This is a genomic window from Sulfuricaulis sp. (assembly GCF_024653915.1).
Classification (GTDB): Bacteria; Pseudomonadota; Gammaproteobacteria; order Acidiferrobacterales; family Sulfurifustaceae; genus Sulfuricaulis.
The window spans coordinates 112231-169445 of the sequence record NZ_JANLGY010000004.1; the positions used below are offsets into that span (position 1 = coordinate 112231).

At 57.5% G+C, this 57215-nt stretch carries 57 protein-coding genes and 1 pseudogene (2 of these 58 only partly in view); 26 read left to right on the forward strand and 32 right to left on the reverse strand.

All coding sequences use genetic code 11. The features are described 5' to 3' along the window. Together NUV55_RS13740 and NUV55_RS01700 are read left to right on the forward strand one after the other, a co-directional pair. A protein-coding gene (locus NUV55_RS13740) for a Rieske (2Fe-2S) protein (protein ID WP_367280318.1) crosses the window boundary here: on the forward strand, nucleotides 1–201 show its 3' portion. The gene continues 111 nt to the left of window position 1, outside the view; 201 of the gene's 312 nt are visible here — the last part of the coding sequence; its start codon lies beyond the left edge, outside the window; it ends in the stop codon at nucleotides 199–201. Between the two features lie 10 nt (nucleotides 202–211). Continuing rightward, a complete protein-coding gene (locus NUV55_RS01700) occupies nucleotides 212–1195 on the forward strand; it encodes a S49 family peptidase (RefSeq protein WP_296669822.1) in 984 nt (327 codons plus the stop codon). A gap of 109 nt (nucleotides 1196–1304) precedes the next feature. On the opposite strand, the gene NUV55_RS01705 is transcribed toward NUV55_RS01700, so the two are convergent. The 3 genes from NUV55_RS01705 to NUV55_RS01715 form a co-directional block, all read right to left on the reverse strand. After that, complete coding sequence (locus NUV55_RS01705; RefSeq protein ID WP_296669824.1) at nucleotides 1305–1880, reverse strand: Maf family nucleotide pyrophosphatase; 576 nt, start codon at nucleotides 1878–1880, stop codon at nucleotides 1305–1307. Nucleotides 1881–1967: 87 nt separating this feature from the next. Further along, nucleotides 1968–3809, reverse strand: a complete 1842-nt coding sequence (oadA, locus tag NUV55_RS01710) for a sodium-extruding oxaloacetate decarboxylase subunit alpha (protein ID WP_296669826.1) — start codon at nucleotides 3807–3809, stop codon at nucleotides 1968–1970. 15 nt (nucleotides 3810–3824) lie between these two features. Continuing rightward, complete coding sequence (locus NUV55_RS01715) at nucleotides 3825–5243, reverse strand: acetyl-CoA carboxylase biotin carboxylase subunit (RefSeq protein ID WP_296669828.1); 1419 nt, start codon at nucleotides 5241–5243, stop codon at nucleotides 3825–3827. Between the two features lie 241 nt (nucleotides 5244–5484). On the opposite strand from NUV55_RS01715, the gene NUV55_RS01720 reads away from it, so the two are divergent. From NUV55_RS01720 to tal, 17 genes are all read left to right on the forward strand, one after another. Then, nucleotides 5485–6033, forward strand: coding sequence for a YceD family protein (locus NUV55_RS01720; protein ID WP_296669829.1), 549 nt, complete (start codon nucleotides 5485–5487; stop codon nucleotides 6031–6033). Nucleotides 6034–6065: 32 nt separating this feature from the next. Beyond that, the gene (gene rpmF / locus NUV55_RS01725; protein WP_296669831.1) at nucleotides 6066–6245 is read left to right on the forward strand and encodes a 50S ribosomal protein L32; all 180 of its coding nucleotides are present in this window, start codon (nucleotides 6066–6068) and stop codon (nucleotides 6243–6245) included. A gap of 38 nt (nucleotides 6246–6283) precedes the next feature. Next, the gene (plsX, locus tag NUV55_RS01730; RefSeq protein WP_296669833.1) at nucleotides 6284–7303 is read left to right on the forward strand and encodes a phosphate acyltransferase PlsX; all 1020 of its coding nucleotides are present in this window, start codon (nucleotides 6284–6286) and stop codon (nucleotides 7301–7303) included. After that, on the forward strand, nucleotides 7300–8268 hold the full coding sequence (locus NUV55_RS01735) for a beta-ketoacyl-ACP synthase III (protein WP_296669835.1): 969 nt from the start codon (nucleotides 7300–7302) through the stop codon (nucleotides 8266–8268). Before plsX ends, NUV55_RS01735 begins: the two co-directional genes overlap by 4 nt. A 129-nt stretch (nucleotides 8269–8397) precedes the next feature. Then, entirely contained in the window at nucleotides 8398–9327 is a 930-nt protein-coding gene (fabD, locus tag NUV55_RS01740) for an ACP S-malonyltransferase (protein ID WP_296669836.1), read from the forward strand. A gap of 23 nt (nucleotides 9328–9350) precedes the next feature. Then, nucleotides 9351–10094, forward strand: coding sequence for a 3-oxoacyl-ACP reductase FabG (gene fabG, locus NUV55_RS01745; protein ID WP_296669838.1), 744 nt, complete (start codon nucleotides 9351–9353; stop codon nucleotides 10092–10094). 119 nt (nucleotides 10095–10213) lie between these two features. Next, nucleotides 10214–10450: an acyl carrier protein gene (acpP, locus tag NUV55_RS01750; protein WP_296669840.1), complete on the forward strand. Its 237-nt coding sequence runs from the start codon at nucleotides 10214–10216 to the stop codon at nucleotides 10448–10450. 99 nt (nucleotides 10451–10549) lie between these two features. Continuing rightward, nucleotides 10550–11794 carry a beta-ketoacyl-ACP synthase II gene (gene fabF / locus NUV55_RS01755; protein ID WP_296669841.1) on the forward strand — a complete coding sequence of 415 codons (1245 nt, stop codon included), beginning with the start codon at nucleotides 10550–10552 and terminating at the stop codon, nucleotides 11792–11794. Next, on the forward strand, nucleotides 11791–13212 hold the full coding sequence (locus NUV55_RS01760) for an aminodeoxychorismate synthase component I (protein ID WP_296669843.1): 1422 nt from the start codon (nucleotides 11791–11793) through the stop codon (nucleotides 13210–13212). The genes fabF and NUV55_RS01760 overlap by 4 nt, the downstream gene beginning before the upstream one ends. Next, a complete protein-coding gene (gene pabC / locus NUV55_RS01765; RefSeq protein WP_296669844.1) occupies nucleotides 13209–14027 on the forward strand; it encodes an aminodeoxychorismate lyase in 819 nt (272 codons plus the stop codon). Before NUV55_RS01760 ends, pabC begins: the two co-directional genes overlap by 4 nt. Then, nucleotides 13996–15069, forward strand: coding sequence for an endolytic transglycosylase MltG (mltG, locus tag NUV55_RS01770; RefSeq protein WP_296669847.1), 1074 nt, complete (start codon nucleotides 13996–13998; stop codon nucleotides 15067–15069). The genes pabC and mltG overlap by 32 nt, the downstream gene beginning before the upstream one ends. Before the next feature lie 7 nt (nucleotides 15070–15076). Further along, nucleotides 15077–15706 carry a dTMP kinase gene (tmk, locus tag NUV55_RS01775; RefSeq protein ID WP_296669848.1) on the forward strand — a complete coding sequence of 210 codons (630 nt, stop codon included), beginning with the start codon at nucleotides 15077–15079 and terminating at the stop codon, nucleotides 15704–15706. Next, a complete protein-coding gene (locus tag NUV55_RS01780) occupies nucleotides 15696–16709 on the forward strand; it encodes a DNA polymerase III subunit delta' (protein ID WP_296669850.1) in 1014 nt (337 codons plus the stop codon). Before tmk ends, NUV55_RS01780 begins: the two co-directional genes overlap by 11 nt. Before the next feature lie 19 nt (nucleotides 16710–16728). Next, nucleotides 16729–17133, forward strand: a complete 405-nt coding sequence (locus tag NUV55_RS01785; protein WP_296669851.1) for a PilZ domain-containing protein — start codon at nucleotides 16729–16731, stop codon at nucleotides 17131–17133. Nucleotide 17134: 1 nt separating this feature from the next. Beyond that, a complete protein-coding gene (locus NUV55_RS01790) occupies nucleotides 17135–17926 on the forward strand; it encodes a TatD family hydrolase (protein WP_296669853.1) in 792 nt (263 codons plus the stop codon). A gap of 357 nt (nucleotides 17927–18283) precedes the next feature. After that, nucleotides 18284–20251: a 1,4-alpha-glucan branching protein GlgB gene (gene glgB, locus NUV55_RS01795; RefSeq protein ID WP_296669856.1), complete on the forward strand. Its 1968-nt coding sequence runs from the start codon at nucleotides 18284–18286 to the stop codon at nucleotides 20249–20251. A gap of 111 nt (nucleotides 20252–20362) precedes the next feature. After that, nucleotides 20363–21496, forward strand: coding sequence for a transaldolase (tal, locus tag NUV55_RS01800; protein ID WP_296669858.1), 1134 nt, complete (start codon nucleotides 20363–20365; stop codon nucleotides 21494–21496). A gap of 208 nt (nucleotides 21497–21704) precedes the next feature. Here tal and NUV55_RS01805 read toward each other — a convergent pair whose 3' ends face one another. The 5 genes from NUV55_RS01805 to NUV55_RS01825 all read right to left on the reverse strand — a co-directional run bounded on the left by NUV55_RS01805 (nucleotide 21705) and on the right by NUV55_RS01825 (nucleotide 25496). Next, complete coding sequence (locus NUV55_RS01805; RefSeq protein WP_296669860.1) at nucleotides 21705–23075, reverse strand: HipA domain-containing protein; 1371 nt, start codon at nucleotides 23073–23075, stop codon at nucleotides 21705–21707. Further along, entirely contained in the window at nucleotides 23072–23359 is a 288-nt protein-coding gene (locus NUV55_RS01810; protein WP_296669862.1) for a helix-turn-helix domain-containing protein, read from the reverse strand. Before NUV55_RS01810 ends, NUV55_RS01805 begins: the two co-directional genes overlap by 4 nt. A 147-nt stretch (nucleotides 23360–23506) precedes the next feature. Then, nucleotides 23507–24295 (reverse strand): DUF3014 domain-containing protein, encoded by a 789-nt coding sequence (locus tag NUV55_RS01815; RefSeq protein WP_296669864.1) that lies wholly within the window; start codon nucleotides 24293–24295, stop codon nucleotides 23507–23509. A gap of 213 nt (nucleotides 24296–24508) precedes the next feature. Further along, nucleotides 24509–25003 carry a heme-binding protein gene (locus NUV55_RS01820; protein ID WP_296669866.1) on the reverse strand — a complete coding sequence of 165 codons (495 nt, stop codon included), beginning with the start codon at nucleotides 25001–25003 and terminating at the stop codon, nucleotides 24509–24511. A gap of 112 nt (nucleotides 25004–25115) precedes the next feature. Further along, on the reverse strand, nucleotides 25116–25496 hold the full coding sequence (locus NUV55_RS01825; protein ID WP_296669867.1) for a hypothetical protein: 381 nt from the start codon (nucleotides 25494–25496) through the stop codon (nucleotides 25116–25118). Between the two features lie 289 nt (nucleotides 25497–25785). On the opposite strand from NUV55_RS01825, the gene NUV55_RS01830 reads away from it, so the two are divergent. Then, complete coding sequence (locus NUV55_RS01830) at nucleotides 25786–26016, forward strand: hypothetical protein (protein WP_296669869.1); 231 nt, start codon at nucleotides 25786–25788, stop codon at nucleotides 26014–26016. Between the two features lie 56 nt (nucleotides 26017–26072). Here the strand turns inward: NUV55_RS01830 and NUV55_RS01835 are convergent, their stop codons facing one another. Both NUV55_RS01835 and NUV55_RS01840 read right to left on the reverse strand, forming a co-directional pair. Then, nucleotides 26073–27095 carry a class I fructose-bisphosphate aldolase gene (locus tag NUV55_RS01835; RefSeq protein WP_296669871.1) on the reverse strand — a complete coding sequence of 341 codons (1023 nt, stop codon included), beginning with the start codon at nucleotides 27093–27095 and terminating at the stop codon, nucleotides 26073–26075. A gap of 33 nt (nucleotides 27096–27128) precedes the next feature. Then, nucleotides 27129–27389: a DUF5062 family protein gene (locus tag NUV55_RS01840; RefSeq protein ID WP_296669873.1), complete on the reverse strand. Its 261-nt coding sequence runs from the start codon at nucleotides 27387–27389 to the stop codon at nucleotides 27129–27131. Between the two features lie 108 nt (nucleotides 27390–27497). Here NUV55_RS01840 and NUV55_RS01845 point away from each other — a divergent pair, with 108 nt between their 5' ends. Beyond that, nucleotides 27498–27842 (forward strand): hypothetical protein, encoded by a 345-nt coding sequence (locus NUV55_RS01845; RefSeq protein ID WP_296669875.1) that lies wholly within the window; start codon nucleotides 27498–27500, stop codon nucleotides 27840–27842. A gap of 67 nt (nucleotides 27843–27909) precedes the next feature. On the opposite strand, the gene NUV55_RS01850 is transcribed toward NUV55_RS01845, so the two are convergent. The 10 genes from NUV55_RS01850 to NUV55_RS01895 form a co-directional block, all read right to left on the reverse strand. Beyond that, nucleotides 27910–28302 (reverse strand): DoxX family protein, encoded by a 393-nt coding sequence (locus NUV55_RS01850; protein WP_296669878.1) that lies wholly within the window; start codon nucleotides 28300–28302, stop codon nucleotides 27910–27912. 288 nt (nucleotides 28303–28590) lie between these two features. Then, nucleotides 28591–29874, reverse strand: a complete 1284-nt coding sequence (locus tag NUV55_RS01855; RefSeq protein ID WP_296669879.1) for an MFS transporter — start codon at nucleotides 29872–29874, stop codon at nucleotides 28591–28593. A gap of 111 nt (nucleotides 29875–29985) precedes the next feature. Next, complete coding sequence (locus tag NUV55_RS01860; protein ID WP_296669880.1) at nucleotides 29986–31629, reverse strand: ABC-F family ATPase; 1644 nt, start codon at nucleotides 31627–31629, stop codon at nucleotides 29986–29988. A gap of 43 nt (nucleotides 31630–31672) precedes the next feature. Further along, nucleotides 31673–33274: a DEAD/DEAH box helicase gene (locus NUV55_RS01865; RefSeq protein WP_296669882.1), complete on the reverse strand. Its 1602-nt coding sequence runs from the start codon at nucleotides 33272–33274 to the stop codon at nucleotides 31673–31675. A gap of 189 nt (nucleotides 33275–33463) precedes the next feature. After that, the gene (locus NUV55_RS01870) at nucleotides 33464–33667 is read right to left on the reverse strand and encodes a SlyX family protein (protein ID WP_296669884.1); all 204 of its coding nucleotides are present in this window, start codon (nucleotides 33665–33667) and stop codon (nucleotides 33464–33466) included. Then, nucleotides 33668–33997, reverse strand: coding sequence for a cupin domain-containing protein (locus NUV55_RS01875; RefSeq protein WP_296669885.1), 330 nt, complete (start codon nucleotides 33995–33997; stop codon nucleotides 33668–33670). A gap of 191 nt (nucleotides 33998–34188) precedes the next feature. Further along, the gene (locus tag NUV55_RS01880) at nucleotides 34189–35505 is read right to left on the reverse strand and encodes a cation:proton antiporter (RefSeq protein ID WP_296669887.1); all 1317 of its coding nucleotides are present in this window, start codon (nucleotides 35503–35505) and stop codon (nucleotides 34189–34191) included. Between the two features lie 61 nt (nucleotides 35506–35566). Continuing rightward, nucleotides 35567–44296: a glucoamylase family protein gene (locus NUV55_RS01885; RefSeq protein WP_367280319.1), complete on the reverse strand. Its 8730-nt coding sequence runs from the start codon at nucleotides 44294–44296 to the stop codon at nucleotides 35567–35569. Nucleotides 44297–44463: 167 nt separating this feature from the next. Next, the gene (locus NUV55_RS01890; protein WP_296669891.1) at nucleotides 44464–46374 is read right to left on the reverse strand and encodes an ATP-binding cassette domain-containing protein; all 1911 of its coding nucleotides are present in this window, start codon (nucleotides 46372–46374) and stop codon (nucleotides 44464–44466) included. Between the two features lie 69 nt (nucleotides 46375–46443). Next, nucleotides 46444–46749, reverse strand: coding sequence for a hypothetical protein (locus NUV55_RS01895; protein WP_296669893.1), 306 nt, complete (start codon nucleotides 46747–46749; stop codon nucleotides 46444–46446). 58 nt (nucleotides 46750–46807) lie between these two features. On the opposite strand from NUV55_RS01895, the gene NUV55_RS01900 reads away from it, so the two are divergent. Next, entirely contained in the window at nucleotides 46808–48277 is a 1470-nt protein-coding gene (locus NUV55_RS01900) for a YdiU family protein (RefSeq protein ID WP_367280320.1), read from the forward strand. Nucleotides 48278–48301: 24 nt separating this feature from the next. Here the strand turns inward: NUV55_RS01900 and NUV55_RS01905 are convergent, their stop codons facing one another. The 4 genes from NUV55_RS01905 to NUV55_RS01920 all read right to left on the reverse strand — a co-directional run bounded on the left by NUV55_RS01905 (nucleotide 48302) and on the right by NUV55_RS01920 (nucleotide 51053). Then, nucleotides 48302–49006, reverse strand: coding sequence for a M48 family metallopeptidase (locus NUV55_RS01905; RefSeq protein ID WP_296669895.1), 705 nt, complete (start codon nucleotides 49004–49006; stop codon nucleotides 48302–48304). 8 nt (nucleotides 49007–49014) lie between these two features. Then, nucleotides 49015–49575 (reverse strand): hypothetical protein, encoded by a 561-nt coding sequence (locus NUV55_RS01910; RefSeq protein WP_296669897.1) that lies wholly within the window; start codon nucleotides 49573–49575, stop codon nucleotides 49015–49017. Nucleotides 49576–49676: 101 nt separating this feature from the next. Further along, nucleotides 49677–50546: a transglycosylase SLT domain-containing protein gene (locus NUV55_RS01915; protein ID WP_296669898.1), complete on the reverse strand. Its 870-nt coding sequence runs from the start codon at nucleotides 50544–50546 to the stop codon at nucleotides 49677–49679. 33 nt (nucleotides 50547–50579) lie between these two features. Next, nucleotides 50580–51053, reverse strand: a complete 474-nt coding sequence (locus NUV55_RS01920; RefSeq protein WP_296669900.1) for a TerB family tellurite resistance protein — start codon at nucleotides 51051–51053, stop codon at nucleotides 50580–50582. Between the two features lie 122 nt (nucleotides 51054–51175). Between NUV55_RS01920 and NUV55_RS01925 the strand changes: the two genes are divergently transcribed. Then, nucleotides 51176–51364, forward strand: a complete 189-nt coding sequence (locus NUV55_RS01925) for a twin transmembrane helix small protein (RefSeq protein WP_296669901.1) — start codon at nucleotides 51176–51178, stop codon at nucleotides 51362–51364. 92 nt (nucleotides 51365–51456) lie between these two features. Here NUV55_RS01925 and NUV55_RS01930 read toward each other — a convergent pair whose 3' ends face one another. Then, the gene (locus tag NUV55_RS01930; RefSeq protein WP_296669903.1) at nucleotides 51457–52158 is read right to left on the reverse strand and encodes a glutathione binding-like protein; all 702 of its coding nucleotides are present in this window, start codon (nucleotides 52156–52158) and stop codon (nucleotides 51457–51459) included. A gap of 164 nt (nucleotides 52159–52322) precedes the next feature. Between NUV55_RS01930 and NUV55_RS01935 the strand changes: the two genes are divergently transcribed. Both NUV55_RS01935 and NUV55_RS01940 read left to right on the forward strand, forming a co-directional pair. After that, nucleotides 52323–52958: an FHA domain-containing protein gene (locus NUV55_RS01935; RefSeq protein WP_296669904.1), complete on the forward strand. Its 636-nt coding sequence runs from the start codon at nucleotides 52323–52325 to the stop codon at nucleotides 52956–52958. Between the two features lie 130 nt (nucleotides 52959–53088). Beyond that, nucleotides 53089–53487 carry a hypothetical protein gene (locus NUV55_RS01940; protein WP_296669906.1) on the forward strand — a complete coding sequence of 133 codons (399 nt, stop codon included), beginning with the start codon at nucleotides 53089–53091 and terminating at the stop codon, nucleotides 53485–53487. 32 nt (nucleotides 53488–53519) lie between these two features. Here NUV55_RS01940 and NUV55_RS01945 read toward each other — a convergent pair whose 3' ends face one another. Both NUV55_RS01945 and NUV55_RS01950 read right to left on the reverse strand, forming a co-directional pair. Continuing rightward, nucleotides 53520–53924 (reverse strand): RNA-binding S4 domain-containing protein, encoded by a 405-nt coding sequence (locus tag NUV55_RS01945; RefSeq protein ID WP_296669907.1) that lies wholly within the window; start codon nucleotides 53922–53924, stop codon nucleotides 53520–53522. Nucleotides 53925–54087: 163 nt separating this feature from the next. Then, the gene (locus NUV55_RS01950; protein ID WP_296669909.1) at nucleotides 54088–54417 is read right to left on the reverse strand and encodes a hypothetical protein; all 330 of its coding nucleotides are present in this window, start codon (nucleotides 54415–54417) and stop codon (nucleotides 54088–54090) included. Between the two features lie 290 nt (nucleotides 54418–54707). On the opposite strand from NUV55_RS01950, the gene NUV55_RS01955 reads away from it, so the two are divergent. Continuing rightward, entirely contained in the window at nucleotides 54708–54956 is a 249-nt protein-coding gene (locus NUV55_RS01955) for a hypothetical protein (RefSeq protein ID WP_296669911.1), read from the forward strand. Between the two features lie 18 nt (nucleotides 54957–54974). Here the strand turns inward: NUV55_RS01955 and rhuM are convergent. The 5 genes and pseudogenes from rhuM to NUV55_RS01975 form a co-directional block, all read right to left on the reverse strand. Beyond that, nucleotides 54975–55241, reverse strand: a pseudogene (gene rhuM / locus NUV55_RS13745) (RhuM family protein); the annotation flags it as partial. Nucleotides 55242–55266: 25 nt separating this feature from the next. Beyond that, nucleotides 55267–55635 (reverse strand): hypothetical protein, encoded by a 369-nt coding sequence (locus NUV55_RS01960; RefSeq protein ID WP_296669912.1) that lies wholly within the window; start codon nucleotides 55633–55635, stop codon nucleotides 55267–55269. A gap of 28 nt (nucleotides 55636–55663) precedes the next feature. After that, nucleotides 55664–56293: a nucleotidyltransferase domain-containing protein gene (locus NUV55_RS01965; protein WP_296669914.1), complete on the reverse strand. Its 630-nt coding sequence runs from the start codon at nucleotides 56291–56293 to the stop codon at nucleotides 55664–55666. A 175-nt stretch (nucleotides 56294–56468) separates the two neighbouring features. Then, nucleotides 56469–56720, reverse strand: a complete 252-nt coding sequence (locus NUV55_RS01970; RefSeq protein WP_296669916.1) for a hypothetical protein — start codon at nucleotides 56718–56720, stop codon at nucleotides 56469–56471. Between the two features lie 131 nt (nucleotides 56721–56851). Next, a protein-coding gene (locus tag NUV55_RS01975; RefSeq protein WP_296669919.1) for a Fic family protein crosses the window boundary here: on the reverse strand, nucleotides 56852–57215 show its end. Its footprint extends 761 nt past the window's final position; the window shows 364 of its 1125 coding nt (coding positions 762–1125); its start codon lies off the right edge, out of view; the stop codon is at nucleotides 56852–56854.

Sequence of the window (57215 nt, forward strand, 5' to 3'; positions counted from 1 at the left end):
GGAGAGTTTTTCGATGCTTTTGGCGAGCACCTGCTCTGCGCCACGCATGGCGCGCGCTACATCCCCGCCAGCGGTGCCTGCGTGGGAGGGCCCTGCCATGGCGCCGGGCTGGTAAAACTTCCCCTGGTCGAGAAAAACGGCCAGATACTGCTCGAATCGGGGAATGATATACACTTGGTAGATTCAGAAGACGTAGCATGAGGTTATCTCCATGACAGACGAAACCAATTCCACCCCGGCGTCATCCGGTGCCGAGGGTCGGTCCCCGCGCTGGGAGCGCGATCTGCTCGAACGCCTGGCGTTTGCCGCGCTGACCGAGCAACGCCGCTCGCGGCGCTGGGGTATTTTCTTCAAGCTGTTTTTTGCCTCGTACCTGGTGTTGATTCTGGTGATTGCGCAATCGGACAGCTGGAGTGGCAAAGCGTTATCGAACAATCACACGGCACTGGTTGATCTGGAAGGCGTCATCAGCGCTGACAGCCTGGCCAATGCGGACAATGTCATCTCCGGATTGCGCGCGGCATTTGAGAACAAGTCGACTCAGGGAATCGTCTTGCGCGCCAACAGTCCCGGCGGCAGTCCGGTGCAGGCAGGCTATATCAATGATGAGATAAAACGTTTACGCACCAAGTATCCGAAGACACCGTTGTATGCCGTAATCGGCGATGTGTGCGCCTCCGGGTGTTACTACGTGGTGGCGGCGGCGGACAAGATTTACGTTGATAAGGCCAGCGTCGTTGGCTCTATCGGTGTGCTCATGAACGGTTTCGGATTCGTGGATACCATGAAGAAAGTCGGCGTGGAGCGCCGACTCTTGACGGCGGGCGAGCACAAGGGCTTTCTCGATCCCTTCGGGCCGGTGAAACCGGCGGATGCCAGGCACGCTCAACAGATGTTGGACGAGATTCATCAGCAATTTATTGCAACGGTACGCCAGGGCCGCGGCAAGGCGCTGAAGGAAACCAAGACTATGTTCTCGGGACTTTTCTGGACCGGCGAGGAAGCCATCAAGATGGGTCTGGTGGATAGTTTGGGTGGCGCCAGCTACGTGGCACGCGAAGTGATCGGAGCAGAAGAGATTGTGGATTACACCTATCGCGAAAATGTCTTTGATCGTTTCTCGCGGCGGTTAGGAACGGCCATGGCACAGACCCTCAGCACCGATCTCCTCGGCCGCACGCCTCTTTTAAAATAATTTTGGAACCGCAGATTAACGCGGATGAACGCAGATCACAGAAAAAATAAACTCGAAGTTTTATGTTTTAATCCGCGTTTATCTGCGTTCATCTGCGGTTGCTTCGCTTTTATATTATTTTGATCCCTTCGTTTTCGAGCATCCGCACCAGACGGATGAGCGGCAGACCGATCAACGTATTCGGATCGTCGCCCTCGAATTTTTCCAGTAATGCTATTCCCAAGCCTTCCGACTTGACGCTGCCGGCGCAGGAGTAGGGTTGTTCCTTGTGCAAATAGGCCTCGATCTGCGCATCCGTCAGTGGGCGGAATGTCACGCGATATGGAATGACTTCGCACTGAAGGCGTTGGGTGTCGGCGTTGACCAGCGCCAGGGCGGTGTAGAGTGTGACAGCCCTGCCGGAAGCGGAGCGCAGTTGTTCCACCGCCTTGTCATGGCTGTGTGGCTTGCCCACGATCCTGCCGTTATAGATCGCCACCTGATCCGAACCGATCACCAGTGCACCTGGTTTTTGTCCGGCAATCTTTTGCGCTTTTTCGATGGCCAGACGTTCTACCAGTTTTTCCGGTGTTTCGCCGGGACGCGGTGTTTCGTCCACCTCGGGCGCCATGACTTCGAAGGGAATTTGCAGCCGTTCCAGCAGTTCGCGGCGGTAGGGCGACGAGGAAGCCAGAATAAGTTTCATAAGATGATTAACCGCCAAGACGCCAAGATATTGTGAATTTAATCTTGTTTTTCTTGGCGTCCTTGGCGTCTTGGCGGTTCAAAATTCTTATTCAATCTCGACCAGCGCCTCATCGGGATTGACGCTATCGCCTTTGGCGACGTTCACGGCCTTGACCATGCCGGTGACCGGTGCCGAAACTTCGTTTTCCATTTTCATGGCCTCGACGACCAGCACCGGGTCGCCGGCCTTTACCTTGACGCCGGCTTTAACCAGGATGTCCACGATGGTGCCGGGCATGGAACTGGTGACGTGGCCTTCCTTCGATGCCTTGGGGCGCTTCGACCCCTTGGAGGCACGCCGCGTGTCCACCATGCCGGCTTCGGTTGGCACGGTCTCGGTGAGTGTTTCAATAAGTATCTGCTCCGGCACGCCATCGACCGAGACAAAGAACGGACGCTGTTCCTCTGACTTGTGGCCGGCGCCGGTGACACGAATGTGATAGGTCTCGCCGTGCATCGTGACATTGAAGTCCGTTGGCGCGTAGGCGGGCAGACCCGTCGCGACCGCGGATTTCGGAGGCTTGAGTTCTTCTGGTGCGAGGGTACCGGCGGCGCGCTCTTCGAGGAACTTGCGCCCGATTTCCGGGAACATGGCGAAGGTGAGTACATCTTCCTCGCTTTTGGCGAGTTCGCCAATTTCATCGCGCAGGCGATGCAGTTCGGGTTTGAGTTTGTCCGCGGGACGGCAGGTGATGACTTCATCGTCGCCGATGGCCATGTTGCGCACGGTTTCGTTGATCCTTCCCGGCGCCTTGCCATAGCGGCCCTGCAGGTAGAGCTTCACCTCGTTGGTAATGCTTTTGTAGCGTTTGCCGGTTAGCACGTTTAGCACGGCCTGAGTACCGACGATTTGTGACGTCGGCGTGACCAGCGGCGGATAGCCCAGGTCTTCACGTACACGCGGAATTTCCGCCAGCACTTCATTCATGCGATTGAGCGCGCCCTGTTCCTTGAGCTGGTTCGACAGGTTCGAGATCATGCCGCCCGGCACCTGACTCACTTGCACGCGCGTGTCGATTTCGGCGTATTCACTCTCGAACTGATGATACTTTTTGCGGACTTCGCGGAAATAGAAGCCAATCTCCTGCAGCAATCCGAGATTGAGACCTGTGTCGTAGGGTGTATCGTGGAAGGCGACCACCATGCTTTCGGTCGGCGAATGGCTGGTGCCCCAGGAAAGTGATGAGATGGCCGTGTCGATGTGGCGCGCGCCGTGCTCGACAGCCAGGTACATGCAGATGTTGGCCACGCCCACCGTGGTGTGGGAGTGAAAGGCGAGTGGCAGTTTCACGGCCTTGGACAGCGCCGCGAACAGTTCGACTGTGCGCGCTGGCGTGATCAAGCCGGCCATGTCTTTCATGGCGATGGACTGGCAACCCATTTTTTCCATCTGGCGCGCCATTTCGACGAAATGTTCGGTGGTGTGCACCGGGCTCGTGGTGTAGCAGATGGCGCCTTGCGCGTGCTTGCCGGCCTTGAGCACGGCCTTCACCGAGACTTCGATGTTGCGCATGTCGTTCATGGCATCGAAGATGCGGAAGACATCGACGCCGTTCTGTGCTGCTTTCTTCACGAAGGCTTCGACAACATCGTCGGAATAATGACGGTAGCCCAGCAGATTCTGGCCGCGCAGCAGCATCTGGATCGGTGTCTTGGGCAGCGCTTTTTTCAGCTGGCGCAGACGTTCCCACGGGTCTTCCTTCAGGAAACGCAGACAGGTGTCGAAGGTAGCGCCGCCCCAGGCCTCCAGCGACCAGTAGCCGACCTTGTCAAGCTTGTCGCAGATCGGCAGCATGTCTTCGGTGCGCATGCGCGTGGCGAGCAGCGACTGGTGCGCATCGCGCAGCACCAAGTCTGTCACCATAACTTTTTTGGATGAAGACGCCATGATGGTTCTTGCCTCTTACAAGCCGTGATGCGCTGCGATCGCCGCGCCGATGGCTGCCGCCAAATCAGCGGGCGGACGACGGACGGAGTAGTTTAACAGCTCCGGATGTTTTTCGATGAATCCGGTGTCGAATTTCCCCGCCTGGAACTCCGCGGTGCCAAGGATCTCCACGTAGAAGGGTTTGGTGGTTTTTACACCGTGCACGCCCATGTCGAACAACGCGCGCCGCGCGCGCGCCAAGACCTTGTCCCAAGTAAGCGCCCAGACCGTGAGTTTGGCGCACATGGAGTCATAGTGTGGCGGGAACTCATATCCGGTGTAGATGGCCGCGTCGGTGCGCACGCCTGGACCGCCTGGGGCATAATAGCGCGTGATGCGTCCGTAGCTGGGCAGAAAATCGTTTTTCGGATCCTCGGCGTTAATGCGAAACTGGATCGCGTAGCCGCGCCGCTGAATCTGGTCTTGTGTGTAGCTAAGCGGCTGCCCTTCGGCAATGCGGATCTGTTCCTGCACGATATCCACGCCGGTGATCTGTTCCGTCACGGTGTGCTCGACCTGCAGGCGCGTGTTCATCTCCATGAAATAGAAGTTGCCTTCCTGATCGAACAGGAATTCGACGGTACCGGCGTTCTCGTAGTTCACGCATCTGGCCGCGCGCACGCCCAGCTCGCACACGGCGGAGCGCTGTTCTTCGGTGAGCTGTGGAGAGGGGGCGATTTCAATCAGTTTCTGATGGCGCCGCTGTATGGAGCAGTCGCGCTCGAAAAGATGGATGATGTTGCCTTTTTTGTCGCCGAGTATCTGTACTTCGATGTGGCGTGGATTGACAATAGCCTTCTCCAGAAACACCTCGGCACTGCCAAAGGCCTTGGTGGCTTCGGAGACCACGCGCTCATAGGCGCGCTTGAGTTCGTCTTCACTGTTGCAGCGACGGATACCGCGTCCACCACCGCCTGAGGTGGCCTTGAGCATTATCGGGTAGCCAATTTTGTTGGCCAGCTTCAGGGCCTCGTCGACGTTTTTGAGATTGCCCTCGCTGCCCGGTACCACCGGCACGCCGGCGGCGATCATGGCGGCGCGTGCCGCGGTTTTATCACCCATTTGACGTATGGCCTCCACGGACGGGCCGATGTAGATGATGTCGCGTCGGGCGCAGATTTCGGTCAGCTGGGGATTTTCCGAAAGAAAGCCGTAACCCGGGTGCAAGGCATCGCAACCGGTGGCCACCGCCAGGTTCACGATCCGATGAGCGTTGAGGTAGCCACCCACCGGGTCCGGGCCCACGTTATAGGCTTCATCCGCCTTTTTGACGTGCAGGGCATGCCGGTCGGCATCGGTGTAGATGGCAACGGATTTAATGCCCATTTCGGCACAGGCGCGCACCACGCGCACCGCGATTTCACCGCGGTTGGCAACCAGAATTTTCTCGATCAAGCTGAAACTCCGCTGAGCTGAATGACGGCGCCCGCCAGGCCGCTACGCTTCGTTTTGTACGGAAAGGGGGCGGCACTGTCAATAACATTTCCGGCCCGTCGGCACGGCTAAAACCCTATTTTGACACAAGTTTGCAGCAAATATATGATGCGCGGCCTGTATCTGGCCGCCTGCCCGCAAAACCGTCCGATTCCGGAGGTTATAAGCGCGCAACGGATACGCCCGATTCTGTGAGGGAATCATGTCGTCATCCTGGAAAGAGTCACACGGACATTTACCGGGGACCATCGATCCGATCCTGCTCGCGGAAAGGGGCGCACATCTGACCGGCACGCTCCCGCTGAAGAGCTTGCCGAGCCTCGCGCAAGGCAGTCTTGAAGGTTCGGGCGACGTCATGGTCGATCTGGCCTTTGAAAGACAGGAAGGCGAGAAGGTATTTATCATGCACGGCGCGCTGCGCGTGCACTTGCGAGTGACTTGCCAGCGCTGTCTGGAAGCGATGGATCTGGAACTCAAGGCGGCACCGTGGCTTATCCTGCTGAAGTCAGGAGAACGTCTGGAACAGCAGGAAGGCGACGCTGATATTCTGGTGGCGGACAAGCCCCTGCCATTAAGCGAGTTGGTGGAACACGAATTACTGCTGGTGTTGCCGATGGTACCGATGCATGCACCGGAGCAGTGCCCGGTGAAAGTCCGTGCCGCGAGCGTTGCCAAGGCCGATGCTGCTCGTGTCGTACGCGGCGGCAAGAACCCGTTTTCGGTTCTGGGCAAACTGAAGAAGACGAAATAGTACCGATTATCTTTAATTATCGAGGATTTACCATGGCCGTACAGAAAAGCCGAGTATCACCTTCACGCCGCGGTATGCGTCGTTCGCATGATGCGCTCACGAAGTCGGCACTTTCGGTTGACAAGACCAGCGGCGAGACGCATCGCCGGCATCATGTCACCGCCGACGGTTATTACCGCGGCCGCAAGGTGCTGGAAACCAAAGCAGAATAGCGCTGGTTTGATCCGGAATTACTCAGGGACTTGAGAACGTGATCACGATTGCCCTCGACGCCATGGGGGGCGATCACGGTGTTGGCGTCACCGTGCCCGCGGCCCTTGAGGCGCTGAAACATCAGCCGGGGCTGAAGCTCATTCTCGTCGGCCAGCGCGAAGTCATCGAGGCCGAACTTGGGCGCCATCGCGCAGCCGGCAGCGACCGGATCACCCTCCATCACGCCTCTGAAGTCGTGGGCATGGATGAACCCCCTGCACAAGTCCTGCGCAACAAGAAAGATTCCTCCATGCGTGTGGCCATCAATCTCGTCAAAGAAGGCGCGGCCCAGGCAGCCGTGTCTGCTGGCAACACCGGAGCGCTCATGGCCACCGCGCGTTTCGTCCTCAAGACTTTGCCGGGCATCGACCGCCCGGCCATCATCACAACCCTGCCGACCATGCACGATCATGTGCACGTGCTCGATCTCGGTGCCAACGTGGATTGCACGCCGGATCAGCTGTTGCAGTTCGCCATTATGGGTTCGATCCTTGTCACCGCCGTGGAAGGCGAGGCTCGCCCGCGCGTCGGGCTGCTCAACGTGGGCGAGGAAGACATCAAGGGAAATGACACCGTCAAGAAGACACACGAATTGCTTCGTTCCAGCTCTCTCAATTATGCCGGTTTCGTAGAAGGGGATGAGATTTATACGGGCGACATGGATGTGATCGTATGTGATGGTTTTGTCGGCAACATCATGCTCAAGACCAGCGAAGGTTTGGCGCACATGATCGCTCATTTCATCAAGCAGGAATTCAGACGCAACCTTCTCACGAAGCTATCCGCGCTGGTCGCCTTGCCAGTGCTGCAGGCGTTCCGCAAACGTGTCGACCCACGGCGATACAACGGTGCCACGCTGATCGGACTCAATGGCACTGTTATCAAGAGCCATGGCGGCGCCGATGTATTGGCCTATGAACATGCCATCATGGAGGCCGTGGCGGAAGTGAAGAACAACGTTCCGGCGCGTATCGGACAAGCGTTGGCCGCCATGGCGGCCAAGGGAGAAGTGGTGTGATCTATTCGCGCATAATTGGCACCGGGGGCCACTTGCCGGCCAAGGTGCTCACCAATCACGATCTCGAAAAAATGGTCGAGACCACGGATCAGTGGATCGTCGATCGCACTGGCATTCGCGAACGCCATATCGCTGCCGAGGGCGAGACCACCGCCTCCATGGCTGAACAGGCCGCGCGGCACGCCATCGAGGCGGCTGGCATCAGCACCAAAGATATCGATCTTATTATTGTGGCGACCACCACGGCCGATCAGGTATTTCCCAGCACTGCCTGCCTGCTGCAGGAACGCCTTGGTATTCACGGCTGCGCCGCTTTTGATGTGCAAGCTGTCTGCACCGGCTTCGTCTACGCGCTCGGTATCGCGGACAAATTCGTGCGCACCGGGTCGGCCAAGTGTGCGCTGGTGGTGGGCAGCGAAACCCTGTCGCGCATTACCGACTGGACTGATCGCACCACCTGCGTGTTATTCGGTGACGGCGCCGGCGCTGTGATACTGACGGCATCTGACAAGCCCGGCATCATCTCCTCGCATTTGCATGCCGACGGCAAGTATAAGGACCTGTTGAGCGTTCCTGCCGGTATCTCGAAGGGTTACGACAAGGTGATCAATGGCACCGCCTACATGAAGATGGAAGGCAACGAGGTATTCAAAGTGGCGGTGAACACTCTCGGGCGCATCGTGGACGAAACGCTCGCGGCCAATCACATGAAGAAATCGGATATCCAATGGCTCGTGCCGCATCAGGCCAACCATCGCATCATTGCCGCAACGGCGAAAAAGCTGGGCATGTCCATGGATCACGTGGTCATGACGGTGGACCGACACGGTAACACCTCGGCGGCGTCGATCCCGTTGGCCTTTGACGAGGCGGTGCGCGATGGTCGCATCAAGACCGGCGACGTGGTCATGATGGAAGCCTTCGGGGGCGGTTTTACCTGGGGCTCGGTTTTATTGAAGTATTGATATGAGTTTTTGACGCAAAGACGCAAAGAAAAAATTCAAAATCTTTTAAATTTCGGCGCGAAGCGCCGCTTTGGTTCCCTTTGCGCCTTCGCGTCTTTGCGTCAAATAATCTTATAACTTTTTAAACATATGACACTGGCATTCGTTTTTCCCGGGCAGGGCTCGCAGTCGGTCGGCATGATGAATGCCCTGGCGGCGGAGTTTCCCGTCGTCAAGCAGACCTTCGCCGAGGCCTCGCAGACTCTGGGCAAAGACCTCTGGCAATTGGTGGAACAGGGCCCGGAAGAAAAATTGAATCAAACCGAGATCACGCAACCGGTCATGCTGGTGGCCGGTGTGGCAACCTGGCGCGTGTGGTTGGCGAACAAGGGCCCGCTGCCGCAGGTGATGGCCGGACACAGTCTCGGTGAGTATTCCGCGCTGGTATGTTCCGGGGCGCTGGATTTTCCCGATGCGGTAAAACTGGTTGCGGATCGCGCACGCTTCATGCAAGAAGCAGTGCCGATCGGGCAGGGTGGTATAGCCGCGATTCTGGGTCTGGACGATGATGCCGTGCGGAAGCTGTGCGAACAGGCAGCCCAGGGTGAGGTCCTCGATGCGGTCAATTATAATTCTCCGAATCAGGTCGTAATCGCCGGGGCGGCGGCGGCCGTGGCCCGCGCCGTGGAGCAGTCCAAGGCGGCCGGCGCCAAGCGCGCCGTGGTGCTGCCCATGAGCGTGCCGGCGCATAGCCGGCTCATGCACCCGGCGGCGCTGCGCATGGCCGAAAGGATCAAGTCCGTGAACATGCGTTCGCCGCGCGTGCCGGTGATTCATAACGTTCATCTGCGGGCGGAATCCGACCCGGAAGCGATTCGAAATGCGCTGGTGCGCCAGATAGAATCCCCGGTGCGCTGGGTAGAGCTGATCCAGAAATTGGCCGCCGACGGCGTGGATCGGATGGTAGAATGCGGGCCGGGCAAAGTCCTGGCGGGTCTGAACAAGCGTATCGTGAAAACTGTCGAAACGTTCCCGGTATTCGATCCGGTAACATTGCGTGAAACTCTGATGAAGGTTTAGTAAGCAGGAAATATTAGAAAGCCATGGTTTTGAAAGGACAGATTGCGCTGGTCACTGGCGCCAGCCGCGGGATCGGGCAGGCGATTGCGCTTGAGCTGGGCCGGCTGGGCGCGCATGTGATTGGCACGGCAACATCCAGTGATGGCGCAGACAAGATCAGCGCGACGCTGAAAGAGAAAGGCGTTTCCGGACAAGGGATGATGTTGGACGTAAACAACGCGGAGTCGATCGCCGCCGTTCTGTCTGAAATCGAAAAATCCGGCGGTGCCCCGACGATTTTAGTGAACAACGCTGGCATCACGCGTGACAATCTGTTGCTGCGCATGTCCGAAGAGGAGTGGGATGCCGTTCTGGATACCAACCTCAAGTCTGTGTACCGGATGAGCAAGGCTTGCCTGCGCGCCATGACCAAGGCGCGCTCGGGGCGTATCATCAGCATCAGCTCAGTGGTGGGAGCCATCGGTAACGCCGGGCAGGCGAATTACGCCGCCGCCAAGGCCGGTCTGATCGGATTCACCAAGGCGCTCGCGCGCGAGGTGGGTTCGCGCAACATCACCGTCAACGCGGTGGCGCCGGGTTTTATCGATACCGACATGACCCGCGCACTCCCCGAGGCGCAGAAGGAAATATTGCTCAAGCAGATCCCCTTGGGTCGCCTGGGACTGGCCGAAGAAGTGGCCTCGGCCGTAGCATTTCTGGCCTCGCCGCAGGCGGGCTATATTACCGGTACGACCCTGCACATAAACGGCGGGATGTACATGAACTAAAGTGAGTATCTGTCTGGAAAAAGCCGGTTATATGATTGGCTGGACGGTTTTACACAAATGGTGTTAACTATGCGCCCGCACGAGGGTAGCAACGTCAATTCTTGGAGGAATAATCACCCATGAGCAGTGTCGAAGAGCGCGTCAAGAAAATTGTTGTGGAGCAGTTGGGCGTTAACGAGGGTGAAGTCAAGCCTGCCGCCTCCTTCGTGGATGATTTGGGCGCGGATTCCCTGGATACGGTCGAGTTGGTGATGGCGCTGGAAGAGGAGTTTGACTGCGAAATTCCTGACGAACAGGCGGAAAAGATCACCACTGTTCAGCAGGCCATCGACTACGTCAACTCCCGTCTGAACTGATAACTCATTAGAATAAGAGGCCGTCATCCGCACCGGGTGACGGCCTTTTGGTTTTATAAAGCGCGGCGTAGCCGCGCCCAGACAATGAGGGATTCGGCTTTGAGCAAGCGTCGCGTCGTCATTACCGGCCTCGGCATCCTGTCTCCCATTGGCATCGGTGTCGCTGAGAACTGGCGCAGTATTCTTGCCGGCAAAAGCGGTATCGGCCCCATCACGCTGTTCGATGCCACCGGCTACCCATCCACCATCGCCGGTGAAGTCAAGAATTTTGACCCCACCACGTTTGGCATTTCTGAAAAGGAAGCGCGTCGCATGGACCGCTTCATTCAATTGGGCATGGCGGCCGGGATCGAGGCGTTCAAGGATTCTGGGCTGGAAGTGACAGAGTCGAACGCTGAGCGTATTGGCGTGCATCTCGGTTCCGGCATCGGCGGCGTTGGCACCATCGAAGACACCGCTCTGACCATTAAGGAAAAGGGACCGCGCCGGGTATCCCCCTTTTACGTTCCCATGAGCATCATCAATATGATCTCGGGCGACCTGTCGGTGATGTATGGCTTCAAGGGGCCGAACCTCGCCATGGTTACTGCCTGTGCCTCGGCGACCCACGGCATTGGCGATGCTGGCCGCTTGATTGAATACGGCGATGCCGATGTCATGATCGCCGGTGGTGCGGAGGCTGCCATCACGCCAACCGCTATCGCCGGTTTCGGTAACGCCAAGGCGCTTTCCACGCGCAACGACAATCCTGAAACCGCCAGCCGTCCCTGGGACAAAGACCGTGACGGCTTCGTTCTGGGTGAAGGCGCGGGCGTGGTGGTGCTCGAGGAATACGAACATGCGAAAAAACGCGGCGCGAAAATTTATTGCGAGCTTGTGGGTTTCGGCATGAGCGGGGACGCCTATCATATGACCAGTCCGCCGGAAAACGGCGAAGGCGCGGCGCGCTGCATGCGCAATGCTTTGCGTAACGCCGGGCTCAATCCCGACCAGGTGCAGTACGTCAACGCCCACGGCACTTCCACGCCGCTCGGCGACAAGGCCGAGACCTTCGCGGCCAAGGCGGCGTTCGGAGATCACGTGCGCAAGTTGGCCATGAGTTCCACCAAATCCATGACCGGTCACTTGCTGGGCGCGGCTGGCGGTATCGAGGCGGTTTACTCGGCGCTGGCGGTGCAATACCAGGTTGCGCCGCCGACAATCAATCTTGTCACGCCCGGCCCGGATTGTGACCTGGATTATGTGCCGGGTACCGCGCGTCAAATGAAAATCGACGTTGCCATTTCGAACTCCTTCGGTTTTGGCGGCACCAACGGGACGTTGGTATTTCGCAAACTGGCGTGAATGCCCATCCGGCCCAGAATACAAACACCACCCCGGGATATGTCTGCCGCCGCCTGACGGTTATCCCCGATCTCGTCGCGCTTCACTCGCGATTTCCTGAACGTTACCCACATCTACTGGCCAGCGTGGCGCATGGCACGCCGCGCGCCCGCTATGACATCCTGTTCGCCTTTCCCGGAGAAACCCTGTCGCTACAGGCTGATTCCCGGCTCTACCGGGACGGACAAGCGCTGGGCCAGGGCGATTTTCTGAGTGCTTTTGATCGTGACTGGCAAGGGCTGGCGGCATCAGCCGATGCAAAGGGCACGCCTGACAATGAAGCACTGCCATTTACCGGCGGGTGGTTTGTTTATCTCGGCTATGAACTGGTGACCCAGATCGAACCCACGGTCACCGGTGTCCGGTTTGATGCGACGTTTCCAGTGGCATGCGCTACACGCGTGCCGGCGGCCATCATTATTGATCGTGCGCAGCAGCAGACCTGGTTGATGTGTGAGTCTGAACAGGCAAAGCAACTGATGCCGGTGCTTGAGCAGGACGTCCTTACATTGATGGAAGCCAAGACAAACACGTTAATACCAATCGTGGCTGCCGTTCATGAAGAGGAACCGCGGCGTTTTCTTGGGCATGTGCGCCTGGCGCAGGAATATATCCGTTCGGGCGATGTGTTTCAGGTAAATCTCTCGCGATTGTGGCGCCTGACGCTGCCATCGCCTTTGCATTCGGCGGAACTCTACCGCCGCTTGTGTGTAACCAATCCAGCGCCATTTGCCGGCATGATGACCTGGGGTAGTGATCGCGCGGTGATCAGTTCATCGCCGGAGCGTCTGGTGGCCGTGCGTGGACGCACGGTGCAGACACGTCCCATCGCGGGCACTTATCCACGCAGCACCGATGCCACTCAGGACCACGCCTTGTCGCAGGACCTGCTGCACCATCCCAAGGAGCGCGCCGAGCACGTTATGTTGATCGATCTGGAGCGCAACGACTTGGGGCGCGTGTGCCGCACCGGCACGGTGCAAGTACGGGAATTCATGACGCTTGAGTCCTATCGGCACGTGCATCACATCGTCTCGGAAGTCACGGGAGAATTGCGCGAAGGTATTACCCCGGCTCAAGTCATTCGTGCGGTATTCCCAGGCGGCACCATCACCGGCTGCCCCAAGGTGCGCTGCATGCAAATTATTGCCGAGCTGGAACAGGCTCCGCGCACGGCCTATACCGGATCAATGGGATATATCAATCGCGACGGCAGCCTCGATTTGAATATCCTGATCCGTACCATTGTCCGGAACGGCCAGCAAATAAGTTTGCGCGCCGGCGCCGGCATTGTGGCTGACTCGGTTCCGGAGCGGGAATTGGCGGAAACGCGCGCCAAGGCCAGGGGCATGCTGGCCGCGCTGGGTGTTTCAGTATGACGACTTTAATCGATGGTAAACCGGGTGAAAGCATTTCAATATTGGACCGCGGTTTCCAGTATGGCGATGGAATTTTCGAAACGATGGCAGTCGCGAACAGCGAACCACTCCTGTGGGACAGGCATTTGCATCGTTTTTTACATGGCACTGCGCGACTAAGCCTCAAAGCACCTTCTGTAGATTTGTTACGACGGGAGGCCGAACAGGTATGCCGGGGTAACGAGCGCGGTGTGCTGAAGATTATTCTGACGCGTGGCATTACCGGGCGAGGTTATGCCCCGAATATGGATGCAGCGACGACACGCGCCGTTAGTCTGCTGCCATGGCCGGATTATCCCGCCCGGCTTCGAACGGATGGCGTGAACGTGCAATTCTGTCGTAACCTCATAACACGCCATCCTGTTCTGGCGGGACTCAAGCACCTCAACCGGCTCGAACAGGTTCTGGCGCGCATGGAACTGAAAAACGGTTGCACCGAGGGGCTGATGCAGGACGAGACCGGCCATATTATCGAAGGGACCATGGCTAATATATTTATCGTGTCGGGCGGTGCGTTGCTGACGCCGAATCTGGAGCACAGCGGCGTTGATGGCGTGATGCGTGGTCTGGTATTGGAGCGTGCCCGCGCGCTTTCAATGGATTGTCGTGTGACCGAATTGACACGGGAAATTATCCTCGGCGCCGATGAAGTATTCCTGACCAACAGCCTGATCGGGATCTGGCCGGTGCGCCAAATTGAATCGCAGGACTATCCCGTTGGTCGGATCACCAAACAGATTCAGGATGCCATTCGCGATGCGATCGTTGCTGATTAGACTGGTAGCCAGCCTGCTAATCGTGTGCGTCATTGGCACGGGCTACCTGTTTTGGGCCTGGAACCACTCGCTGAAACCCGGTACGGAAATTTATAACGTCAAACCGGGCATGAGCTTGCGCGCCTTTGCGCGGGAACTGAGCGCGCGTGGCGCACTGCCGGAAAGCCATTCTTTTGTCTGGCTAGCGCATCTGACCGGCCACGATCGCGCCCTGAAATCAGGCGAATACCGTTTTCGTGACGGCATGACGGCCAGCGAACTGCTGGATCAAGTCGTTGCAGGCCGGGTGATTGAGTATCCCGTGGTGTTAATCGAGGGCTGGACGTTCCAGCAATTTCTGGCGGTACTGGCCGAGGCCCCCAAGCTGACGCATACGCTTTCCGGGTTGTCGGCGTCGGCCATCATGGAACGTCTGGGCCACCCCGGTGAACATCCGGAAGGCCGGTTTTTCCCCGATACTTATTATCACTCCACCGGTCAGACCGATATCATGATTCTGGCGAAAGCCTATGACAAAATGCAGATGCTATTACAGCGTGAGTGGGAAGGGCGGGAGAACAATCTGCCACTCAAAAATATGTACGAGGCGTTGATTCTGGCGTCCATCGTAGAAAAGGAAACCGGTCGTGACGACGAGCGTCGCCTGATCGCCGGGGTATTCATCAACCGGCTGCGACACGGTATGCGTCTGCAGACAGATCCAACCGTAATATATGGCATGGGAAAAATGTTTGACGGTAACCTGCGGCTCAAGGACCTCCGGCGTGACACCCCTTATAACACGTACACTCGCAGGGGCCTGCCACCGACACCGGTGGCGATGCCGGGCAAAGCTTCGTTGCAGGCGGCGCTGCATCCCACGGTGACGGGCGCGGTGTTCTTTGTCGCCCGCGGTGATGGCAGCCATGAATTCTCTTCTACGCTGGAAGAGCATAATAAGGCCGTACTCAAATATCAGCTGAAGGGCAAGTTGAGAAAAACTATACCGCCAACTGCTTCGGACACGCGCGAACAGAATTCGAAAATAAAGGCATTACGATAGGAATCCCATGTCACGCGGATTATTCATTACATTGGAGGGGGGTGAAGGTGCCGGAAAAAGCACCAACCTGGTTTTTATCCGCCAATGGTTGCATCGTGAAGGACGCGAAGTGGTGGTCACGCGAGAGCCGGGTGGCACCGAATTGGGTGAACGCGCGCGCGATATCCTGCTGCACAGCAAACAACTACACATCTCACCGGAAAGTGAAATGCTGCTGATGTTCGCTGCGCGTTCCGAGCACATCATCAAGGTGATACGCCCAGCGCTAGCCGCCGGCAAGGTGGTCTTGTGCGATCGCTTCACGGACGCCACCTATGCTTATCAGGGTGGTGGTCGCGGTCTGGCGCCGGAACGAATCGCGGTCATTGAAAACTGGGTGCAGGGTGAATTGCGACCAGACCTGACGCTGCTGTTTGATATTCCGGTGGAAGCCGGTCGTGAGCGTGCCGGACAGCGCAGCGAACCTGATCGCTTTGAGCGCGAGGAGAATGATTTTTTCACGCGCATTCGCAAGACCTACCTGGATCGCGCGGCCAGCGAGCCGGCCCGTATGCGCATCATCGACGCCAGTCGCAGTCTGGAACAGGTAGAACGGCAAATTGTTGCCGTGCTTCAGGAGTTTGTTCATGGCCAGTAAGGAACGCGTGACCGTCAATTTTTTCGTGACGCCAGAGCGTTACCCGTGGCATGGCGCACTGTGGTCGGTGTTAGCCCGCCAATTTGAACAACTACCGCATGCGCTGCTTTTGCAGGGACGCCCCGGTCTGGGCAAACATGATTTTGCGGTGCAGCTGGCCCAGGCGCTACTGTGTGAGCAATCGCAGGAGGGTACCGCCTGTGGTAAATGCCATGGCTGCCATCTGTTCAACGTTGGCACCCATCCCGATCTTTCCTGCGTCGGGCTGGTGGAAGACGCCAGGAATATTACGGTGGACCAGATACGTGCGCTCGGCGACTTTCTGTCGCTGCGGCCCCATACGGCTACGCGCAAGGTGGTGATTATTTCCCCGGCCGATGCCATGAATCTCAATGCAGCCAACAGCTTGCTTAAATTGCTTGAAGAGCCGCCCCTCGGCAGCATGCTGCTGCTGGCCACCAGTCACCCGGCGCGTCTGCCTGCCACCATACGCAGTCGCTGCTCCCGTTTGTTGTTCAGACTCCCGGTGCCATCGGTGGGACAGGCCTGGCTGCAGGCCCGGCCAGAAATCAGAGACCCCGCATTGTTGCTGGATTTGGCTGGTGGGGCGCCGCTTTTGGCCGAATCCCTTGCTCGCAGCGAATTTCCTTCGACCCGGGTCAAATTGTTGCAGGACCTGGCAAGCTTGGCTCAGGGAAGGGAACATGCTGTCGCTTGCGCGGCACGCTGGAAAAGTCTGGGAACAGAGCAAGCACTGGGTTGGTTGCATGGCTTTGTCTCCGACCTGCTTAAAGTTTGCATGGGAGCACCGGCATCATCGTTGCTCAATCCGGAGGCCGTAACGCATGGAGAAACGATAAAAAATAAATATAAAATTAACGAGTTATACAGTTTTATTGATGCTATTCTTGAGAAGTATCGGCAACTCAACAGCCCGCTTGATGAATTGTTGATGCTCGAGGATATTTTGATACGCTGGGTTCGCTTGAGCCGACTACAATGAAAATGAACTGTAGTTCCCTATGAACGACAAAACCACCACACCCCATACCGCCGGCGCAGCCAAGACGGTCAAACCCTTGCCGGTTGCGGCGCGTCCGGGCGTTTTGTCCCTGACTATTAAGGACAAGAATGCCTTGTACGCGGCCTATATGCCGTTTGTGAAAGGCGGGGGCATCTTTGTGCCCAGCAACCGGCCGTACAAGCTGGGGGAGGAAGTATTCATGCTGCTCACGCTGATGGACAGCAAGGAAAAGATCCCTGTCGCCGGCCACGTGGTCTGGGTCACGCCAGCCGGGGCCCAAGGTAGCCGCACCGCTGGTATCGGCATCCAGTTCAGTGAAAAGGATTCGGGAATCGCACGCAACAAGATCGAAGGCATTCTGGCCGGCGCATTGAATTCCGACCGGCTCACGCACACGATGTAACGTGACGCCGCTCGTTGACTCCCACTGTCATCTCAATTTCGAACCCCTAAATGTCGGTCTGACAGACGTTCTTCAGCGTGCCCGCGATAACGGGGTAGGACACATGTTGTGCGTGTCGGTCACGCTGGAAACCTTTCCTGAGATACGCACACTTGCGCATGACCACGCGAACGTGTTCGCCTCGGTGGGTGTGCATCCCAATGAAAGAGAAGGGCGCGAACCGTCCGTGGAAGACCTGACCACACTCGCTAACGATGCGCGTGTAGTAGCCATTGGTGAAACAGGTTTGGATTATTATCGCAGGCAGGGCGACATGGCCTGGCAGCAGGAACGCTTTCGTTGCCACATCCGCGCAGCAAAAGAATCCGGCAAGCCCTTGATCATCCACACCCGCGATGCCGCCGCCGACACGTTGCGTATCATGCGTGAGGAAGCGGCGGGCGATATCGGCGGCGTCATGCACTGCTTCACGGAGAGCTGGGAGACCGCCCGCGCGGCGCTTGATCTCAATTTCCACATTTCTTTTTCCGGTATCGTGACCTTCCGTAACGCCGATGCCCTGCGCGAGGTCGCAAAACAGGTGCCGCAAGGACGTTTGCTGGTAGAGACCGATGCGCCTTACCTGGCGCCAATGCCGCACCGGGGTAAGACCAACGAACCGGCCTTTGTGCGCCATGTAGCCGAGTGTCTGGCGGATCTGCGCGGCACGACAATTGAGAGCGTGGCGGAAGACACTACGCGCAATTTCTTTTCACTTTTTAAAGGCGCGACAACCCAGGCTGTGCACGTCTGATGCAACATATCTCTGTCGCGACAGATTCAGACGCGTGAATCAATAATGAGAGACATGCATATGAGTAATTTGTGAATGAATCGCGCTTTGATCAGAATCGTTAAATAAGGTACAGTACAGAAGTTATTTACAAGCCGTCGTCCATAATAATGCCTGTCTGCGTAAAGCGGTTACTACCGCACTCTTCGCGGAGGGGCGGCGACAATAATCCGACTCATCGCAACAACCGCGCATCTGGCATTAGCAGTATCTGAATCGACGGCTGTTATACGCGTGAATCTAGCGCATGACACCCGGCGGGCCACTGTACATTAGGCTATAAATTCGGTCCGTGCGGCGGCAGCCAGGAGGCTTGATATGGCGACAACGCGCACAAAAGATAAAAAAACAAAAAGTATTCAGCCGGTGCAGCAGGGTATCAGCCTGCTCACGGAGCATGATATATATCTGTTCAAGGAAGGCAGGCACGTTCGTCTGTACGACAAACTCGGTGCGCACCTGCACACCGCTAATGGTGCCACTGGCGTCTATTTTGCCGTATGGGCCCCCAATGCGCGCCTGGTAGCTGTTGTCGGCGATTTCAATGGTTGGCGGTCCAATGCGCATCCCTTGATGGCGCGCGCAGACGATTCGGGGATTTGGGAAGGTTTCATCCCCGGCGTAACACGTGGCGCCCAATACAAATACCATCTGACCTCACACCAAAATAATTACCAGGTCGAAAAGACCGATCCCTTTGCCATCCATACAGAAACGCCACCTCGCACGGCTTCCGTCGTGTGGGACTTGGATTACCAGTGGGGTGATAAAACGTGGATGCAGGAACGGGGCAAAGCCAACGCCTTGAGCGCCCCCATGTCCATCTACGAAACCCATCTTGGGTCATGGAAGCGTGTCCCGGACGAGGACAATCGTCCATTGCGTTATAGCGAACATGCCTCGCAACTAACTGACTATGTCCGTGACATGGGCTTTACCCACGTCGAATTTCTTCCGGTCACGGAACATCCGTTTTACGGTTCCTGGGGCTATCAAACCACGGGCTATTTCGCACCGACGGCGCGTTACGGTGCGCCGCAGGAATTCATGCAGCTCGTCGACCGCCTGCACCAGGACGGTGTCAGCGTCATCCTCGACTGGGTGCCGTCTCATTTTCCCACGGATGAGCACGGGCTCGTTTACTTCGACGGCACATACCTCTTCGAGCATGCCGATCCCCAGCGCGGCTTCCACCCGGAATGGAAATCAAGCATATTCAATTACGGCCGTCATGAAGTACGCTCGATTCTGATATCGAGCGCGTTGTTCTGGATCGAGAAGTATCATATTGACGGTTTGCGTGTTGATGCCGTCGCCTCGATGCTCTATCTCGATTACGCGCGCAAGGATGGAGAATGGATACCAAATGAATACGGTGGCAAGGAGAACATTCACGCCATCCAGTTTCTGCGTGATCTTAACGAGGCCATTTATCGGGATCACCCTGACACGCAAACTATCGCTGAGGAATCCACTTCCTGGCCGATGGTGTCACGGCCAATCTACCTGGGTGGACTCGGATTCGGCATGAAATGGAACATGGGCTGGATGCACGATACGCTTGATTATTTTTCACGCGACCCGATCCACCGGAAGTATCACCACGACCAGCTTACGTTCAGCATCATGTATGCGTTTCACGAGAACTTCGTGCTGCCGATCTCGCACGACGAAGTGGTGTACGGCAAAGGCTCGCTTCTGGGCAAAATGCCAGGGGACGATTGGCAGAAATTTGCCAATTTGCGGTTATTGTTCGGTTACATGTACGGGCATCCCGGGAAGAAACTTATGTTCATGGGCAGTGAGTTTGGCCAATGGAATGAATGGAACCATGATCAAAGCCTGGACTGGCATCTGCTTGAGCAGACTCCGCATCAGGGTGTCCAGCACTGGGTCAAGGATCTTAATTATTTGTACCGGCGTGAGCCGGCGCTGTATTCGCGTGACTTTGATTCAAGCGGTTTCGAGTGGGCGGATTTGCACGACTGGGAAAACAGTACCATCAGCTTCTTCCGCAAGGGCGAAAACCCGGACGATGTGATACTGGTGGTGTGCAATTTTACGCCGGTTCCGCGCGCCAACTATCGTATCGGGGTTCCGCGAGGTGGGTATTGGCGCGAGCTGCTGAACAGCGATGCCACCCTTTATGGTGGTAGCGGGCAAGGCAATGTAGGTGGAGTGGAATCAGCAACGCTCCCGTGCCATGGCCACTATCACTCCGTCTCACTGACTCTGCCACCCCTGAGTGTTGTTTACCTGAAGGCGCCGGCTGCGCCTGATCGCTGAGCGGGACGATCATGGCCAAGACCCGGGCACCCCAGACGCCGATCTCCACCGACGTGTTGATGTGCGAGGTGGATCCCGCCGCCGGGATGGAAAATCGCTAAGGAGATTCTTATGTCGCACAATCCCTTGCTTTTATTGAGGTCGCTGGGTCAGAGCATCTGGCTCGATTACATTGAACGTGGAATGCTCGTCAGCGGCGAACTGGCACACCAGATTAAAAATGATGGTTTAGCCGGGGTCACGTCTAACCCGAGCATTTTCGAGAAGGCTATTACCGGTCATGAAGATTATGACGCGGATATCGCCCGGCTTGCGCGTTGCGTCGGCAATGTTACGGAAATATATGAAACCATAGTGATCGACGATATCGGTCACGCGGCCGACCTGTTCCTGCCGGTACACGAGCGAACTAAAGGTCGTGATGGGTATGTCAGCATCGAGGTATCACCGCATCTGGCCTATGAGACGGACAAGACGGCGAAGGAAGCCGTCCGTCTGTGGGAGAAACTGCACCGTCCCAATATCATGATCAAGGTGCCGGGAACTCGGCAGGGACTGCCTGCCGTCCAACAGCTCATCGCGAAAGGCATTAACGTCAACGTGACGCTGCTATTCGGTCTTGGCCGTTATCGTGAAGTGCTGGATGCGTGGATGAACGGCCTGGAAGAGCGTGACAGGGCTGGTTTGCCTCTGGCATCCGTGGCTTCGGTCGCCAGTTTTTTTCTCAGCCGCATTGATGTGCTGGTGGATAAACAGCTTGATTCACTCGCCGGCTCCGCTGAGAAAGAAACCGCTTCTCGTTTGCGTGGCGCCGCCGCCACCGCCTACGCGCGTCTCGCTTATCAGATTTACAAAGAAACACTAAAGTCTGATCGTTGGCTCCGGCTGGCAGGCCGTGGCGCGCAGTCCCAGCGCCTGTTATGGGCGAGTACCGCTACCAAGGATTCGGCCTACAGCGACGTTAAATATGTCGAGGCGCTGATCGGACCGGAAACGGTCAATACCCTGCCACCGGAGACGTTAAACGCCTATCGCAAGCATGGTGACCCTGCCCTGCGGCTGGAACAGGATCTGACGCAGGCTGCCGAGGTGCCTGCCAGGCTGACCAAACTGGGGATTGAATTGGAGGCTGTGGCACAAAAGTTGGAGGAGGAGGGCGTGAAAAAATTTATCGAGCCGTTCGACAAACTGCTTGCTTCACTCGAACAACGACGCCAGAAAATTGCCGCCAGGCAGCCTGTTTGAAATGTCATCACACCATGCCATTTGGTGTAGAGCGACAACAGGACGGCGAGTTTCGCCTCCGCTTGTGGGCGCCGGCCGCGCAGCGTGTAAGTGGAGCTGGGTGATTCAGTGTTCAGGCATCACACCACTGACACTCTTTACATTCGTATAATGTATATTATGTAAAATACTAAAAATAACCGCATACAGGCTTAAAGCACCTCACGGATTATTTGCCCCCTGCTCCAACCAGCTTGCCACGTAGTGATTTAACCCGCGTCGCCAGATTTTTCTTGTTCACGTCAGGCACATCTTTGAGCGCCTGTACCCGCTCGGGGTAATCCTTGGTCGCTGTTATCAGCTCATGCAGGATATCCGCGGCGCTGCTGCGGGTCAGACCGAAGGACTCACCGACACGGGCGACGCTGTAGCCGAGTCCGTGATCCGCGTCGATGTAAAACGGCAGCGCCGAGATCAGGTCATGCCGGTCCCAGGCGCGCATGGGGGTGGGATCGAATACCGGCGATACGCGAAGCTTTTCCGGCCCGCCCAGGAAGGCCAGGTTTTCCAGATGCAGGTCGCCGTTGCCGGTAAGCAACGCCATCAGAAAGCGCCGGTAAACCTCGAGTCGCGCCGCCGCAGGATCGATATTGGTGATTTCAGCCAGTTTCAGCAGCATCACTCCCACGCCTTCGATCTCGGCATCCGTCATGGTGCGCACCTGTTGTTGACCGGTGGCGTATACCGAGAAAAAGCTTTCCATGGCGATCGGATTGCCGGTTGGAGCGCGGTCGAAGCGTTCTACGGCCAGTACAGACAGGCCATCGATCGTAGCGCGCCAGTGGCGCGGGACTTCAAAACCCAGTTCACGGTGCAGATCCAGGCACAGGGCCTCCAGTGCCATCAGGCCACGATACTGCGGGTCCTCAACCTTCATAACCACGTCCACGTACGGATTACCGTCGATAGCACGGGTCCCGGGCTCGGCCAGGCTGCCGTCCCAGGAGTTCTTATCCGGGATGGCCACCAAGAGCTTGGGGATTTGGCCTCCCACCGAGGGTGTGGGGCCGATCAGCCGCATGATATCAATCGTTTCATCACTGAATTCCTGGCTCGCGCCCTCCTTCAGGAATTTCCAGAATTCCGAGCGTGAACCGACCCGTTTTTTGGGCGCGTCCTTGTCGGCATAGGTTTCCAATGCCACGCGATCGTTCGGAAATACGTCGATATGACCGATGCCGTTATGCCCTGTGAGCATCAATAATTCCCATTCTGTTTCAAATCCTTGAGCGGGAGAATTCAAGCGTTTTGCGAGCAGACTGGTATACAGCCGTCGCTGGATGTTATTAGTGTTGCGACCCGGGATCAGGGCCATCAGCCGCGGCAACAACGGGAGGATCTCGGTGGACTGGTGCACAAAGGGCCGATCGCGCCACAGCAGCGGCGGCAGTAACAGCGAAAGGCCGGCGATGTCACCGCTCTGTTCAAGGAATTCCGGTGCGTAGGAAAAGCGCATCTCGCGATCGGTCGCCACGAGATTGCCCACCTTGCGGGGCTCAGCGGCGGTGCGGGCCCACACCGCCGCGTAGCGGTCGGTCATGTGAAGAAACGGCCCTGCTGGATGCGTGCGAGCTGGTCATCGTCCGGCACCACGGCCAGTTTCAAGCCCACAACGCGTGCCAGGCGGTCGATGAGTGTGAAGTCGGCGGTACCGCGGCTCTTCATGCGGCTTAGGGTTTCAGGGCGCAGCCCGGCGAGTCTTGCCAGCTCCTTCTCCTTGAGCTTCCTGGCCTCAGCGGCGAGAAGAATGGCGTTGAGGGTTGACCGTACCGGATCAGAATTGTCTTGAGATTTAATATTGATCATATAATCAATATAAATCATAAATTGATTTATATGTCAATATTTATGCAAATATGATTATATAGTCAATAATTAATGAAACTTAAGAAGCAGAAACTTTTATGTATAATTTCAATTAGTTATATAAATTAACTAATTATGAACATTAATAAATTCTTTAGGTTTTATTCAAGGCTTTAATGCCTGCCCCGTCAGTTCCTGTCGAATCTCTCGCAGCCGGGCTTTGATCCGTGTGGAATTCTCGACCCCCATGCGAATCATGATTTTCTGCCCCCCTGACAGCTCTTCAAGCGCGGGATCGGCGAACAGGTGCATGACTTTGGGTCGAACCAGTTTGATCCGCCCAGGAATCTCCGGCGCGGCGAGCAGATCGTCAATCGTATCCACCAGCCGATCGTTGAAGTAACCCTTGGGGTATCCGAGGTTTATGTATTCCTGTTGAAACAGCGGGTAGAAACGCGTGTATACCGCCACCAGCTTTTTGGCGTCCACAGCATCGGCCAACAATACATAAGACTTGTAGCGCCGGTAATTATCGGGACTGGTAAGATAGTCTTCACCCTCCCCGGTCGCGAGGAACTGCCCCGCCACCGGCTTTAACAGCCGATAACGCAGGGGTGCTTGCTTGCGCGGCAGGTTATCTACCGTTACCACGAAGCGCCGTACGGCTTCCTTCACATCGAAAAATTCCTGAACCGCTTTTTGGCCGAAAAAGCCTGTGAGCGCATCAAGCAAGGCATCATCACTGCTCTCCAGGGTTGTCGGCAGCGGCTTTTCCGGCGCCGGCGCTTCTTTAATCGGATGGCGTATCTGCGGCTCGGGTTCAGGCATTGGCTCAGCCGGCGCGATAGTCGTTGGTGGGAGTGGCAGTTCCTTCTGCCCCATTTGCCAGTAATAAAAACCCGCGGCAAATCCACCCAAAACCAGCAATACCACCAGCCACATTGTTTTTTTCATAGGCGAAATAAATGCTGTGCGCTAAAGGTTTTTTTCATCGGCAAGAAAACATATCTTACGATGTGCTGAATAAGAACCCAAGAGCTATATGTAACCTGTTTCGCGAGTCCGCAATCCTGGCTCAAAGCTCGGGGCCCTTCTCATGACCACAAAAAGCACGCGGCCGGAGCGCTCCTGCAATCGCTCCGGCCCCGTGACTGCCAGTGCAACAGATTATTCGGCGAAGTCCAACCGCTCCTGTACCATTTTGATGCCGGTCGCGGCGCAGGCCTCGTCCTTCTCGCCGCCGGGGGCGCCGCTGACACCTACTGCCCCGATCAGTGAACCACCTGCGCGAATCGGCAAGCCGCCTTGCAGTAACAGGATGCCCGATATTTCGTTCAGCTCGGCCCGAATCTCGCCACGGTTCTTGATAAAGTCCAGCGTGCTGATGCCCGACATCACAACAGCACTTGCTTTGCGTTGGGCGATTTCGATGGCATGGCGGGATACGTATACATCGCGCAATACAACCTGCGGATCACCTGCTCGATCCACTACCACAACGGCCGTGTTATATCCCTTTTTGCGACAGTCATTCAATGTTTGATTGGCGATATCGCGCGCGAGGTCGAGCGTCATCAGTTTAGTATTCAGCACATCCGCTGCCTGGACCGGTAAAGACAGCATTGCTCCCAGCAGCACAGGCACGAATAATTTTATTTTCATGATGATTTCTCCAGATGGTCTAATCGGTCAGAAAAGGCGTCGCGACGTGTGTCTCGCTCCTGCAAAGAGACGCACAGATAATAGAATTATTCCTCGTCAGTCCAGCGATGTATCACACCGCTTTCAGTTTGTGTGCACCACAGATGTCGCATGGTGGGAGTTCGTCTAAATCCTCCGCCAGGACAATACGCGTGCGGCAACCTTTGCACTCATACATTCCGGCCGCGTGTACTTTTGGCGGCGGAGGCGTGATTTTCGTGATGGTGGGTCCGGCGCCAACATACTCCAGGCTGCCGCAGTTATCGCAGGGAGGCAGTTCCCGATAGGTTTGTGAAAAGATTGAACCCTGCCCGCAGCGCTTGCATTCATAACGGCCGATGGGATATTCAACAATTTCGCTGGTTGCTTGAATCTCCTTCCTGGCCTCGGCCAGCGCCATCAACACCTCTTCACCCAGCCGCTTGGCACGTGCCTCGGCAGTTTTTGCTTCCATGACAGCCCTTTTCATTTCGCGGGCTAATTCTTTGGCCCGCTCTTGCGCCGATGACATTGTTTCTTCCTTGTTGGTTCTGCGTGAAAGCAGGCTTTCCCACGTTGCCTGGGATGATTTCCATCCGTTTATCCATGGTTTTCGACACATGGTCGGATGTCTTTAAGCTCATATTACTTTGTCATGTCACTATAACAGACGCAACCTACGCTGATTGTGAATACGTCGCGGCACCAGGGAAGAGACCCATGATCTCATGACGAGTTCATGCCATTCGTGACAGGAGAACGACATGCATAAAGGACAGGCCGCCGATACCGGGTTTCCCGGGATTGCATTTGCCATCTTGCCAAATACCGGCGAGACCGTTGCGATTCGCTACGGTGAGCGCATCTATTACCGGGTTGACTCTGTCAAATCAGCCGACGAGCTTAATGCCATGTACGGCGTCACACCGTGCCAGGCCAATGCAGCTTTGGCCTGTGCGTTGGCAGGTTGGAAAATATCAATGTCGAATTCATAATCCCATGACGCGCGTGGTAATACTACCCAATTCGTCTGCAAGATATAGCCGGAGGCTTATGCGGCCTGTTCCATGGCCCGGGAATATTTTCCATCACGCGCCAGGCCGTTTAACTGACAACGCTTCAGGAGCATCTTCTGCGCAGTGGTCACATTGCCTTCCTGTCCTTTCCAAGCCGCCAGTACCGGCGCTTGCAGCGCTCGTCCGTAAGAGAAACTGACCTGCCACGGCTGCGAACCCATGGCGTTCATGGCATTTAGGTGGTCGGTGGCATCCTCGGCGCTCTGTCCGCCGGACAGAAACACGATGCCCGGCACTGACGCCGGCACGTAGCGTCTGAGGCAGCGGAGTGTGGCCTCGGCCACCTGTTGCACGCTGACCTGTTTCGGACACTTCTTGCCGGGGATCACCATGTTCGGTTTGAGCAGCATGCCGTCAAATACCACGCGGTGGGCGTCCAGTTCGGTAAACACGGCTTCCAACACCTGCGCAGTCACGGCTTCGCAGCGCTCGATGTCGTGCGCGCCGTCCATGAGCACTTCCGGTTCCACGATTGGCACAAGATCGATCTCCTGGCACAGGGCGGCATAGCGCGCGAGGCCATGGGCATTGGCGCGGATGGCGAACGCCGACGGGATGTCGCGTTCATCGATATCGATTACGGCGCGCCACTTGGCGAACCTCGCGCCCAGTTGCTTGTACTCGGCGAGTCGTTCACGCATCCCGTCCAGACCTTCGGTGACCCTGTTGCCCGGGTACAGCGCCAGCGCCTTGGCTCCCTTGTCCACCTTGATTCCGGGAACGATGCCGCGGTTCGACAGCAGCTTGGCAAAGGGTGTGCCGTCACGGGTGCTTTGGCGCAAGGTTTCGTCAAAGAGAATGACGCCGCCGATATAGCGCTCAATTCCCTCAGCGGTAAACAGGATTTCGCGGTAACGCCGCCGATTTTCCTCGGTGGACTCGACCTTGATCGAATCGAAGCGTTTCTTGATCGTGGGGCTGCTTTCATCCGCTGCCAATACGCCTTTTTGCTTCGCCACGATGGTGTTTGCCGCTGACTTGAGTAGGTCGATGTTCATTGGCTTAACCCTCCAACAAAATGATCTTCCGGGTTATTTCAAAAGCGGATGATCCTTCGGCAATTGATGGGAGTACCAGATGGCAAGTTTGTGCCGCATGGATTGTTGCGAGACCTGATCTTCCGGTAACGCCTGGATAAGCTTATCGTGAACCAGCAACCGGTAGATAAACAGGATTTTCTCACTGGCCGAATCCGTTGGCTCAAACACAACGGCGCCCCGCTCCTCACCATATTTCATACCGGCGGGAATTGCGCCTTTGACCAACTCCGCCTCATGTTTCAGTTTCTTCATGGCCATCCCGGTAATTCAGTTGCCTGTTTGCGCACAATACCCTGACCGGCGGTCCTTGCCGGGGAAGAACAATCGGCTAGGCTCAATAGGCAAACACAAGGAAGTCCCATGCGCCTGATAGTACTCGCCTTCACTGCCGCTGTCTCCGCCACAAACACCTTTGCAGCGGATCTGACAGCACCGCTGCATACTCGCCCCCTCACGGTGAAATGTGCGCCCACGATCCACGCCTGGGTCGAGATAGACGCGGAGAGTATCCGCTCACGCGAACCTGCCAATACCGAAAAGAAAAAACGCGTGCAGTTCAATCTGATCGATTCAATGGCCTATCGTGGCGATTCCGTGCTGTGCAACTATGCCACCCGTCGGCGCGACGTGGCTACCTCCTACTCCCTCCGCTGCCTGCAGCCACGCAAGGAACGTGGCTACAAGCATGCTTATTCCTGTCATTGAGGCGAAAAAAAACTCCCACCCTCACGGGTGGGAGCTGAAAAAATAACAGCCTGCGAATGCGCAGCCGTTATGTCTTATTTCCCTTCAACAGGACATATAGCGATACCAGGAACATCACGAGCAGGGATTCCAATCCCGACATAACGTGGACCTTGGAGAGCGTGAAGCTGATATCACCCCAATACATCGTGTACATAACGACGAGCATTACGGGTATCAGCAGCATTGCGCCCACGCGCGTCAGCTTGTCATCCATAAAACTACCTGACAGCACCAGGACACCGCCGACAATTTCCGCGATTACGAGAATCAAACCCACCATGTGCGGCACATTTATCGCCGTCGCGAAGCCGGTGAGATTCATGAAATTGCCGATACCATGAATCACAAACACGCTGCCCAATGCGATGCGCAGCAGCCAATGCCCATAGGGTTTGAAGTCATCGAGAAAACTAAACATGAGGATCTCCTTAGGAGTACTTGATGCTGCTAACAATAGCCACGCTTTGGCGCGGCGCCAGAAAATTATTTTATGGGCTTTTTCTGCCGATATGAGCGGCGAATGTAACAGGCATTCAGCCAGTTAGGTGCCACTGTCCAGCGAACTATACTAATAGGTAATCATTAAAAGGGAACAAACAGGGGATCCCTGTCACGACCGGCCATCGTGAAGGTGAGGAATTTATATTATTTTGGCCGCGTAGCTTGCCATCGCCCCGCCTTACTCTCGCCGCACACAATCGTCTTCTTATTTCTGAGCCTGCTCCGGACTGGCATCGACATTTCCTGTCATGTCTACCGCCGCCGTTGTCAGGCGCTGGCGTCGGCTTTCCGTCTCCAGAGGCGGCAGGAAACTGGCGAGCAAGCCGATAATGGGCAGAAACGCACACACGTGAAACATGAGCTGGATGCTGGTGGCATCGGCAAATTCTCCCAGCACCGCCGCGCCGATGCCCCCCAGGCCAAAGGCAAGGCCGAAGAACAAACCGGCGACGGTGCCGATCCGGGAAGGCATCAGCTCCTGTGCGTAAACCACGATGGCCGGAAACGCAGACGCGAGAATGAAACCGATGGGGACGCTGAGTACACCGGTCCAGAACAGATTGGCATACGGCAGCAGCAAGGTGAACGGCAGTACCCCGAGGATCGAAACCCAGATCACTGCCTTGCGTCCAAAGCGGTCGCCGAGTGAACCTCCCGTGATAGTGCCAAGGGCGACGGCGCCGAGAAACACGAACAAATGGATCTGAGCGCTTTGTATCGAAACCTGAAACCGGTCGATCAGATAAAAGGTGTAATAGCTGGTCATGCTGGCCATGTAAAAGAATTTCGAGAAGATCAATGCGATCAACACGACAATGGCCAGTTTCACCTTCGCGCGCGGCAGCGCGGCCGGTGCCCCGCCCTTTTCAGTGTGGGGCTTCATTCGCGCCAGTCCGTGATCCTTGTACCAGCGCCCCACGTGTATCAGCAGGAACATCCCGAGCAACGCCGCGATCGAAAACCAGGCGACGCTGGACTGCCCATAGCGCAGAACAATAAAAGCCGCGAGCAGCGGACCAATGGCGGAGCCGGCATTGCCGCCCACCTGAAACAGCGATTGTGCCAGCCCGTGCCGGCCGCCCGAGGCCATGCGCGCGACGCGCGAGGATTCGGGGTGCAGCACCGCCGAGCCAATACCGATCAGCGCCGCTGCCAGCAGTAACGCCGTGTAATTGTGGGCATAGGCCAGCAGCACCAGCCCCATCAGCGTAAAGCCCATACCGCTTGCCAGCGAGTACGGCAGCGGTTTACGGTCGGTGTAATAGCCGACCATTGGCTGCAGCACCGAGGCGGTGAATTGAAACGTGAACGTCAGCACGCCAATCTGGCCAAAGTCGAGGCCGTAATTACGCTTCAGCATGGGGTATATCGCCGGCAGCAGCGATTGCATCATGTCATTCAGCAAATGGCACACGCTGATGGTGGCCAGAATGGGAAACGCCGTTTTTGCGGCTGTGGGGTCGCCGTCGCCGGCGTTAGTCGTGCTCACATGGGCGCATGAATTTTACTGACGAAATCCTAACATAAAGTCAGGCACAGGGCTTTTCAGGCCGGTCGCTGCGCTCACGCAACCAAAAATTGATAAAGAAGGGAACCGGAATTATCGGGCCTTCTGCAACCGGCCCGGCGCCTGCTTTGCCTGCTCTTGTTTTGCCTGCTCTTCCTGACTGCGCAAGTAATCTTCGTAGCTGCCGCCGAAGTTCTTCACGCCCTGCGGGGTCATCTCGATGATGCGCGTGGCCAGGGATGAAACGAATTCACGATCGTGACTGACGAAAATCAGCGTGCCGGGGTATTTCTCCAGCGCATTGTTAAGCGACTCGATGGATTCCATGTCCAGGTGATTGGTGGGCTCGTCCATGACCAGCACATTGGGCTGCTGCAGCATCAGCTTGCCGAACAGCATGCGTCCCTGTTCACCGCCGGACAGCGCCTTGGTCGATTTCTTGATTTCATCCTGGGAAAACAACAACCGCCCAAGGACGGCGCGGATGGCCTGTTCGTCGTCGCTGGGTTTTTTCCATTGGTTCATCCAGTCGAGCAGAGACATCTCCCTGGAAAAACCAGCGGCATGGTCCTGCGCGTAGTAGCCCGGCGTGGCATTTTCCGACCACTTAACCGTGCCGCTCTCGGGGGCAAGTTCACCGACCAGGGTGCGCAGCAGCGTGGTCTTGCCAATACCGTTGGGACCGATGATGGCCACGCGCTCACCAACCTCGACCGACAGGTTAAGTCCTTTAAACAGCGGCGTCGTGCCATAGCCCTGACTCATTTTCTTTACTTCCAGCGCCAGGCGGTAAAGCCGCTTGGCCTGATCAAAACGCAGGAATGGATTCTGCCGGCTTGACGGCTTGACCTCGGCGAGTTCGATCTTTTCGATCTGGCGCGCGCGCGAAGTGGCCTGCTTGGCCTTGGAGGCGTTGGCGGAGAAACGACTGACGAAGGTCTGAAGCTCGGCAATCTGTGCCTTCTTCTTGGCGTTGTCGGACAGCAGCTGATTGCGCACCAGGGTAGCAGCGGTCATGTATTCGTCGTAGTTGCCGGGATAGACGCGCAGCTCGCCGAAATCCAGGTCAGCCATGTGCGTGCACACGCCGTTCAGGAAGTGCCGGTCGTGCGAGATGATGATCATGGTGCTGTTGCGTGCATTGAGCACGTCTTCCAGCCAGCGGATGGTGTTGATGTCGAGATGGTTGGTGGGCTCGTCCAGCAGCAGGATGTCCGGATCGGCGAACAGGGCCTGTGCCAGTAGCACGCGCAGCTTCCAGCCCGGCGCCACCGCGCTCATGGAGCCAGTATGCTGCTCCAGCGGGATGCCAACGCCGAGCAGCAATTCGCCGGCGCGCGCCTCGGCGGTATAGCCGTCGAGTTCAGCAAACTTGTGCTCCAGATCGGCTACCTTCATGCCGTCTTCCTCGCTCATTTCCGCGAGGCTGTAAATACGGTCGCGCTCCTGTTTTACACGCCATAACTCAGCATGGCCCATGATCACGGTGTCGAGCACCGTGTAGTTCTCAAAGGCAAATTGGTCCTGGCGCAGCTTGCCGAGGCGCTCGTTGTTGTCGACCGACACGTTGCCCGAGCTTGGTTCCAGGTCGCCGCCGAGGATCTTTATCAAGGTCGACTTGCCGCTGCCGTTAGCGCCGATCAGGCCGTAGCGGTTGCCGTTGCCGAATTTGAACGAGATGTTTTCAAACAGGGGCTTGGCCCCGAATTGCATGGTGATGTTGGCGGTGGTAATCAAGACACTATTCCAGTGAAAAAGTTATAGCCAATATTAAAATTGTTTAACGTCCGCGCTTGCTGCCATCTTCGAACAATGCCGGCACCTCGCGCTTGGCGCGGTGCTCGACAGGCTTCTTGGAAGCCTGCGGGCGGGAATGTGTTGCCGGTTGATACGTCCGGGGCGGTGAACCATGGCGGCGATGATCGTTATCGATGATTTCCGGCGCGCGGCGGTTGCCATCCACCTCTCCGCGCGGGGCGTGGCTATTGGCGTGATGCGCCGCAGCGGGTCGGGCAGGCGGCTGCGAATGTGAACGCGGTCCGCCGGAACGTGCCGGTTGGTGCGTTGACGAACGTGGGCCGCCACCACCATGTGAACGCGAATTCGATGGCGGGCGCTGACCATCGGCGCGGGCATGCGTACGCGACGACGGCTGATGACGGCGATGCTCGCCGCCCTGGCGTTGGCCTTGCGGTATGCCACCGCCGCGTTGGCCTCGTCCATGACTGATCGGCTCAGCCTTGATCGACGAATTCGGCTCGAAGCTCTCTATCGTTACCTTCGGAATATCACGCTGGAGCAGGCGCTGGATGTCACGCAGGTACTCATGTTCATCCACGCACACGAGCGAGACCGCCTGGCCTTCCTTGCCGGCACGGCCGGTGCGGCCGATGCGATGCACGTAATCTTCCGGCACGTTGGGCAGTTCGTAATTCACGACGTGCGGCAATTGGTCGATGTCCAGTCCGCGTGCGGCGATGTCGGTTGCTACCAGCACCCGCACTTCGCCTTTTTTGAAATCCGCCAGGGCCTTGGTGCGTGCGCTCTGGCTCTTGTTGCCGTGAATGGCAGAGGAACTGATACCGTCGTCTTCCAGCTGATCGGACAGACGATTGGCGCCGTGCTTGGTGCGGGTGAACACCAGCACCTGCTTCCAGCCCTGCGAATGGATCAGGTGTGACAGCAATTCGCGTTTGCGTACGCGATCCACCGGATGGTAGACCTGCGCCACGAGTTCGGCGGCAATTTTGTGGCGCTCCACTTCGATCAGCACGGGCGCATTCAACAGGCCATCAGCGAGCTGCTTGATTTCATCGGAGAAGGTGGCGGAGAACAGCAAGTTCTGGCGCTTTTTGGGCAGTAGCGCGAGGATCTTGCGGATATCACGTATGAAGCCCATGTCGAGCATGCGATCGGCCTCGTCCAGCACCAGAATTTCAACCTGAGACAGATTCACTGTCCTTTGGCCGACGTGGTCGAGCAAACGCCCCGGTGTCGCCACCAGGATGTCCACGCCACGGCGCAGCGTGTCGATCTGAGGGTGAATGCCGACGCCGCCGTAGACCACGGTGGACTTGAGCGGAACATGCTTGCCATAGGTGCGCACGCTCTCCTCGACCTGTATGGCGAGTTCACGCGTCGGGGTCAGAATTAGCGCGCGGATCGTGCGATGCGCACCCGGTGGCTGGGAGTTGAGGCGTTGCAGCAGCGGCAAAGTGAAACCGGCGGTCTTGCCAGTGCCAGTCTGCGCGCCGGCGAGAATATCCTTGCCCTCGAGAATGACGGGGATGGCCTGCAACTGAATGGGGGTGGCTTGGGTATAGCCCTTTTCGGACACAGCACGAAGTAAATCGGCCGACAGGCCGAGAGTTGAAAATGACATAACGAATGGTTGCTCCTGGAGGGCCTACCCACAATTAATGGGCCGGTCTAGGCGCTACCTAAATATAAGATGAGATGTTCGAGGTGAACCGAGATGGATGACCACGAAGGGATCGGTGCAGACCGGTGTGCGCCGATGGACGTATTGTAGCAGGGTTCGCGGGGAAACGGGTAATCCTGATGAGATGAACTAGTAGTGCGGGGGTGGTTTTTCATCCTCCTGTTGGATGACCATCGAGGGCGCGAGGCCTGAGAGTCGGGATTTCACTGCCTCCAGCTCTTTCGTCAAGCGGTCGATCTCCCGCTGTTGACGCGTCACCACCTCGTTCAGGTCCTGGAGGGTCTTGTCCTGAAACGCGACACGCACTTCCAATTCAGTTAGTCGTTCGTTCATTCACTTATTCGACACAATAGTCACCAACACGGAAGCGTCCTCCATTCCTTTGAGAGCGTGCTGATCGCCCCCCGCGAGATACACAAACTCACCGGCTCGCAGCATTTGTTTTCGCCCTTGCGAGGTGAATTCAACTACGCCTTCGAGACACTGTACCGTGATCTCGCCGTGCACCTTGTGCTCGGCGAATTCGTTGCTTTTGAGGAGGATATATCGAAAGACCTGGAGATGGGGGGTTTTCACGAGAGTAACCGAAATGGCCTCCTTCAATTTCTTGCCAAGTGGTCGAATATCAACAATCTCGCCGGATGCTGCATGATGAAGTGCCATGAGTTTTCTCCAGAAGACCTTTTCCTGTATGCAAGGGACAGCTTGCCCCGTTTTCAGGTTTTGATCAAATTAATTGTGGCAGACCGTCCCCCGATACCGGTAGTGCATCTTGAACGCCCGGCAATCTATCAGGAGGCACGGCGCGATTTGTCTCGGAGATATTGCGCACCGAGTGGCGATTGGGAGAACACTTATGGCGTTGGCAGATGTTTGCGGTGACGCCAAAAGTGGCTCATCAGCGGCTTGACGCTGGTTCCGTGAACGAGAATGGAAAGCGATACCGCAATCAGCGTCAATTGGATAAGTTCCAAGGCCAGATCTTCGGGGAGACCGTGTTGTATGGCATACATCATGTAGTACAGCGAGCCTATGCCGCGTACTCCGAACCAGCCCACCATGCCGCGCATCGGCCACGAAGTACGGGTACCCAACAGGCTGGCGAGGACGCTGACCGGGCGCGCCACCATAAACAAAAACAGCGCGAGTCCCACCGCCCGCCAGCTCCAGGAATCGAGAAATAGCGTGCCACCGATCAGCAGGACGAGCATCAATTCCGAGAGTCTTTCCAGATGCTCCTTGAATACCAGCGATCCTCCGCTGACGCTCGGTGGCGATTCGATGCCAGGAACCGCGTTTGCAGCTTCGGGTATTATTCCGTCGGTTTGCGGCCGATCCGGAAAATCCCGATTGGCGCCGGCGAGTTTACGTTCGGTCTGGCGCAGCGCAACGGCAGCGAAAAATACCGCCAGAAAACCCCACGCATTGATCAGTACGCTCAAGCCGTAGACCACACCGATCAGGCCGAGTCCGAGGAAGTCGTCCATAAGCGTGTGCTCGTTTGGCTTGCTGCGCAGCATCCATCCCAAACGGCCCAGTGCGGCGCCAGAAATGATCCCAATGGCGATTCCCGCCACCGTGGCCCACAGCACATCGACCAGCGCCCAGCGCAGGCCGGATTCACCGAGCTCGTGCAGTCCGAGCAATCCCATCCCCAGCATCACAAACGGAAAAGCGCTACCGTCATTCATGCCCGCCTCGCAGGTCAAGGTGAAGCGGAGCTGGTCGCGGTCACCCGGATGACGGATCTGGACATCGGTTGCTAACACCGGATCGGTGGGTGCCAGGATCGCGCCTAGCAGGACGCCGGCGCCCAGTGGCAGACCGAGCAGATAATAAGCGAAAGCAGCGACCATCCCGACGCTGACCGCCATGGATACAGACGCCAGCAGAATCGGTGTACGCCAGCGGGCGAAGCTTACCGGCACGGGCATTTTGATGCCGGCTGAAAACAGCGAAATCAGCACAGCCACCTCGGTCAGCACTTCCAACAGCGCCGATTCCTTAAGCGGATTGAAGTGAAATACATTGAGCGCCATAGGTCCGACCAGCAGTCCCACCGCCAGATAGATAATGGCTGGTGTGACCGGCAGGCGCTTGAGTATCGAAGCAGTCAGGCCCCTGGCGAGCAACAGGCCGCCCACGAGCAGAAACCATTGCGCATTAGTCATTATTTGTACCGTTCATTGATGTGCCAACCCGCGCAAGAAGCGGAGTCAGCACCATTCCTATTCATGCAAGTGTAGGCGCCAACTCGTTAACGGTTTGCGGCGCGTACATCCTCACTTCGACCGAGTGTTCTTGGCGGTCATCAACCAGAGGAATGGTCTGGTCGTGTCGTTCAACGCCGTCCACCGTGACACGCATCTCACCGATCTTCGCATTATCGGCACCCTGCGTTTGCGAGACGATGATATGGTAGACCGTTTCCCGATACCGGTAATGCATCTTGAATGCTTTCCAATCCGCCGGGAGGCACGGCGCAAAATGCAGTTTGTCCACTTCCAGCCTCAAGCCAAGGAGCGATTCCACGATCAGCCGATACATCCAGCCAGCCGAGCCCGTGTACCAGGTCCAACCACCGCGGCCGGTGTGTGGCGCGAGCGCATAGACATCGGCGGCGGCAACGTAGGGTTCGACTTTGTAGGTCGCCACTCCCGCCGGAGTTTTTCCATGGTTTACCGGGTTGATCATGGCCAACAGTTCCCAGGCGCGGCGGCTGTCGCCTAATCGGGCAAACGCCATGGCCGCCCAGATCGCCGCATGCGTGTACTGCCCGCCATTCTCGCGCACGCCCGGGACGTATCCTTTTATATAGCCGGGATTCAACGGCGACTTGTCGAACGGTGGATCCAATAGTTGGATCAGCGCTGAATCGCGGCGTACGAGGTGTTGATCCACCGCTTCCATGGCCAGGCGCGCGCGCTGGACATCGCCCGCCCCGGATAAAACCGCCCAGCTCTGCGAAATTGAATCAATCCGGCACTCGGGGTTGGCAGCCGACCCCAGCGGTGTGCCGTCGTCGAAGTAGGCGCGGCGGTACCACGCGCCATCCCAACCATGCTGCTCGATATTCTGGCGCAGCTGAATCCCCTCCTCTTGGCAACGTTCGGCGAAGGCGGGATCATCCCGCAGGCGCGCCACCTTGGCGAACTGCTTGAGCACTTCACTCAGGAAAAAACCCAGCCAGACGCTCTCGCCTTTACCGTGATTGCCCACCAGGTTCATGCCATCGTTCCAGTCACCGGTGCCCATGAGCGGCAGGCCGTGCTCGCCAAATCGGAGCCCCCTCTCGATGGCTCGCACACAATGCTGGTACAGACTGGCCGCCTCGCCAGAACGGCCGGGCAGATCATAATAAGAGTCGTCCTCGGCGTTGACCGGGGGACCTTCGAGGAAATGAACGGATTCATCCAGCACCCCGGTGTCGCCGGTCGTCAGCACATAGCGGCACGTCGCCAAGGGCAGCCACAGGTAATCATCCGAACAATGCGTACGCACGCCACGTCCCGACGGCGGATGCCACCAATGCTGGACATCTCCTTCCTGGAATTGCCGGCTCGCACACAGCAGCAGTTGCTCGCGTACGCGTTGCGGCTCGGCGTGGATCAGCGCCATCGTGTCCTGCAATTGATCGCGAAAACCAAAAGCGCCCCCCGACTGGTAATATCCACTGCGCGCCCAAAGACGGCATGCCAGTGTCTGATACAAAAGCCAGCCGTTGGTCAGCACGTTGAGGGACGGCTCGGGTGTTTCCACCTGCACCGCGCCGAGCGTGTGGTTCCAGTATTGGTAAACCGCGTCGAGCGCGGCGCGCGCCACAGCGGGTCCCCGGTAGCGTTGCACCAGGTGGCCGGCCGCAATGGCGTCCCGCCCTACGCCAAGCCTGTAGATAATCTCACGTTCTTGTCCGTCGGCCAGTTCGAAGCTGACCTGAATCGCGGCACAGGGATCGAGGGCTGCCCCCAACTTGCCGGAAAGCCGCGCGCGATTCATCGCGGCCGGGTGCTTGAGCGTGCCGTTGCGTCCGAGGAATTCAGTGCGATCGCAAGTTATCGTGCGGGTCGTGTCGTCCACGTCGAAAAACGCCACCCGTTCGGAATACTCCGTGCTGTAGGGGTTGCGCGCGTAAATCGCTCCGTTGCCGAGATCGATTTCAGTGGTCACGTGCATGGCTGATTTCGGACGTAAATCTCCCAGCACCCACTCCACGTAACCGGTCGCGGAAAGCTTGCGCGGTTGGCCCGACGCGTTGCGCACTTTCAGCACAGCGAACTTGATCGCGGCGTCCACGGCCACGTAGACCGTCAGCTCCGAGCGAATGCCACCCTCGGTATGCTCGAAGACACTGTAACCGAATCCATGGCGGGTCACGTAATCACCGGCTCCGCGGCTGGGCAGCGGCGTGGGCGACCAGAAATGGCCGCTGTCTTCGTCGCGCAGGTAAAAGGCTTCTCCGCTGGCATCGCTCACCGGGTCGTTGTGCCAGGGCGTGAGGCGGAACTCATGGGCGTTCTCACTCCAGGTATAGGCCAGGCCGTTCTCCGAGATGACGCTTCCAAAGTGCGGATTCGCCAGTACGTTCACCCACGGTGCCGGCGTCACTTGTCCGGGCGCGGTGGTAATGACGTATTCGTGCCCATCACGGGTAAATCCCCCCAGCCCGTTGAAGAGGATCAGATCGCGGCGCGGCAACTTGGTGACGATCGGGCGTTCGCCGCGCTGACGGCGGGTAGGCTTGAGACGTGGAACCCGCACTTCCGCCGGGCCACGGCGGTCGATCTGTTCCGCCAGCGTTCCCCGGTTGTCGGTAAAAATGGCGCGCGCCACCGATTGCAGCAGGATGCGGTCTTCGTTCGATATCTGCTCGGCCGGTCGCACGAAGATGCCGCCACGCCGATCGATCACGTGCGCTTCGACGCCCGCGGCGATCAGCCCCATGATTTGTTCCTGGAGCAGTTGCCGGTAACCGGCACGGTCTTCGTTCCAGATCACCAGATCCACGGCCAGTCCCTTCAAGCGCCAGTACGCGTGGGCCTGTACCAGTTGACGTACCAGATCGATGTTGGCCGGATCGCCGATCTGCAGCAACACGATCGGCAAATCGCCGGAAATGGCATAACCCCACAGACCGGATTGGCCGCGGCGGTTCTTGATGAGTACAGCGGCGTCGGCGCGCAACGATGAATTCGCATAGATGACGGAGCTGGCGAGGTGTCCATAGAGTTGCGCGTCGGCTTCGGTGGCATTGATTTGCCGCAGTACTACCTGGGCGTGGGACCATGCCAGATCGAAGACGCGATCCGCGAGTCGTCGATCCTGGTATTTTTCGACCAGGCTTAACGCGGCGTCGCGGGTTTCGCCGATGCCGGAAACCATATCGATCGTTGCCGATTCGTCCGGATCGAGTGTTATTCGACAACGGATGGCGACAATCGGATCCAGCACTGAGCCGTGACTGCCCGAGAGTGCGGCCGATCCGCTCAAGGCCTGGGGCGAGGCGACCGTGTTGCCACGGCCAATGAATTGCATACGGTCCGTCTCGTAGGAAATCTCTTCGACGTCCACCCCGTGCACGGCCATCAGGTGAAACATCCATGGTGTCGGCTCATCGAGGGAACGAGGCCGGCGCGTGCAGAGGATTGCCCGTCGCGAGTCGACGATCTCGGTCTGAACGAAGAGATTACTGAACGCCGGATGCAGCGCGTCCGCATCCGGTGGCGCGAGAACCACTTCCGCGTAACTCGTCACATCAATCGTTCTGCGTGTCGGAGAGCGGTTGCTGATATGGACGCGACGCAGTTCGATGTCGTCTTCCGGCGAAACGACGATCTCGGTATGGGTATCGATATCACCGTCACCGACGGAATCCCGGCGGCGAAACTCCGCTCGCCCCTCCGAGAAAATCGCTTCGTAGCTCATTGCCCGTTTGAGCGTCGGCTGATGCGCGGTTGACCAGCCCTCCCCGCTCGCCACGTCGCGCAGGTAACAGAATGTACCCCAGTTGTCGCAGGTAGTGTCTTCGCGCCAGCGGGTGACGGCGAGGTTTTTCCACTGACTGTAGCCGCCTCCTGCGTTGGTGACCATCACGTGATATCTGCCGTTCGACAACAACTGCACGGCCGGTATCGGCGTGTCGGCGCTGTTGTGTACGCGCACCTGCAGCTCCGGACCGCCGGAAGTCGCACGCAGGTCGGAGAACTCTACGGTGCGCGAATAGAACGCCGTGGCCTTGGGGACTCGTTCGTGGAGCAACATCAGGGTTGCCTGGAACAACGGGTCCGACTCGAAGCGCTTTTGCATCGGCCGGTCGAGGATCAGATAGGCCAGCGCGAGCAGACTCATGCCCTGGTGATGGGCCATGAATGACCGAACCACCGTGCTCGATTTCCCGCGCTGTTGGCGTGACGGGGTGTAGTCGATGGCTTCATACAGGCCGAATTTTCCTTCGAGCCCTGCGCCAGCGAGTCGTTCCAGATTTAGGCACGCCGCCTCGGGCGCCACCATCAACGCGAGTACCGAGGCATACGGCGCAATGACCAGGTCCTCGGCGAGTCCGCGCTTGAGCCCCATGCTGGGCACGCCAAAGGCGCGGTACTGGTAGTTGAAATGAACGTCGACCGTGTTGTAGCCGGATTCCGACATGCCCCATGGCACGCCACGCAGCATCCCATACTCGATCTGTCGGTCCACTGCCTCCCGGCAGGTCTGGTCGAGCAGCGTGTTTTCGTAGGTCGGCATCACCAGGAGCGGCATAAGGTACTCGAACATCGAACCGCCCCACGAAAGCAGAACCGCCTTGCCACCGGCGGTCGTGAGCTGACGCCCCAGGGCAAACCAACTCTCCTGCGGCAGCTCTCCCTGCGCAATGGCAACGAAAGTGGAGAACCTCGCTTCGGAAGCCAACAGGTCGTAGTAACTCAAGTCGCGCCGACGATCGTCCACGTTATACCCGATGGCCAGCAAATGGTTCGCTTTGTCGTACAGGAACCCTTGTTCCATGCGCGCGAGTTCGCTTGCTTGCAGAGCCAGGCTTTCGGTAGCCGTCATCCGCTCATGGGCGCGGCCGCTGGCTTGTGCGATGTACCGTTGAAGCTCACCCAGCCATTCGCGCTCCGCGGACGTTGCTTCCGCGTCGAGCCAGCGCTCGATGATCGGCAGCGACTCCACCTCAAGTTTGGCCAGTTCCCGCAGCGTGGGGATTGCGCCGATGCCAGGGAATTCGCTGAGCCGGCCCGGCGCGGCCGGCAGCACACTCCACGGGGCCAGAAACGTCAGTTCGTCGAGTGCACTCTGGCATTGCCGGGCCAGCGTCCGCGCCCACCAGCTTGCATCGGCCGCAGGCTCAGCGTCGAAGCTGTCGGCAACCTCCGCCGCGCGTGTTGTCAGCCGGTCAAGAGTGAACCGCGCTGCCGTGAGCGTGGTGGGCAGGGAATCGCAGGCGGACTCCAGATCTTTCTGAAATTGAGCGAGCGCAGCCGGCGTGACATCTCCCACGGCATCCACGAGGATTCCCAGCGTGTCGCGCAGCCCGTCAAACCAACGCACCGACAGGATCGGGCGGTCGGGTAGTGACAGCAGACCCGGGCGCAATGTCAGCAGATGACCCGCAAGGTTGCCGCTGTCCACTGTCGAAATGTAGGCAGGATGCAGCGGCTTCAGCGACAGCGTGTCGTACCAGTTGTAGAAGTGGCCGAGGTGCCGTTCCAGGGATTGCATCGTGCGCAGTGCGCTCGCCGTGCGCTCGATGAGTTGTCCGGCGGGAATGTAACCGAAATCGTACGCGGACAGATTCGCGAGCAGCGCCAGCCCCATGTTGGTCGGCGACGTGCGGTGCGCCACCGCGGTACCACGATAATCCTGATAGTTATCCGGCGGCAGCCAATGATCTTCCGGGCCGACGAAGGTCTCGAAAAACGCCCAGGTCTTACGCGCCAGCTTGCGCAGGAAGAAAGTTTGGTTGGCCGTCAGTCTGGCTTCACGCCGGGCGAGCGGCCGGCTGATCCACCAGGCAATGGCGGGCGAGACCAGCCATAAGATCAGTATCGGTCCCGCCACGACCAGCGCCGCCGGATTCGACAGCACCAGAACCAGCGCCGTGGCCATGGCGATAACCGGGGCAGTCCACATCGACTGGAAAGAGGTAGTGAGATCCGTGCGGCTGTCGCGATCAGATTCGCTCGATGGATTCCATTCGAGAAGTCGCTGGTGCGTGATCAGCATCCGTCCCACCGTGCGCACAATCGCATCCAGGCTGAAGACCGCTTCATAGGGAAGGCACGCGAGCGCAAAAGCCGCCTGGGCGAGGCGCTGGCCGATGTCGTGTACGACGGCGGCGAGATGCTGAGTCAGCAGAACGTCGACCGGTTTCTGAAACATCTCCAGCGTAGCGGCAATCAAGGACGGGATCAGGATGATTCCGATCACCGCCAGGGTCCAGAACCAGGCCGATGCCAAGTCCGTCCAGCCCAGCAGCAACAGCAGCGTCAACGCTGCCGGCACGAGACTGCGCCGCAGGTTGTCGAAGAGTTTCCATTGTGACAGCCACGACAGCGGGTTCTTCTGCCGGTGCGCACCGGGACCGGGAACGCGCCGCCACAACCAGCGCGCCAGCTGCCAATCGCCGCGTATCCAGCGATGGCGACGGTTCACGTCCGCGCTGTAGAACGAGGGATATTCTTCGTACAAATCTACATCGCTCAACATCCCCGATCGAGCATAACACCCTTCCAGGAGATCGTGACTGAGGATGCGGTTCTCGGGAAAGCGATCCTTCAGCGACCGCTCGAACGCATCGATGTCGTAGATTCCCTTGCCAATGAACGAGCCTTCATGGAACACGTCCTGGTAAACGTCGGAGACGGCGCGCGTATACGGGTCGATGCCCGATTCACCCCCGTACAATTGCGCGTAACGCGAACGGTTCGTGCCCGGCAGGCTTGCGCTCACGCGCGGTTGCAGGATACCGTAGCCCTCACCGACGCGTTGCTTGTCTTCGTCGTAGCGCGCGCGATTCAGCGGGTGCGCCATGGTTCCCACAAACTGCCGTGCAGAGTCGCGCGGCAGTTGCGTGTCCGTGTCAAGCGTAATGACATACTTCATGTTCAATAAAGCGTCGATGTTACCGACAACCAGCGAGAAGCGTCCTATTGAGCCCCCGCGCAACAGCAAATTCAAATCTGCCAGCTTCCCGCGCTTGCGCTCGTAGCCCATCCAGATACGGTCGCGTGGATTCCAGCGGCGCGGACGATGAAAAAGAAAGAAAGTGTCAGTGTTTGACCTCTGGTATTTTTCATTCAGCTCTTCGATTTTCCTCTGCACCAATTGCAATAGCGGTTCGTCCTCCGGCAGCGTTTCTTCGCGCGCGTCCCGAAAATCCGTCAACAGGCCGAAGCGCAGATTTTCGTCCTGATTTGCCAGGAACCGGACTTCCAGCGCCTCGATCAGATCCTCGATGTTCTGAGCGCTTGTGAGCATCGTCGGGATAATCGCCAGAGTGCGGGAGTCCGGCGGAATTCCCGTGGAGAAGTCCATTCGCGGCAGTGGATGTGGCGCTGCCAGCAAGGTTGCCAGCCAGTTCACCAGCGCTACTGCCAACTGACTGGTGGCCAGGAGCGAGAGGATGCCAATCAGCACCAGTGCCCCATCGGAGAACTCGCTGGCACGTGCCTGCGCCAACAAGCCACCGGTGAGGATCGCTGTGATCAGCGTGATCGTGCCGAGATACAGGAGCAATGGGCATTTGCGAGCCGTTCTGCGCAGCGTTTCGGAGGTGGAAAGGCGTATCCCCGCCGCTCGTTCGAGCCGTGGTAATCCCTTATCGATCAGGTAGCAACCCACATGCACTTTTCGATCGTCGACGCCTTGTTTAATCGACGCGGCGTTCCGTGCCAGCTGGATTGCTGCGCGCGCTACGTCGGCTTCGGACAGGTGGCTACGCTTGGCAATCCTCTCGATGACATGCCGGTAGCGATCACGGGTGGCAAAATCCATCTTGTCATAGGTCTTTCCCGGGTCCTCACGTAGTGTCTGCTCGACAACGCTTGTCGTCTCGACAAATTCGCGCCAGTCCATCGTCCCCAAAAATCGAAGACTGCCGATACTGTTGCTGATGGAAACCTGGTCGGCCGCCTGCAGTTGATTTCCTGACTGCACTAATTGCTCGATCGTCAGGCCCGATTCAGAGAGTTGTTGTTCAATCCAGGTCAGCGGCAATGCCAAAGCCGGGCTCTGCCCCTGTAGCCGGCGCGCAAATTCGGAAACGAACGGGGTCGTCATCGGCGGGTTTGACCGCGCCATGTCCGCGATCACCAGGATGAGATTCTTTGGATCTTTCTCGGCCATCTCTATCATCTGGTCGGCCCAGAAATCGGCCAGGTTACGGTCAATCCGGCCGGCGGCGCTGCCGGCGGCAACGCGCCGGAGATTCTCGATCAAGGCCAGGCGCAGCATGATGGGGATGGCCCACAATTCACCCAGCTTGAGGGCGGTGACCGACTGGTAGGATGCGACGAAACGGCGGAGGCTTTCTGGATCCACCCTTCCATCGCCATGCGCGATCGTCTCCAGCGCGATGTCATACGCGCGCGGAAGTCCAGCCGAAGGGCCGTGAGCCAGGCGTGGCAGTTCCCGGCTGTAACCCTTCGGCAGGTGTCTCTTGGCCGTGCGAATCTGTTCTTCGATCAGGTAGAAGTTATCGAGTAGCCATTCACCCGCCGGTGTAATCTGGCGGTTTTCCGTGATCGCCGTTGTCAGCAGCTTGCAGGCGCCGATCAGGACGCTTTCATTCTCAGCCAACCGCGTCAGGAGCCGGTCCGCGGCGCGTCCCAGGCCTAACTTGTGCGAGCCCGCCAGGGCCTTGCCATGCTGGTCCATCTGGTCGCTGCTGAACAGCTCCGATCGCAGCGGCGGTTCGTCGCCGGAGTATTCCGAAGCCGAACGATTTCCGCGGAAGCTCGCCATGTCACGCAAGTTTCTGAAAATAGTCTTGCTGCTCACCTTCAACTGTTAAGGTCTCCTTCTTTCTCTGAAATAAGGACTTCAGTGACTAAATGTTGAGGTGGAGCTTTCCCCCATATAACCTGCGGGAAAAAGGGTAGGAATAAGCGATTAGAACACTAACCCTTTCACTACGCCGCCGGGATCTGCGATTCCAGCGCCTCCCAGCGGGCATAGCACCCTTCGAGCTCGGTGGTAACGGTTTGCAGGCGTGCGAGCGTGATGGAGATGGCCTCTCCCGGTTGTTGATAAAAGCCGCCAGCACTTACCGCTGCCTGCAATTGTGACTGCTCCGCTTCCAGCGCCTGGATTTTTCCCGGCAAGGATTCGAGCTCGCGCTGTTCCTTATAAGAGAGCTTGCCAGATTTGCCAGACGGCTTCTGTGCGCTGGGCGCGGTAACGGGTTTTTGTGCCTTGGCGAGAGATTCAGCCCTGGGGGCGGGCTTGTTCTGCCTTTGCCGCAGCCAATCGGTGTAACCGCCAACATATTCACCGATGCGGCCGTCGCCCTCGAATACCAGCGTGCTGGTGACGGCGTTATCCAGAAACGCGCGATCGTGGCTCACCAGCAGCAAGGTGCCCTGGTATTCCAGCAATAACTCTTCCAGCAGTTCGAGCGTTTCCACGTCCAGATCGTTGGTCGGTTCGTCCATCACCAGCAGATTGGCCGGGCGCGCGAACAGGCGCGCGAGCATGAGCCGGTTGCGCTCGCCGCCGGAAAGCGTGCTCACCGGAGACCGCAGGCGCTCGGGGGGAAACAGGAAATTTTGCAAATAGCCCACGACATGTTGCGGGCGGCCGTTGATGGTTACCGTCAGACTGCCTTCGCCGACACTGTCCATTACCATGGCGTTCGGGTCGAGCAGTTCACGCTGTTGATCGAAATACGCCACTTGCAGTTTGGTTCCACGGCGCAATTGCCCGCGGGCTGGTTCCAATTCTCCCAACAGGAGCTTGATCAACGTGGATTTGCCGGCGCCGTTGGGGCCGACGATGCCGATGCGGTCTCCGCGCATGATGCGTACCGAAAAATCATTGATGACCGTGGTGTCACCGAAACTGAAATCGACGTGCTTAGCTTCGAATACCAGCTGGCCGGACTGTTGGCCTTCTTCCAGTTTCAGCTCCACCTTGCCGGTGCGGTTTAGGCGCTGGCGACGTTCTTCGCGCAGCGCTTCAAGCGCGCGCACCCGGCCTTCATTGCGCGTGCGCCGCGCCTTGACGCCCTGGCGTATCCACGCTTCTTCTTGGGAGAGTTTTTTGTCAAACAGCGCGTTGTGCGTTGCTTCCACTGCGAGCTGATCTTCTTTGCGACGCACGTAGTCTGCGTAGCTCCCGGGCCAGGAGGTGAGCGCGCCGCGATCGAGCTCGACAATGCGCGTGGCAAGGCGCTTCAGAAACGCACGGTCATGGCTGACAAAGAGTAATGCGCCGGTAAAATTGACGAGGAATTCTTCCAACCAGGTGATGGCCTCGATATCCAGATGATTGGTCGGCTCATCGAGCAACAACAAGTCCGGATCGCACACCAGGGCACGCGCCAACATCACACGCCGGCGCCAGCCGCCGGAAAGCGCGTGCATGCTGATGTCGCCGTCCAGATTCAGACGTGACAACACCATTTCCACCCGCTGTTCCAGACTCCAGCCGTCCCCGGCTTCGAGCTCGTGCTGCAACTGCGCCAGGCGCTCGGTCAGTGCCGGCGTGGGTGCGTGCGCCAGTTCGATGGCGGTGTGGTGATATTGCGATATCACTTTGCCCAGTTCGGCCAAGCCGCCGGCGACGATATCAAAGACGGATTCATCGCTGTCGGGGCTGACTTCCTGCGCCAGATGCGCAATGCGTGTGCCGGGACGGATCCAGATGCTGCCGTCATCGGGTGTGGCTTCACCGCTCAACAAGCGGATTAACGACGACTTGCCCTCGCCATTGCGCCCGACCAGACACACCCGCTCACCGCGGCGGATTTCCAGTTGGGCGCGCTCCAGCAACGGACGATGGCCGTAAGCCAGAGAGACTTTATCGAAGCGCAGCAGGGGCATGGAGCTTAATCAAATCAGCACGGAAAGATTGGTATGGGGAAGAACCGCACTTCTGAGTATTGAGATATTTTACTTCAGGTATCCATCGATGGCCGGGCTTGGATTACCGCGAAACTTCTCAGTGTTCTCAATTCCTGTCGAGGCCAGATTGACGATGAACACGACGACATAGGCGATGGTCCCGAGAATCAGGCAAGCGGTAATCATCTTTAAGACCAGCCTGAGTTTGAAATAAGCTAATACGCACACTGCAGCCACCACGGTGCCGGCAGGATACGGATTGGCGGAGATAAAATCGAGTATTCCCTGCATCGAGCCTCCTGGATTCACCGTGCTCCAAATAATATCGCGATAGAGAAACCACTTATACCACATGCTTACTGCCGTGAGGCGCGCCGGTCTCGGTAATGTTTACTCCTGTTACACTGTGTCCATGCGGAAACTCGAACAACTTGTATTTGATAATACCTTTGCGCGCCTGCCAGAAGCGTTTCACAGCCGCCTCTGCCCTTCGCCGTTGCCGGCGCCGTATCTGGTCAGCTTCAACTCCGCGGCCGCCGCTCTGTTAGACCTCGATCCGGCGCAAGCCACGCGCGCTGACTTTGCGGGATATTTCATTGGCAATCGCCTGCTGCCCGGGGCCGAGCCGCTGGCGATGCTCTATTCAGGGCACCAGTTCGGACACTATGTGCCGCAACTGGGCGACGGGCGCGCAATCTTGCTGGGTGAAATCAAGAACAGCGCCGGGGAACACTGGGACGTGCAGCTGAAAGGCGCCGGCCCTACTCCCTTCTCACGCAACAGCGACGGCCGCGCCGTGCTGCGCTCCAGCATCCGCGAATACCTGTGCTCGGAGGCCATGCATGGCTTGGGGATACCCACCACGCGCGCGCTGTGCATCATTGGCAGCGACGAAGAGGTCTTCCGCGAATCCATCGAAACCGCCGCTGTCATCACGCGCCTATCCCCCTCACATGTGCGCTTTGGCTCATTCGAAGTGTTTTACTACAACGACCAGCACGATTCACTGCCCGTGCTCGCCGATTACGTCATCGCCAAACATTTTCCGCATTTATCAAACGCGCCCGACAAATATGTGCTTTTTCTGAATGAAGTCGTCACGCGTACCGCGCAGCTGATGGCCCACTGGCAGGCCGTGGGTTTTTCGCACGGCGTCATGAACACCGACAACATGTCTATCCTCGGGCTGACCTTCGACTATGGGCCGTTCGGCTTCATGGACGCCTACGATCCCGGTTATGTCTGCAATCATTCTGACTATCACGGGCGCTACGCCTACCGGCAGCAACCGCAAATCGGCCACTGGAATCTCAGTTGCCTGGCGCAGGCGCTGTTGCCGATCCTGCCGGTGGAAGCGGCGAAAGCATCCCTGGAAAGCTTTGTTCCGGCATACACCGAGCACTACCGACAATTAATGGGTCGGAAATTGGGCCTCACGCAGACAAGCGCGGAAGATATGCCGTTGATCAATACGCTGCTGGAAATAATGCACGCCGGCCATGTGGACTATACCAATCTGTTTCGCAGCTTGAGCCGTTTCAATACCGCTGCGGGTGAGAAGAACGCCCTGCTGCGTGACCAATTTACCGATCGCGCCGCGTTCGACGCCTGGGCCAGGAATTATCATGCACGCTTGCAGCGAGAACCCGGTACGGACGCCGTGCGCGAAGCGCGCATGAACAAGGTCAATCCCAAATACATCTTGCGCAATTATCTGGCGCAAAACGCCATTGCCCAAGCCGGGCGGGGACATGATTTTTCCGAAGTGGATCGCTTGTTGACTATCCTTCAGCATCCTTTTGACGAACAACCGGAGATGGGGAGTTATGCCGCACCACCGCCAGACTGGGCGCAACATATCGAGGTAAGTTGCTCGTCTTAAATGCCGCCACTCCCACGGAGTCTGTTAGCAGGCCCAACGCGGTACGCTTCCCCACCCTTTCCGTAGTTCCCGGTCGTGAATATGAAAATCCGGATGGTTTTTCTGCACTAACGACCAAAATCGTTGCGAGTGATTCATTTCCACCAGGTGGCAGAGCTCATGGATCATCACGTAACGAACCAGCTCGGGTGCAAGAAACAACAGTTTGGCGTTCAGGGTGATCGCCTTGTGGTGCGAACAACTTCCCCAGCGGGTGCGTTGGCGTTTGATGTAGACATGCCTGAACGCGAAACCCAGTTGCTTGCTCAATTCCCCAAGGCGCGGCGCCAGCTGCGCGTAGGCCTGGCGTGCGAGCCATCGCACGAGTGCGGCGCGGCTGGCGTGTTCGTCCGTGATTCGACCGTGAATCAATAGCTGGCCCGGGCCAATTTCACGCACCGTGGCCCACGACGCGCCTCCTTCCTTCGCGGTAACTCGCCACACTTGGCCCAGCGCCGGCAGCTTGATCTCGTCCGGCAATTTCCAGACAGCCTCGGGCTCATGCCTCATGCGCTCAGCCTCGGTGCGTTCCAGTGCCGCGCGAATCCAGGACTGCTTTTGTTCTAACATGGCGGGTAGCCGTGCCGGGTTATAGCCTTTGGGCACCACCACCTCCAGACCGCTCTGTGGCGTTACGCGCAAACGAACATGCCGCGCACGCTTGCTCTCCCGCAAACGATATTCGAACAAGGCTTTGCTCAGCGGTAACCGTGAGGTGCCATGGGTGTTTTTTGACGCGTCAGCACTTTGTCAATGTTGATCGATACAGCTTTGGTGCCACTCACCACGGGGGCGCTCACGCCTTCCAGATCGCCGTCTTGCACGTCGGCCATGCCGGACTTGGTGACGCGCGCGACTACGATAACCTCGGGTGCGCTCGATAATTTCACTTGTGGATTCATGCCCTGGCTATCATCCAGGACCACGGTGGTGGGCAGGTCTTTAACCTGTTTGCGTACAATCGCCAGTGGCATACGCGGCCCACTCGTGGCGCGCGCGAAGATAAATACCACGTCATCCGGCGCAGCCTTCTTGGCCACCTTGGGGCTTAACGACACCGTTACCTTGAGAGCTGTCCCCGCTGCCGCGGAGGAATTCTTGATGTCGGTTGTTTCCAGGGAGTGCATGGGCGGCGTATTGGCCGCCGGCGTGGCGGCCGTGGCATCCGGGCTGCGCTGGCAACCGGAAGCGGTGATGCCGGCAATAACAGCAATCATGCTGACGTACATGGCCGCTTGTGGAATTCTGGAAATCCTCATGTGCTCTCCTTAAGATACGTAAAATACGAAACAGAGTGAGCGTGTGCGGGTCATTGTAAACCACTCAGACTTGAGTGGCCCTGAAATTTTCTCCCAGCACATTATTCCGTCTGCTCCACAGCGGTCGCCATCCGGACGAATAAGCGCTTCATCGCGTTGAGCTGCGCGAGATAAGCGCTGACGTCGTGATCGCCACAGCGTTGGCCGGCGGCCAGCCGAAAGCCGCGCTTGGCGTAGACCTCACCCGCCCCGGCGCCGCACAGGTGCATCACGCCGGCCAGGTCTTGCTTCTGTTGAAGTGTCGCGCGAACGATGTGCCGGCGCTCAAGCGTGTTGGCGATACGGCGATCCAAATAGGCGGACGTCAGCTCGACGGCATGGGACGGCACCACACGCGTGTAGAGACTATTGAACCAGCACGAACGCCAATCGTGCCAAGGCCCATCCTCGACCACGACATGGTCGTGAATGCAGTGGCGCCTGGCCTCGGCGAAGGTCGTATCGGTGAACTGGTACATGCCGACCGCGCTCGACGCCGGTCGGTACAGCTCGAAGAGATTCCACGATGGGCGCCAGCGCCAGTACGTCCGGGCCACCGGGTTGCCCGCCCCCTCGATTTGGGCAAGCGCGGCCAGCAGATCGGGCGTGATGACGGCAGTGGCGTGCGCACGGAAAATCGGCTGGTACTGCCGCCATGTCGCGGCCGGCATTTTGGTGAGCGCATGGCTTACGGGAAAAAACAACTCGGCCGGCTTGCGTACAACTTGGTACACCCAGTTGGTCGCGGACCAGAGCGCCAGAACGACGACAGCGACAAGGATAAGTTGGACCGTCAGCGGTGCGTTCCGCAGTGCTCGAAAAATCCGCCCACGTCGCCGGGCACTCGGCCAAAACATCGCCAGACGCGAACGACGTCGGTATTTTTTTCGCTTCTTCCTGGAGGTGCTTCGGGTTGCGCGTGAACGTGTCATGAAGGCGCCAATAAGCGCTAAGTCAAAACTGACCTACTCCACGTTTTGGCGGGCGGCGCGCATGGCGCGCTCGCGTGCGGCGATCTGTGCCGGGCGCGGGACATACAGCAGATCAGCGATCTTGTGCACCAGCGTGCGCTCGAATCGATCAATTTCGTGGTCGGCGGAGGCCACTTGCCACATATGTTCGATCACCTGCTCCTTCTGCGCCGGGGTGTAGTGCTTGTTGATGAGCGCGGTGAACTGATAATAATCAGTGGCTTCTTCGGCTTCTTCTTCCGCCAAGCGCAGCAGCGTAGCCATTTCCTCGGTTGTCAGCTCGAAACGCGACTTGATCGCCGCCGTCATGGCATGGCGCTCGACCTCCTTCAGCTCGCCGTCCATGCGCATGGTCTCGAACAACAGCGCGGCTGTGGCTACCTGCAGCGCATGCTCCGCACTTTCTCCCTGCTCCCGGCTGGCCGGGAGGATGTGCCGGTCGAAGAATTGTTTGAGGTTTTGCAACATGAGAGTCGAGGATATTACCGGAATTGAATGGGCGCGCGCATAATTGATCTTTAGCGTTTTACTCGGTTGATATACCCGTGAAAAGATGCTGAGCTAATCGCGCAACATTAAAGGAGCGGCTTATGAAAATCATAACAATATTGGTCATTCTGGCTCTCCTCGCTACTGTCATCTCCATGGTGGCAGGGCTCAGGTCCATGACCAAGGGTGGTGTGTATGATGACAAGCACAGCGGCCAACTCATGAACGCCCGCATCATTTTTCAAGGCATTGCCATACTTTTGCTCATTATGGCGCTATTGGCGGCCTAGGCGACATCAGACGTGACGGAGAAACTGCCGGAAGCCCGGTATGAAGAAGGCAGGTGGTAAATCGGGGCTGATCGCCGGTGCAGCTCAAGTCGTTAGCGTTTGACGTTTGCGGCGGTTTGACCGAAGAGAATCTTCTTGCCCTCTTCCGTGACGGCCGGCTGGTTCGTCAAAGGTTTGGCCTTCTCGTAAGCGCGAATAGTGGCGGGCCGGCTGGCGATGGTGTTAAACCAGCGCTTGAGGTGCGGAAAGTCATCCAGGTTCTGTCCCTGCTTCTTGTAGGGCACGACCCAGGGATAAGTGGCAATGTCGGCAATGCTGTATGCATCCCCTGCTACGAAGGCATGATCGGACAATTGGTGGTCGAGCACGCCATAGAGCCGGTTAGTCTCGTTTCTGTAACGGTCTATGGCATACGGGATTTTTTCTGGCGCGTAGAGCGCAAAATGATGATTCTGCCCGGCCATGGGCCCGAGCCCGCCAACTTGCCAGAACAGCCACTCAAGGACGGTGAGGCGCGCGCGGGGTTCAGTCGGCAGAAAGAGCCCGGTCTTCTCGGCGAGATATATAAGGATGGCGCCGGATTCGAAAACCGACACCGGCGCGCCGCCGTCGGCTGGTGCCCGATCGATGATCGCCGGCATCTTGTTGCTCGGGCTGATCTTCAGAAACTCCGGCTTGAACTGATCGCCCAGGTTAATGTTGACGGGTTTGATCTCATAGGGAAGGCCGGCCTCTTCCAGAAACATCGTGATCTTGTGCCCATTGGGCGTCGGCCAGTAATAAAGTTCGATCATGGGGCGCCTCGGAAACTGCCCCTTGCAGGCTTGCCGCAGCCGGGGCATTGGACGGACTTGGCATTCATGCTCGCACCTTACCACGGAAGGAGAACATGAGTCAGATCACGGTTTTTTGCTAATATTATCGAATGGGCAATAACAACACCTAAGGTCAGCAAGGCATGGGCAAGCTATCGATTAAATTCAAGGGGGGCCTGATTGACGAAGTGGCCTTGAAGCTGGGCGACATGACGATCGGCCGCAGTTCGGCATGCGATATCGTGCTGAGGGACGACAAGAGCGTCAGCGCCAAGCACGCCATGATCAAGACAGTCGGCAAAAAGTCAACGATCGTCGATCTCGACAGCACCAACGGCACCTTCGTCGGGGACGACCGCATCAAGCAGTATGAGCTGAAGCACGGCGACACCATCATCATCAGTGAACACGCGATGCGCTATCGCGATGATCTCATGTTGGATGCGCCGTCACATAGCCGTCGCCGCGAAACCTCCTCCTCGTCGTCGATAACTTCGCAGGAGGACACCAAGATTATCAGTGCGCACGCGCAGCTCATCGCACTGGATGGCAAAGACAAGGGCAAACGCATACCGCTGATGAAAGAAGAAACCGTGATCGACAATCCCGGCAAGAACCCGGCGACGATTTATCGCACCGCCTACGGTTACATGCTGACCGCCAAGGTCGGGCCCGGCGAGCCGAGGCTGAACGACAAACCCGTCCCGCTGAGTGGTCAGTTGCTCGAGAATGGCGACATCATCTATATCGCCGCGACCAAGTATCAGGTAAGCATGTAGCCGAAAGACGTATATTTAAATCACATTGCTGCCTTTATTGAGTATCCAGCTCTGCGCCGGTAATGCGCGTATAGTGTAGAGATACAGTCTGGCCCACGAGCCAGTACGCGCTAAATCGGGGAACCGCATTATGGAAGGCATCAGCGATATCAGAATCAAGGGCATCGACGAAAAGCGCCCGCCGCGAATCCGTAAGGAACCGTACATCGATCTGTGCTTCCGCCTCACGCACAAGGCGCCGCTTGACTGGTGTACGGATTTCGCCGACCACCAGAACAAAGCCGGTTTGCCGACAAAAATCGACGCCAAAGAGTGTCTGTACATCGAAACCTGGGTCCGAACACAAGACGAGATCGTCGGGCACCTGCAGCTTCTCAAGAAAGCCGTGGCGGACTGCAACGTGCGCTACATTGAAAAGATCCAGGCGCGCGAACGCGACCAGGGCAGCGGCCATGATGACCTGGCCAAGGAAGACGGACCACAGGGACAACTGAACCGCATTATCGCCGCGCTGGACTTCAGCGAGTAAGGCTGCCCCCGGCTGGTATCCCGGCCAACCGCTTAAATCCTCGATTTCTTGAGTTGAATGATCTGACGCCGCTGTTTTTTGTTGGGGCGCCCGTTGGTATGGGTGGCATGATGCCGCTCGGCGGCGAGGCGGGACGCCAAGGCTTTGCGCGCTGCCTGGCTCGACGCGCTTTCTTCATAAAGCTTTGCTGCTTGCGACGCCGGGCCGCGTCGCCCGGACAAGGCCAGTACGCGTACGGCGTATTCATAGGGGCCGAGGGAAATGCGCAAGGCATCGTCGACCCGCACCGCTTTAGCCGCCTTCACGCGCTCGCCATTGAGCTTGACCTTGCCGCCCGCCACCGCCGCTGCTGCCAATGTCCGGGTCTTGAAGAATCTCGATGCCCAAAGCCATTTGTCGAGGCGGATGGCGCTGTCTTCGTTTGTAATTGCAACCATTGAAGTGACGGCAAAAAAATACGTTTGAATTACCCAGGAATAATATCAGCCTGGAATAGCAGGGAAAATTCTTCTCTAAGCTAACCCTGTTTTTTGTTTCCTGCACACAAAAAGGCCACGGTCGAGAGATCGTGGCCTTCCGTATCAATCAGCTTTAAACCGCTTACTGCACTTTGAGCGCTGCAAATACTTCGCCTGCATTCTTAAATGTCGTCTTGTCCTGGATCTTGCCTTCGAAGCAGGCACGCTCTGCACCCGTGAACTCTTTCGGCATTTCCTTTTTACAGGCCTCTTTAATCTTCGCACCGGTTGTCGGGTAGGTCACGTGCTTCGTAAAGTGATCCTTCATTTTCGCTTCATCCGACCATGCGCACATGGCCGTGTTGGCCGCCGCCTTCGTGGTCGCCATTGGTGTCTCCGCGGCCCATGCGCTAGCGCTCGCGATAAACCCACAAACCATACCGACCAAAGTTGCTTTAAAAACCAGTTTCATAAACTCCTCCTTCTATTAACGGGTTATTGACGGGCAGAAATCTTAGTCCCAAGTCAGGGCGTTAGCAAAGGAGAACCCGGGTTAGCCCACTCTGCTTACATTTTTTAACACGCTGGAGCGTATCTTCCTGGATCGTGGTCGCAATTTGCGACTACCCCGTTCTTCCCTGTTCCGGTCAGGCCGAACTATCTCCATTTTGGAAACTGTTGGTCGAGAGCGATTCCCGCTGCTTATTTTCTAATCCCACCGCCCCTTTTGTAGCTGTGCCGATTTGTTAATATCGCCTGCGTATGAAGATTGATCTGCTAGACGCCATCAACGCCGCGCTGAGCGGCGATTGGCAACGCGCGCACAAGACCGTGCAACAGGACGAAGATGACCCGCTCACGTGCTGGGTTCACGCCGTGTTGCATAAGATCGAAGGCGATGCGGGCAACAGCCGCTATTGGTATTCGCGCACGACGCATTCGTATGGTGAATTTGCCGACGCCCAACAGGAGTTGGCGGCCATCAAACTTGAAGTGGAGAAAAGACGTTAAGACCCGCGAGAAGGTGGTCGCAATTTGCGACCACCTTGTGCCGCGCCTGGACTTCACTCGGTACCCGACCGAGATGATGACATCCAGGTTATAGAGCTGAGTATCGTAGGATTTACCATCTTTGGCAGTTATCCGGAAATTCCGGATAACTGAAGTCTTGTCTAATTCCTTTTCCTTAAAGACATTTCGGATATGTTCTGAGATCGTCCTGACGTTCTTATCGAACAGGTCCCCCATCTGTTTCTGGCTGAGCCACACTGTATCGCCGACAAGCCGAACGTCCAAGGCAGTTTTGCTGTCCTTCGTATTTTCAACCCATCAAGTCAGAACGATTCGCGCGCAACCACTTCTCCACAGTTGACGCCAAGTCCTCCGCCGCACGCACACAGGCCGCCGCCACTTCCTCGGCAATTCCGACGCCGCTGTAGTCGCTCAGGTTTCTTTTCTTGCGAAGCTGATCAAGAACCATCATTCGCTCATTTGGAAGTCCGATCGTCTTGGGAAGGCTCTGAATGACCGTCGCATGATGACCTGGTTCGTTCGTCGAGGGCCGGAAACCGTTTGCCATTATCGCGATAAGCGCGCATTGCATGACCGCCTTGTAGGCAATATCGAATCGTGTTTCCGGGCTGATGCCATCGATGTGCGCGTCCTTGAGGTTACGTCGCACGGCCGCCATAAGTTTTGCAATTTCCTCGCGCGAGGTCTTATGCGGCTTTAGCTTTCCGATTTGCAATAAGTTGTCTAAGGTCATTTTCCTTCCCAAGGACAAAGAGCTTTGGTTGCTCCAAGAGGAGCGACAAGAAAGGGTCTTTTTCCTTCACTTTCTTCTTGAACTCATCCGGACGGTAGACATTCGGGTTGACTTCCCGGCGTAACTCCTCCTGACTGCGATGCAATGCCTGCACGACTTCCTCGAATGAGGCCGTTCCGACGACCATGACATCAATGTCGCTCGATCGGCGCTCGGTTCCGCTCGCCACGGAGCCGTAAACGAAAGCAACGGCGATCTTGTCAGTCAGTGGCGCCAGTGAATCCCGCAATACGTCCACCACCCCCGCGGTCTTTTTCAGGATACCGCGCAATTCGTCGTAGATGGGACAATCTGTGTTGGCCTTGTAGCGCACCAGATTTCCCACCCTTTCACGACTGAGCACCCCGGCATCCGCCAGTTGCGCCAGTTCGCGCCGCAATGTGCCGGGCTGGGTGTTCGTGACCCGTGCCAGCTCTCGCAAATGAAACGATTCATCGGGGTGCAGCAATAGCAAAGCCAACACTTGGCGGCGGTAAGCCCCGAAAAACAAGGTTCCCAGATCGGTAAATAGCTTTGTTTTCATTTAGGCTACAAATGTAGCCTATTAGGCGACATAGGGCAAATCAAGACCGCCCTTTTTCGCAAGTCAGATACCGGAGCCTGACTATACCGCCATACCAGTGAAAATTAGCCCTAGATGTAGGGGTTGGACATGAAACAAGACAGCGGAAAGGCGTGAACCCCTTACAGCCCTGAAACTACCTGCTTAAATCCTCCTCTCCCTTGACGGGAGAGGATTGAGGAGAGGGTGAAATGGTAGAAGTTTGCTCTGGAACGTTCGCGCGGCCCTGCTGCGCTGTGGCCACCAGTACCACCGGACCGGGCGAAAGCCAGCCGTAGACTTGGGACAAGACCCTCATTGTCCCGACATCGGGGTATTTCTGTGGCTCGGCCGTCAAGGCCCCTCCTCCTGCCAGGAGCAGGATGATGCCGATAAACAGTTGCTTCATGTTTACGATACTCCCGCGATGGCGCGCGGGAGGCAAGCCATTACCGAGGGGCGGAGTGGGTTGGAACGATTTTGTGTGCGCCGCTCGATTTGCCCAACCCTGAGTGACTGCATGGCCTGGCTTCCCCGTCGTTATTTGAACAGCTTCAGGTACGCATTGAATGCGTATATCTTTCCGCGCTTCCCCCCGGTGATTTCCTTCAGTATCCCGAACTTCTCCAGATCGGCAATCAATTTGTATGCCGAGGCCGGCGAGACGCCCGCTGCCTTGCCCACCCTGGCCGCATTGATCACCGGGCGCTGGTAAAGAGTGTTCATCACTTTCTGTGCATTCGCCGTGCGGCTGCCCAGCGTCTGCAATTGCGACTCCACCTTCTTTTGCAGCTTGAGAATGTTGTCGAACGTCGCCGTGCTGCTTTTCGCGGTTTCGATCACGCCTACCAGAAAGAAGCGGAACCATTGCAGCAGGTCGTTCTTTTCCCGCACCCGCATCAGA

Bases quoted from the DNA above. Each gene is read 5' to 3' on its own strand.
- NUV55_RS01945 (WP_296669907.1), bottom strand. From the start codon at position 53,924: ATGGTTGCAATTACAAACGAAGACAGCGCCATCCGCCTCGACAAATGG.
- NUV55_RS01810 (WP_296669862.1), bottom strand. From the start codon at position 23,359: ATGATTTATATTGATTATATGATCAATATTAAATCTCAAGACAATTCT.
- NUV55_RS01935 (WP_296669904.1), top strand. From the start codon at position 52,323: ATGGGCAAGCTATCGATTAAATTCAAGGGGGGCCTGATTGACGAAGTG.
- NUV55_RS01930 (WP_296669903.1), bottom strand. From the start codon at position 52,158: ATGATCGAACTTTATTACTGGCCGACGCCCAATGGGCACAAGATCACG.
- NUV55_RS01720 (WP_296669829.1), top strand. From the start codon at position 5,485: ATGTCGTCATCCTGGAAAGAGTCACACGGACATTTACCGGGGACCATC.
- NUV55_RS01890 (WP_296669891.1), bottom strand. From the start codon at position 46,374: ATGCCCCTGCTGCGCTTCGATAAAGTCTCTCTGGCTTACGGCCATCGT.
- NUV55_RS01845 (WP_296669875.1), top strand. From the start codon at position 27,498: ATGCGCCTGATAGTACTCGCCTTCACTGCCGCTGTCTCCGCCACAAAC.
- NUV55_RS01705 (WP_296669824.1), bottom strand. From the start codon at position 1,880: ATGAAACTTATTCTGGCTTCCTCGTCGCCCTACCGCCGCGAACTGCTG.
- acpP (WP_296669840.1), top strand. From the start codon at position 10,214: ATGAGCAGTGTCGAAGAGCGCGTCAAGAAAATTGTTGTGGAGCAGTTG.
- NUV55_RS01830 (WP_296669869.1), top strand. From the start codon at position 25,786: ATGCATAAAGGACAGGCCGCCGATACCGGGTTTCCCGGGATTGCATTT.
- NUV55_RS01805 (WP_296669860.1), bottom strand. From the start codon at position 23,075: ATGACCGACCGCTACGCGGCGGTGTGGGCCCGCACCGCCGCTGAGCCC.
- NUV55_RS01785 (WP_296669851.1), top strand. From the start codon at position 16,729: ATGAACGACAAAACCACCACACCCCATACCGCCGGCGCAGCCAAGACG.
- mltG (WP_296669847.1), top strand. From the start codon at position 13,996: ATGCCATTCGCGATGCGATCGTTGCTGATTAGACTGGTAGCCAGCCTG.
- NUV55_RS01875 (WP_296669885.1), bottom strand. From the start codon at position 33,997: ATGGCACTTCATCATGCAGCATCCGGCGAGATTGTTGATATTCGACCA.
- NUV55_RS01955 (WP_296669911.1), top strand. From the start codon at position 54,708: ATGAAGATTGATCTGCTAGACGCCATCAACGCCGCGCTGAGCGGCGAT.
- rpmF (WP_296669831.1), top strand. From the start codon at position 6,066: ATGGCCGTACAGAAAAGCCGAGTATCACCTTCACGCCGCGGTATGCGT.
- NUV55_RS01870 (WP_296669884.1), bottom strand. From the start codon at position 33,667: ATGAACGAACGACTAACTGAATTGGAAGTGCGTGTCGCGTTTCAGGAC.
- NUV55_RS01880 (WP_296669887.1), bottom strand. From the start codon at position 35,505: ATGACTAATGCGCAATGGTTTCTGCTCGTGGGCGGCCTGTTGCTCGCC.
- NUV55_RS01960 (WP_296669912.1), bottom strand. From the start codon at position 55,635: ATGGCGGCCGTGCGACGTAACCTCAAGGACGCGCACATCGATGGCATC.
- NUV55_RS01825 (WP_296669867.1), bottom strand. From the start codon at position 25,496: ATGGAAGCAAAAACTGCCGAGGCACGTGCCAAGCGGCTGGGTGAAGAG.
- NUV55_RS01970 (WP_296669916.1), bottom strand. From the start codon at position 56,720: ATGAAGCAACTGTTTATCGGCATCATCCTGCTCCTGGCAGGAGGAGGG.
- tal (WP_296669858.1), top strand. From the start codon at position 20,363: ATGTCGCACAATCCCTTGCTTTTATTGAGGTCGCTGGGTCAGAGCATC.
- NUV55_RS01840 (WP_296669873.1), bottom strand. From the start codon at position 27,389: ATGAAGAAACTGAAACATGAGGCGGAGTTGGTCAAAGGCGCAATTCCC.
- NUV55_RS01915 (WP_296669898.1), bottom strand. From the start codon at position 50,546: ATGACACGTTCACGCGCAACCCGAAGCACCTCCAGGAAGAAGCGAAAA.
- NUV55_RS01920 (WP_296669900.1), bottom strand. From the start codon at position 51,053: ATGTTGCAAAACCTCAAACAATTCTTCGACCGGCACATCCTCCCGGCC.
- NUV55_RS01835 (WP_296669871.1), bottom strand. From the start codon at position 27,095: ATGAACATCGACCTACTCAAGTCAGCGGCAAACACCATCGTGGCGAAG.
- NUV55_RS01910 (WP_296669897.1), bottom strand. From the start codon at position 49,575: ATGAGGATTTCCAGAATTCCACAAGCGGCCATGTACGTCAGCATGATT.
- oadA (WP_296669826.1), bottom strand. From the start codon at position 3,809: ATGGCGTCTTCATCCAAAAAAGTTATGGTGACAGACTTGGTGCTGCGC.
- NUV55_RS01885 (WP_367280319.1), bottom strand. From the start codon at position 44,296: ATGGCGAGCTTCCGCGGAAATCGTTCGGCTTCGGAATACTCCGGCGAC.
- tmk (WP_296669848.1), top strand. From the start codon at position 15,077: ATGTCACGCGGATTATTCATTACATTGGAGGGGGGTGAAGGTGCCGGA.
- fabG (WP_296669838.1), top strand. From the start codon at position 9,351: ATGGTTTTGAAAGGACAGATTGCGCTGGTCACTGGCGCCAGCCGCGGG.
- NUV55_RS01895 (WP_296669893.1), bottom strand. From the start codon at position 46,749: ATGTGGTATAAGTGGTTTCTCTATCGCGATATTATTTGGAGCACGGTG.
- NUV55_RS01815 (WP_296669864.1), bottom strand. From the start codon at position 24,295: ATGAAAAAAACAATGTGGCTGGTGGTATTGCTGGTTTTGGGTGGATTT.
- glgB (WP_296669856.1), top strand. From the start codon at position 18,284: ATGGCGACAACGCGCACAAAAGATAAAAAAACAAAAAGTATTCAGCCG.
- NUV55_RS01820 (WP_296669866.1), bottom strand. From the start codon at position 25,003: ATGAAAATAAAATTATTCGTGCCTGTGCTGCTGGGAGCAATGCTGTCT.
- fabD (WP_296669836.1), top strand. From the start codon at position 8,398: ATGACACTGGCATTCGTTTTTCCCGGGCAGGGCTCGCAGTCGGTCGGC.
- NUV55_RS01865 (WP_296669882.1), bottom strand. From the start codon at position 33,274: ATGTCATTTTCAACTCTCGGCCTGTCGGCCGATTTACTTCGTGCTGTG.
- NUV55_RS01925 (WP_296669901.1), top strand. From the start codon at position 51,176: ATGAAAATCATAACAATATTGGTCATTCTGGCTCTCCTCGCTACTGTC.
- NUV55_RS01950 (WP_296669909.1), bottom strand. From the start codon at position 54,417: ATGAAACTGGTTTTTAAAGCAACTTTGGTCGGTATGGTTTGTGGGTTT.
- NUV55_RS01780 (WP_296669850.1), top strand. From the start codon at position 15,696: ATGGCCAGTAAGGAACGCGTGACCGTCAATTTTTTCGTGACGCCAGAG.
- NUV55_RS01900 (WP_367280320.1), top strand. From the start codon at position 46,808: ATGCGGAAACTCGAACAACTTGTATTTGATAATACCTTTGCGCGCCTG.
- pabC (WP_296669844.1), top strand. From the start codon at position 13,209: ATGACGACTTTAATCGATGGTAAACCGGGTGAAAGCATTTCAATATTG.
- NUV55_RS01850 (WP_296669878.1), bottom strand. From the start codon at position 28,302: ATGTTTAGTTTTCTCGATGACTTCAAACCCTATGGGCATTGGCTGCTG.
- NUV55_RS01700 (WP_296669822.1), top strand. From the start codon at position 212: ATGACAGACGAAACCAATTCCACCCCGGCGTCATCCGGTGCCGAGGGT.
- NUV55_RS01965 (WP_296669914.1), bottom strand. From the start codon at position 56,293: ATGAAAACAAAGCTATTTACCGATCTGGGAACCTTGTTTTTCGGGGCT.
- NUV55_RS01940 (WP_296669906.1), top strand. From the start codon at position 53,089: ATGGAAGGCATCAGCGATATCAGAATCAAGGGCATCGACGAAAAGCGC.